The organism is Kitasatospora sp. NPDC001664 (assembly GCF_053596675.1).
Genome location: NZ_JBSFGS010000011.1, coordinates 1 through 56,900, shown reverse-complemented (window position 1 = coordinate 56,900; position 56,900 = coordinate 1). Strand labels below are relative to the sequence as shown.

47 protein-coding genes and 2 pseudogenes (1 of these 49 running past the window's edge) are annotated in these 56,900 nt (G+C 72.7%); 24 read left to right on the top strand and 25 right to left on the bottom strand.

Annotation, left to right across the window (positions count from 1 at the left end; all coding sequences use genetic code 11):
- The 10 genes from gap to uvrA all read right to left on the bottom strand — a co-directional run.
- A protein-coding gene (gene gap, locus ACWCYY_RS17100) for a type I glyceraldehyde-3-phosphate dehydrogenase (RefSeq protein ID WP_345288654.1) crosses the window boundary here: on the bottom strand, positions 1 to 769 show its 5' portion. It extends 236 nt beyond the left edge of the window; only the first 769 of its 1,005 coding nucleotides appear in the window; the start codon lies at positions 767 to 769; the stop codon falls past the left edge of the window.
- A gap of 301 nt (positions 770 to 1,070) precedes the next feature.
- On the bottom strand, positions 1,071 to 2,051 hold the full coding sequence (gene whiA, locus ACWCYY_RS17095) for a DNA-binding protein WhiA (RefSeq protein WP_345288653.1): 981 nt from the start codon (positions 2,049 to 2,051) through the stop codon (positions 1,071 to 1,073).
- Positions 2,042 to 3,103, bottom strand: coding sequence for a gluconeogenesis factor YvcK family protein (locus ACWCYY_RS17090; RefSeq protein WP_380148997.1), 1,062 nt, complete (start codon positions 3,101 to 3,103; stop codon positions 2,042 to 2,044). The genes whiA and ACWCYY_RS17090 overlap by 10 nt, the downstream gene beginning before the upstream one ends.
- Positions 3,104 to 3,178: 75 nt before the next feature.
- On the bottom strand, positions 3,179 to 4,090 hold the full coding sequence (gene rapZ / locus ACWCYY_RS17085; RefSeq protein ID WP_345288651.1) for an RNase adapter RapZ: 912 nt from the start codon (positions 4,088 to 4,090) through the stop codon (positions 3,179 to 3,181).
- Complete coding sequence (gene uvrC, locus ACWCYY_RS17080) at positions 4,087 to 6,105, bottom strand: excinuclease ABC subunit UvrC (protein ID WP_345288650.1); 2,019 nt, start codon at positions 6,103 to 6,105, stop codon at positions 4,087 to 4,089. Before uvrC ends, rapZ begins: the two co-directional genes overlap by 4 nt.
- A 63-nt stretch (positions 6,106 to 6,168) precedes the next feature.
- Positions 6,169 to 7,836: a flavin monoamine oxidase family protein gene (locus tag ACWCYY_RS17075; RefSeq protein ID WP_345288649.1), complete on the bottom strand. Its 1,668-nt coding sequence runs from the start codon at positions 7,834 to 7,836 to the stop codon at positions 6,169 to 6,171.
- A gap of 74 nt (positions 7,837 to 7,910) precedes the next feature.
- Entirely contained in the window at positions 7,911 to 9,335 is a 1,425-nt protein-coding gene (locus ACWCYY_RS17070) for an APC family permease (RefSeq protein ID WP_345288665.1), read from the bottom strand.
- A gap of 244 nt (positions 9,336 to 9,579) precedes the next feature.
- A complete protein-coding gene (locus ACWCYY_RS17065) occupies positions 9,580 to 10,572 on the bottom strand; it encodes an ArsR/SmtB family transcription factor (protein WP_449796482.1) in 993 nt (330 codons plus the stop codon).
- Between the two features lie 148 nt (positions 10,573 to 10,720).
- Positions 10,721 to 11,140: a Rieske (2Fe-2S) protein gene (locus ACWCYY_RS17060; protein ID WP_345288646.1), complete on the bottom strand. Its 420-nt coding sequence runs from the start codon at positions 11,138 to 11,140 to the stop codon at positions 10,721 to 10,723.
- A gap of 115 nt (positions 11,141 to 11,255) precedes the next feature.
- A complete protein-coding gene (gene uvrA, locus ACWCYY_RS17055; protein WP_345288645.1) occupies positions 11,256 to 14,174 on the bottom strand; it encodes an excinuclease ABC subunit UvrA in 2,919 nt (972 codons plus the stop codon).
- Between the two features lie 311 nt (positions 14,175 to 14,485).
- Between uvrA and ACWCYY_RS17050 the strand changes: the two genes are divergently transcribed.
- The 3 genes from ACWCYY_RS17050 to ACWCYY_RS17040 all read left to right on the top strand — a co-directional run bounded on the left by ACWCYY_RS17050 (position 14,486) and on the right by ACWCYY_RS17040 (position 17,161).
- Complete coding sequence (locus tag ACWCYY_RS17050) at positions 14,486 to 15,229, top strand: maleylpyruvate isomerase family mycothiol-dependent enzyme (RefSeq protein ID WP_345288644.1); 744 nt, start codon at positions 14,486 to 14,488, stop codon at positions 15,227 to 15,229.
- Between the two features lie 53 nt (positions 15,230 to 15,282).
- Positions 15,283 to 15,936 carry an MBL fold metallo-hydrolase gene (locus ACWCYY_RS17045; RefSeq protein WP_449796481.1) on the top strand — a complete coding sequence of 218 codons (654 nt, stop codon included), beginning with the start codon at positions 15,283 to 15,285 and terminating at the stop codon, positions 15,934 to 15,936.
- 148 nt (positions 15,937 to 16,084) lie between these two features.
- A complete protein-coding gene (locus ACWCYY_RS17040) occupies positions 16,085 to 17,161 on the top strand; it encodes a hypothetical protein (protein ID WP_345288642.1) in 1,077 nt (358 codons plus the stop codon).
- Between the two features lie 61 nt (positions 17,162 to 17,222).
- Here ACWCYY_RS17040 and ACWCYY_RS17035 read toward each other — a convergent pair whose 3' ends face one another.
- The 5 genes from ACWCYY_RS17035 to ACWCYY_RS17015 all read right to left on the bottom strand — a co-directional run bounded on the left by ACWCYY_RS17035 (position 17,223) and on the right by ACWCYY_RS17015 (position 22,453).
- Positions 17,223 to 18,209, bottom strand: coding sequence for a TerC family protein (locus ACWCYY_RS17035; protein WP_345288640.1), 987 nt, complete (start codon positions 18,207 to 18,209; stop codon positions 17,223 to 17,225).
- A 229-nt stretch (positions 18,210 to 18,438) separates the two neighbouring features.
- Positions 18,439 to 19,017: a TerD family protein gene (locus tag ACWCYY_RS17030; RefSeq protein WP_345288639.1), complete on the bottom strand. Its 579-nt coding sequence runs from the start codon at positions 19,015 to 19,017 to the stop codon at positions 18,439 to 18,441.
- Between the two features lie 215 nt (positions 19,018 to 19,232).
- Positions 19,233 to 21,323 carry an excinuclease ABC subunit UvrB gene (gene uvrB / locus ACWCYY_RS17025; RefSeq protein WP_345288638.1) on the bottom strand — a complete coding sequence of 697 codons (2,091 nt, stop codon included), beginning with the start codon at positions 21,321 to 21,323 and terminating at the stop codon, positions 19,233 to 19,235.
- A gap of 46 nt (positions 21,324 to 21,369) precedes the next feature.
- A complete protein-coding gene (locus ACWCYY_RS17020) occupies positions 21,370 to 21,729 on the bottom strand; it encodes a hypothetical protein (protein WP_449796480.1) in 360 nt (119 codons plus the stop codon).
- Between the two features lie 28 nt (positions 21,730 to 21,757).
- Positions 21,758 to 22,453 (bottom strand): DUF6445 family protein, encoded by a 696-nt coding sequence (locus ACWCYY_RS17015; RefSeq protein ID WP_345288636.1) that lies wholly within the window; start codon positions 22,451 to 22,453, stop codon positions 21,758 to 21,760.
- A 171-nt stretch (positions 22,454 to 22,624) separates the two neighbouring features.
- Here ACWCYY_RS17015 and ACWCYY_RS17010 point away from each other — a divergent pair, with 171 nt between their 5' ends.
- A complete protein-coding gene (locus tag ACWCYY_RS17010) occupies positions 22,625 to 23,452 on the top strand; it encodes a polysaccharide deacetylase family protein (protein WP_345288635.1) in 828 nt (275 codons plus the stop codon).
- A 194-nt stretch (positions 23,453 to 23,646) separates the two neighbouring features.
- On the opposite strand, the gene zapE is transcribed toward ACWCYY_RS17010, so the two are convergent.
- Entirely contained in the window at positions 23,647 to 24,753 is a 1,107-nt protein-coding gene (gene zapE, locus ACWCYY_RS17005; RefSeq protein ID WP_345288634.1) for a cell division protein ZapE, read from the bottom strand.
- Here zapE and ACWCYY_RS17000 point away from each other — a divergent pair.
- The 5 genes from ACWCYY_RS17000 (at position 24,752) to ACWCYY_RS16980 (ending at position 30,466) form a co-directional block, all read left to right on the top strand.
- Positions 24,752 to 25,534 carry a pyrimidine reductase family protein gene (locus ACWCYY_RS17000; protein WP_345288633.1) on the top strand — a complete coding sequence of 261 codons (783 nt, stop codon included), beginning with the start codon at positions 24,752 to 24,754 and terminating at the stop codon, positions 25,532 to 25,534. The two genes, zapE and ACWCYY_RS17000, sit on opposite strands and share 2 nt — an antisense overlap.
- A gap of 117 nt (positions 25,535 to 25,651) precedes the next feature.
- Complete coding sequence (locus tag ACWCYY_RS16995) at positions 25,652 to 26,110, top strand: indole-3-glycerol phosphate synthase (RefSeq protein ID WP_345288632.1); 459 nt, start codon at positions 25,652 to 25,654, stop codon at positions 26,108 to 26,110.
- Between the two features lie 77 nt (positions 26,111 to 26,187).
- Complete coding sequence (gene murC / locus ACWCYY_RS16990) at positions 26,188 to 27,591, top strand: UDP-N-acetylmuramate--L-alanine ligase (protein WP_345288631.1); 1,404 nt, start codon at positions 26,188 to 26,190, stop codon at positions 27,589 to 27,591.
- Positions 27,592 to 27,612: 21 nt separating this feature from the next.
- Positions 27,613 to 28,017 carry a peptide-methionine (R)-S-oxide reductase MsrB gene (msrB, locus tag ACWCYY_RS16985; protein WP_345288630.1) on the top strand — a complete coding sequence of 135 codons (405 nt, stop codon included), beginning with the start codon at positions 27,613 to 27,615 and terminating at the stop codon, positions 28,015 to 28,017.
- Between the two features lie 184 nt (positions 28,018 to 28,201).
- Positions 28,202 to 30,466 (top strand): restriction endonuclease, encoded by a 2,265-nt coding sequence (locus tag ACWCYY_RS16980; protein ID WP_449796479.1) that lies wholly within the window; start codon positions 28,202 to 28,204, stop codon positions 30,464 to 30,466.
- Position 30,467: 1 nt separating this feature from the next.
- On the opposite strand, the gene ACWCYY_RS16975 is transcribed toward ACWCYY_RS16980, so the two are convergent.
- Positions 30,468 to 31,388 carry a GNAT family N-acetyltransferase gene (locus tag ACWCYY_RS16975; RefSeq protein WP_449796478.1) on the bottom strand — a complete coding sequence of 307 codons (921 nt, stop codon included), beginning with the start codon at positions 31,386 to 31,388 and terminating at the stop codon, positions 30,468 to 30,470.
- A gap of 221 nt (positions 31,389 to 31,609) precedes the next feature.
- Between ACWCYY_RS16975 and ACWCYY_RS16970 the strand changes: the two are divergent.
- The 6 genes and pseudogenes from ACWCYY_RS16970 (at position 31,610) to ACWCYY_RS16945 (ending at position 37,174) form a co-directional block, all read left to right on the top strand.
- Positions 31,610 to 32,903 (top strand): annotated as a pseudogene (locus tag ACWCYY_RS16970) (DUF692 domain-containing protein).
- Between the two features lie 194 nt (positions 32,904 to 33,097).
- A complete protein-coding gene (locus tag ACWCYY_RS16965) occupies positions 33,098 to 34,135 on the top strand; it encodes a TIGR04222 domain-containing membrane protein (protein WP_449796477.1) in 1,038 nt (345 codons plus the stop codon).
- Positions 34,113 to 35,060: a TIGR04222 domain-containing membrane protein gene (locus ACWCYY_RS16960; protein ID WP_449796476.1), complete on the top strand. Its 948-nt coding sequence runs from the start codon at positions 34,113 to 34,115 to the stop codon at positions 35,058 to 35,060. The genes ACWCYY_RS16965 and ACWCYY_RS16960 overlap by 23 nt, the downstream gene beginning before the upstream one ends.
- Positions 35,061 to 35,137: 77 nt before the next feature.
- Positions 35,138 to 35,884: a hypothetical protein gene (locus ACWCYY_RS16955; protein ID WP_345288621.1), complete on the top strand. Its 747-nt coding sequence runs from the start codon at positions 35,138 to 35,140 to the stop codon at positions 35,882 to 35,884.
- Positions 35,881 to 36,279: a winged helix-turn-helix domain-containing protein gene (locus ACWCYY_RS16950; protein ID WP_345288620.1), complete on the top strand. Its 399-nt coding sequence runs from the start codon at positions 35,881 to 35,883 to the stop codon at positions 36,277 to 36,279. Before ACWCYY_RS16955 ends, ACWCYY_RS16950 begins: the two co-directional genes overlap by 4 nt.
- A gap of 121 nt (positions 36,280 to 36,400) precedes the next feature.
- Positions 36,401 to 37,174 (top strand): TIGR04222 domain-containing membrane protein, encoded by a 774-nt coding sequence (locus ACWCYY_RS16945; RefSeq protein ID WP_345288619.1) that lies wholly within the window; start codon positions 36,401 to 36,403, stop codon positions 37,172 to 37,174.
- An 86-nt stretch (positions 37,175 to 37,260) separates the two neighbouring features.
- Here ACWCYY_RS16945 and hemQ read toward each other — a convergent pair whose 3' ends face one another.
- From hemQ to ACWCYY_RS16930, 3 genes are read right to left on the bottom strand one after another with little or no spacing between them, the layout of a single operon-like run.
- Complete coding sequence (gene hemQ, locus ACWCYY_RS16940) at positions 37,261 to 37,971, bottom strand: hydrogen peroxide-dependent heme synthase (RefSeq protein ID WP_449796475.1); 711 nt, start codon at positions 37,969 to 37,971, stop codon at positions 37,261 to 37,263.
- Positions 37,968 to 39,374, bottom strand: coding sequence for a protoporphyrinogen oxidase (hemG, locus tag ACWCYY_RS16935; RefSeq protein ID WP_449796474.1), 1,407 nt, complete (start codon positions 39,372 to 39,374; stop codon positions 37,968 to 37,970). Before hemG ends, hemQ begins: the two co-directional genes overlap by 4 nt.
- Before the next feature lie 33 nt (positions 39,375 to 39,407).
- Entirely contained in the window at positions 39,408 to 39,992 is a 585-nt protein-coding gene (locus ACWCYY_RS16930; protein WP_449796473.1) for a Uma2 family endonuclease, read from the bottom strand.
- Positions 39,993 to 40,066: 74 nt separating this feature from the next.
- On the opposite strand from ACWCYY_RS16930, the gene ACWCYY_RS16925 reads away from it, so the two are divergent.
- Positions 40,067 to 40,837 (top strand): SDR family oxidoreductase, encoded by a 771-nt coding sequence (locus ACWCYY_RS16925; protein WP_449796472.1) that lies wholly within the window; start codon positions 40,067 to 40,069, stop codon positions 40,835 to 40,837.
- 105 nt (positions 40,838 to 40,942) lie between these two features.
- Entirely contained in the window at positions 40,943 to 42,016 is a 1,074-nt protein-coding gene (locus ACWCYY_RS16920) for a DUF4349 domain-containing protein (RefSeq protein WP_449796471.1), read from the top strand.
- Between the two features lie 63 nt (positions 42,017 to 42,079).
- Here ACWCYY_RS16920 and hemE read toward each other — a convergent pair whose 3' ends face one another.
- Positions 42,080 to 43,168 (bottom strand): uroporphyrinogen decarboxylase, encoded by a 1,089-nt coding sequence (gene hemE / locus ACWCYY_RS16915; protein WP_345288612.1) that lies wholly within the window; start codon positions 43,166 to 43,168, stop codon positions 42,080 to 42,082.
- Between the two features lie 178 nt (positions 43,169 to 43,346).
- Here hemE and ACWCYY_RS16910 point away from each other — a divergent pair, with 178 nt between their 5' ends.
- From ACWCYY_RS16910 to ACWCYY_RS16890, 5 genes are all read left to right on the top strand, one after another.
- Positions 43,347 to 43,997: a DUF3000 domain-containing protein gene (locus tag ACWCYY_RS16910; protein WP_345288611.1), complete on the top strand. Its 651-nt coding sequence runs from the start codon at positions 43,347 to 43,349 to the stop codon at positions 43,995 to 43,997.
- 327 nt (positions 43,998 to 44,324) lie between these two features.
- Positions 44,325 to 45,044 (top strand): response regulator transcription factor, encoded by a 720-nt coding sequence (locus ACWCYY_RS16905; RefSeq protein WP_345288610.1) that lies wholly within the window; start codon positions 44,325 to 44,327, stop codon positions 45,042 to 45,044.
- Positions 45,045 to 45,305: 261 nt separating this feature from the next.
- The gene (locus ACWCYY_RS16900) at positions 45,306 to 46,580 is read left to right on the top strand and encodes an HRDC domain-containing protein (RefSeq protein ID WP_449796470.1); all 1,275 of its coding nucleotides are present in this window, start codon (positions 45,306 to 45,308) and stop codon (positions 46,578 to 46,580) included.
- A 286-nt stretch (positions 46,581 to 46,866) separates the two neighbouring features.
- Entirely contained in the window at positions 46,867 to 48,084 is a 1,218-nt protein-coding gene (locus tag ACWCYY_RS16895; RefSeq protein ID WP_345288608.1) for a thiolase family protein, read from the top strand.
- A 2-nt stretch (positions 48,085 to 48,086) separates the two neighbouring features.
- Positions 48,087 to 50,228 (top strand): 3-hydroxyacyl-CoA dehydrogenase NAD-binding domain-containing protein, encoded by a 2,142-nt coding sequence (locus ACWCYY_RS16890; RefSeq protein ID WP_345288607.1) that lies wholly within the window; start codon positions 48,087 to 48,089, stop codon positions 50,226 to 50,228.
- Between the two features lie 99 nt (positions 50,229 to 50,327).
- Here the strand turns inward: ACWCYY_RS16890 and ACWCYY_RS16885 are convergent, their stop codons facing one another.
- The 4 genes from ACWCYY_RS16885 to ACWCYY_RS16870 form a co-directional block, all read right to left on the bottom strand.
- Positions 50,328 to 51,029, bottom strand: a complete 702-nt coding sequence (locus ACWCYY_RS16885; protein WP_449796469.1) for a family 16 glycoside hydrolase — start codon at positions 51,027 to 51,029, stop codon at positions 50,328 to 50,330.
- Positions 51,026 to 52,288: a non-hydrolyzing UDP-N-acetylglucosamine 2-epimerase gene (wecB, locus tag ACWCYY_RS16880; RefSeq protein WP_345288605.1), complete on the bottom strand. Its 1,263-nt coding sequence runs from the start codon at positions 52,286 to 52,288 to the stop codon at positions 51,026 to 51,028. The genes ACWCYY_RS16885 and wecB overlap by 4 nt, the downstream gene beginning before the upstream one ends.
- Positions 52,289 to 52,397: 109 nt before the next feature.
- Positions 52,398 to 53,642 carry a glycosyltransferase family 2 protein gene (locus ACWCYY_RS16875; RefSeq protein WP_345288604.1) on the bottom strand — a complete coding sequence of 415 codons (1,245 nt, stop codon included), beginning with the start codon at positions 53,640 to 53,642 and terminating at the stop codon, positions 52,398 to 52,400.
- Complete coding sequence (locus ACWCYY_RS16870; protein WP_380148983.1) at positions 53,636 to 53,902, bottom strand: hypothetical protein; 267 nt, start codon at positions 53,900 to 53,902, stop codon at positions 53,636 to 53,638. Before ACWCYY_RS16870 ends, ACWCYY_RS16875 begins: the two co-directional genes overlap by 7 nt.
- Before the next feature lie 456 nt (positions 53,903 to 54,358).
- Here ACWCYY_RS16870 and ACWCYY_RS16865 point away from each other — a divergent pair, with 456 nt between their 5' ends.
- A complete protein-coding gene (locus tag ACWCYY_RS16865) occupies positions 54,359 to 56,209 on the top strand; it encodes a DUF2334 domain-containing protein (protein ID WP_449796468.1) in 1,851 nt (616 codons plus the stop codon).
- 77 nt (positions 56,210 to 56,286) lie between these two features.
- Positions 56,287 to 56,900, top strand: a pseudogene (locus tag ACWCYY_RS16860) (glutamine--fructose-6-phosphate transaminase (isomerizing)); the annotation flags it as partial.

The following is a 56,900-nucleotide window of genomic DNA, read 5'->3' as shown; positions in this document are numbered from 1 at the left end:
CCGCCACGGTGACCTCGCGCTCGAGGGTCACCACGAGGTCGGTGATCGAGCCGGTCGGGACCGGGACGCGCAGCGAGGTGCCGTCCAGCTTGCCCTTGAGCTCGGGGAGGACCAGGGCGGTGGCCTTGGCGGCGCCCGTCGAGGTCGGGATGATGTTGATGGACGCCGCGCGCGCACGACGCAGGTCCTTGTGCGGGAAGTCCAGCGTCACCTGGTCGTTGGTGAACGCGTGCACCGTGGTCATCAGACCCTTGACGATGCCGAAGTTCTCCTGGAGCACCTTCGCGATCGGCGCCACGCAGTTGGTGGTGCACGAGGCGTTGGAGATCACGGTGTGCTTCGCGGCGTCGTACTTCTCGTCGTTGACGCCCATCACGATGGTGACGTCCTCGTCCGTCGCCGGCGCCGAGATGATGACCTTCTTCGCACCGGCGGTGACGTGCTTCTTCGCAGCGTCCGCCTTGGTGAAGATGCCGGTGGACTCGATGACGATGTCCACGCCCAGCTCGCCCCACGGCAGGTTCGCCGGGTCGCGCTCGGCGATCACCTTGAAGGTGTGGCCGTCGACGGTGATGCTGTCGGCGGTGTGCGACACCTCGGCCTGGAGGGTTCCGAGGATCGAGTCGTACTTGAGGAGGTGCGCCAGGGTCTTGGTGTCGGTCAGGTCGTTCACGCCGACGATCTCGATGTCCGCGCCCTGGGACTTAACCGCGCGGAAGAAGTTACGGCCAATGCGGCCGAATCCATTGATGCCTACCCGGATCGTCACGAACCGATCTCCTTAGTGGGTACGTCGGTTGCCCGACGCGATGGAAATGGGATGTCCCCGACCACCTATGACCCTACCCCTCCGGGGCCTGCCTGGGCACATCGCCTCACCGCCGCAGGCCTGCCCTGACGGGCCTCCGGGACCTTGTCAGGGCCTACGTCCCGGCCCCGCAGGGCAGTTGGGCCCGGCCTCCGGGCACCTGACGGGGCGTCGGGTGACACGAAGGCCGGTGTCCACGATGTGGACACCGGCCGTTCGGTGGGTGGGCCCGCTGAGGCTCCGTCAGTTCGTGCCCGACCCGTCAGTTCATCGCCATCTCGTCGGTGAGGCTGGCCTCGGTGCTCGGCAGGCCGAGCTCGGAGGCGCGCTTGTCGGCCATCGCCAGCAGCCGGCGGATCCGGCCGGCCACCGCGTCCTTGGTGAGCGGCGGGTCGGCGAGCGCGCCGAGCTCCTCCAGCGAGGCCTGCTTGTGCTGCATCCGCAGCTGGCCGGCGGCCGCCAGGTGCTCGGGCACCTCCTCGCCGAGGATCTCCAGCGCCCGCTGCACCCGGGCGCCGGCCGCCACCGCGGCCCGGGCCGAGCGGCGCAGGTTGGCGTCGTCGAAGTTGGCCAGCCGGTTGGCGGTGGCGCGCACCTCGCGCCGCATCCGGCGCTCCTCCCAGGCCAGCACCGACTCGTGCGCGCCGAGCCGGGTGAGCAGCGCGCCGATCGCGTCGCCGTCCCGGATCACCACCCGGTCCACCCCGCGCACCTCGCGGGCCTTGGCCGGGATGCCCAGCCGGCGGGCCGCGCCGACCAGGGCCAGCGCCGCCTCGGAGCCGGGGCAGGTGATCTCCAGGGAGGAGGAGCGGCCCGGCTCGGTCAGCGAGCCGTGCGCCAGGAAGGCACCGCGCCAGGCCGCCTCCGCGTCACAGGTCGCGCCCGAGACCACCGCCGGGGGGAGACCCCGGATCGGGCGCCCGCGCCCGTCCACCAGCCCGGTCTGCCGGGCCAGCAACTCGCCGTCCTTGACCACCCGCACCACGTACCGGCTGCCGCGGCGCAGCCCGCCGGGGGCCATCACCACCAGGTCCGAGGAGTGTCCGAAGATCTCCAACAGGTCCTTGCGCAGCCTGCGGGCCGCAATGCCGGTGTCCAGCTCCGCCTCGATCACGATCCGGCCGCTCACAATGTGCAGACCGCCCGCGAACCGGAGGATCGCCGAGACCTCTGCCTTGCGGCAGCAGGCCCGGGTGACGGGGAGCCGGCTGATTTCGTCCTTGACCGCTGCCGTCATCGCCATGGGCCGATCCTTCCATGTGTCCGGAAAATCCGGTCGTACGCAGCCGCCAACAGCTCCCGGTCGTGTCGCGGCGTGCCGTCCGCGGCGGCGACCCGGTCGAGCACCAGTGCGGCACCCATCCGTCCGGCGGCCTTCTCCAGTCCGGCCAGGTCCGCCTGGCCGAAGGCGCCACCGGTGACGGCGCGCTCGTCGACAAGGATCGCATCCACCGAGAGCCCCGGAGCGTGGTCGGCGAACACCTCCAGGTGGCGCTGCGGGGTGAAGCCCTCGGTCTCGCCGGGCTGCGGGGCCAGGTTGAGGGTGAGCAGGCGGCGGGCCCGGGTGTCGGCGAGGGCCGCGGCCAGCTCGGGGACCAGCAGGTGCGGCAGCACGCTGGTGAACCAGGAGCCGGGGCCGAGCACCACCCAGTCCGCGTCCAGCACCGCCTTGACCGCCTCCGGGACGGCCGGGGGCTCCTCCGGCAGCAGCCGGATCGACTGCACCGTGCCGGGGGTGACGGCCACGTGGGCCTGGCCGCGGACGGCGGTCAGCTCGGCCGGGCGGGCCGGGTCGTGCCCGCGCACCTCGGCCTCGATGTCCAGCGGCACCGCCGACATCGGCAGCACCCGGCCCTGCACGTTGAGCAGCTTGCCGACCCAGTCCAGGGCGGCCACCGGATCACCGAGCTTCTCCCAGAGGGCGACGATCAGCAGGTTGCCGACCGCGTGGCCGCCGAGTTCGCCGTCGCCGGTGAAGCGCTGCTGGATCACCTCGGACCAGGTCCGGCCCCACTCGTCGTCCCCGCAGAGCGCGGCCAGCGCCTTGCGCAGGTCGCCCGGCGGGAGCACGCCCAGCTCGGCCCGGAGCCGGCCGCTGGAGCCGCCGTCGTCGGCGACGGTGACCACGGCGGTCAGCTCGGTGGTGAGCCGGCGCAGCGCGGAGAGCGAGGCGGACAACCCCTGACCGCCGCCGAGCGCGGTGATTCTGGGCGCACGCCGCTGCCGCGCCGGTGCCTGCCCCGCCACCGAGTGACCCACCACTGCCACGCCGACCCCAGTCCGTCGTTCCGCCATGCCTGTACGAGCGACAGCGGGGCCGGATCCGTCACTCCCCGGTGGTGGGAACCCCTGTGCCCAGGACGCCGGTGGTCACTCCCTGCCCATGTCGCGGTGGACCAGCACCGTCTCGACGCCGTCCGCGATCAGACGCTTCGTCAGACGCTCGGACATCGCCACGCTGCGATGCTTCCCACCGGTGCAGCCTACGGCAAGGGTCATGTACCGCTTGCCCTCCCGGCGGTAGCCCTCCGTGACGATCTTGAGGAGCTCGGCGTAGCCGTTGAGGAACTCGTTCGACCCCGGCTGCTGGAAGACGTAGTCGGCCACGTCCGGGTCGGTGCCGGTGCGGGCCCGCAGCTCGGGGACCCAGTGCGGATTGGGCAGGAAGCGGCAGTCCACCACCAGGTCGGCGTCGACCGGCAGGCCGTACTTGAAGCCGAAGGACATCACGGTGGCGCGCAGCTCGGGCTCGTCGTGGTCGGCGAACTGGGCGTCGAGCTTGGCCCGGAGCTGATGGACGTTCAGGTCGGAGGTGTCGATCACCAGGTCGGCCTCGCCGCGCAGCTCGCGCAGCAGGTCGCGCTCGCGCTCGATGCCGTCCACGATCCGCCCGTCCGCCTGCAGCGGGTGCGGGCGGCGGACCGACTCGAAGCGGCGCACCAGGGCGTCCTCGGAGGACTCCAGGAAGACCACCCGGAGCCGGACCCCGCGCTTCTCCAGCTCCTCCAGCGAGGTGAGCAGGTCGTCGAAGAACTTGCGCCCGCGGACGTCCACCACCACGCCGATCCGGGGCACCGCGCCCTGGGAGCGGGCGCCGAGGTCCACCATGGTCGGGATCAGGGCCGGCGGGAGGTTGTCCACCACGAACCAGCCCAGGTCCTCCAGGCACTTGGCGGCGGTGCTCCGCCCCGCTCCGGACATGCCGGAGATGATCACCAGCTCGGGGGAGTTCTCTCCGCCACCCGTCTTCTGGGTGGTGCCCCCGTGGTCTGCCGCAGTCACTTCTGGTCCCCGCTCTCGGTACTGCCGAACCTGCTGTCGTCGTCCATGCTGTCGTCAATGATCTCGCCGGTGGCGGTGTTCACCGCCGGAGCGGCGGGTGTACGGACGGCCAACGCCGCCACAACAGTCTCCGCCGTGCGCCGGCCGATGCCCGGCACCTCGCAGATCTCCTCCACGGTGGCGGCCCGCAGCTTCTTCAACGAGCCGAAGTGCTTGAGCAGCGCCTGGCGGCGAGTCTCGCCGAGGCCGGGGACGGAGTCCAGCTCCCCCGCCGTGAGCCGCTTGGCGCGCTTGCCGCGCTGGTAGGCGATCGCGAAGCGGTGCGCCTCGTCGCGGACCCGCTGGAGCAGGTAGAGGCCCTCGCTGGAGCGCGGCAGCACGACCGGGTCGGCCTCGCCGGGCAGCCAGACCTCCTCCAGCCGCTTGGCCAGCCCGCAGACCGCCACGTCGTCGATGCCCAGCTCGTCCAACGCCCGCTGGGCGGCGGCGACCTGGGGCTGCCCGCCGTCGACCACCACCAGCTGCGGCGGGTAGGCGAAGCGCTTGGGGCGGCCGTCCTCGGTGCGCGGGCCGGCCGCGGGCTCCTCCTCCTCGGGCACCGCCCACTCCCCCGTCTGCTCGCGCTCCTGGAGGTAGCGGCGGAACCGGCGGGTGATCACCTCGTGCATGGAGCGGACGTCGTCCTGCCCCTCGAAGCCCTTGATCTGGAAGCGCCGGTACTCGCTCTTGCGGGCCAGCCCGTCCTCGAAGACCACCATCGAGGCGACCACGTCCTGGCCCTGGAGGTGGGAGATGTCGAAGCACTCGATGCGCAGCGGCACCGACTCCAGCTCCAGCGCCTCGGAGATCTCCTGGAGCGCCCGGCTACGGGTCGTCAGGTCCGAGGCGCGCTTGGTCTTGTGCAGCACCAGCGACTGCTGGGCGTTCTTCTGCACGGTGGCCATCAGGTCCTTCTTGTCCCCGCGCTGGGGCACCCGCAGGTCCACCTGGGCGCCGCGCAGGCCGGTCAGCCACTCCTGCACCGGCCCGACCGGATCGGGCAGCGCGGGCACCAGCACCTCGCGCGGCACGGTCTCGGAGCCGCCGCCGTAGAGCTGCTGGAGCGCGTGCTCCACCAGGCCGGCGGTGTCCACGTCCTCGACCTTGTCGGTGACCCAGCCGCGCTGGCCGCGGACCCGGCCGCCGCGGACGTGGAAGATCTGGACGGCGGCCTCCAGCTCGTCCTCGGCCAGCGCCAGCAGGTCGGCGTCGGTGCCGTCGGCGAGCACCACCGCGTTCTTCTCCATCGCGCGCCTGAGCGCGCCGAGGTCGTCGCGCAGCCGGGCGGCCTTCTCGTACTCCATCGCGGCGGCGGCCTGCTGCATCTCCTGCTCCAGCCGGCGCAGGTGGTTGCCCGTCCGGCCGGCCATGAAGTCGCAGAACTCCTCGGCCAGTTCGGCGTGGTCCTCGGCGGAGATCCGGCCCACGCAGGGGGCCGCGCACTTGCCGATGTAGCCGAGCAGACAGGGGCGGCCGATCTGCTGGGCGCGCTTGAACACCCCGTTGGAACACGTCCGCACCGGGAAGACCCGGAGCATCAGGTCGACCGTCTCGCGGATCGCCCAGGCGTGGCCGTAGGGCCCGAAGTACCGCACGCCCTTCTTGTGCGCCCCGCGCATCACCTGGACCCGCGGGAACTGCTCGTTGAGGGTGACCGCGAGCTCCGGATAGCTCTTGTCGTCCCGGTACTTGACGTTGAACCGGGGGTCGAACTCCTTGATCCAGGAGTACTCCAGCTGCAGCGCCTCGACCTCGGTGGCCACCACCGTCCACTCCACCGAGGCGGCCGTGGTGACCATCGTCGCGGTGCGGGGGTGCAGGTTGGCCACGTCCTGGAAGTACGAGGAGAGCCGGGGCCGCAGGCTCTTGGCCTTCCCCACGTAGATGACCCGGCCGTGCCCGTCACGGAACTTGTACACGCCGGGCGAGGTCGGAATGGCCCCGGGAGCGGGCCGGTACGTGGAGGGGTCTGCCATAGTCCCCTACCGTACCGACCCGGACGGACACCCCGGGGCACTGTCCGTCAGCTACGGGCCCTCTCAGGCCCCGATCGCGGTGAGCACCTCCTGCGCGGCGCGGACGCCTTCTGTGGCACCGCCCTCCATGTAGCCCTGGAAGTCGTACGAGGTGTGCTCGCCGGCGAGGTGCAGGCGGCCCTGGGCGGTGCCCTCGTAGCCGGCGCAGGTGGTGAGGTAGCCGACCGGCCAGCAGGAGTAGGCGCCCAGCGTGGTGGGGTTGAGGTGCCAGGCAGAGAGGGTGGCCTTCCCGGTCCAGGCGGCCTTGGTGCCGGGCCAGAGCCGGTCGATCTGGGTGAGCCGGTCGGTGGCCATGGCCCGGGTGTAGGCGGTGCCGGCGTCGGTGAAGGGGGCGCCCGGGGCGAGGGCCCGGGCCGGGGTGCCGCCGTGGTACTGGACCAGGATGCCGCCGGATCCGGGCTGGCCCTTCGTCACGTCCCAGGCCTGCTGGAAGGGCTGGTCGCTGAAGCACTCGCCGCTGGACACCCCGGGCCAGGGGCCGGTGCCGGTCCACGGGCGGCTGCTGGTCTGCATGTTGAGCTTGGTGCAGTAGCCCATGGTCATGTCGGTGAGCACCCGCTTCATCAGCGGGTCGAGACCGGCCCCGGCGAGGTCGACGCGCTGCTGGAGCACCGGCAGCGGCAGGGCCAGGATCGTGTGGTCGGCGGTGACGGTCTTCGTACCGCCGCCGTCCAGCTCGAAGGTGAGGGTCTGGCTGCCGTCCGCGTTCCGGGTGACGGCGAGCAGGGTGTGCCCGGGCTGGACGGTGCCGGCCGGGAGTGCCGCCCGGATCGCCTTCGGCACCTGGTCGTTGCCGCCGGTGACGTGGTAGCGCTCGTCGCTGCCGCCCCAGATGTTGAAGCTGCCGGGGTTGGCCTGCCAGGAGAGCATCAGCAGCAGCGCGTAGGAGGACTGCGCGGTGGTGTCGGCGCCGTACTCGACCGCGTAGGCGACGTCCAACAGGGCGCCCAGGCGGCTGGAGGTGCCGCCGGGGACCCTGGTCTCGATCCACTCCCGCACCGACATCCGGTCCAGGGCCACGGCGGCCTGGTTGTGGTCGGCCCAGGTCGGCGCGGAGCCGCCGGCCTGGATGTCGGCCTTGACGGTCTGCCAGATCTGCTTGAACTCGGCGTTGGCGGTCTCCCTCGGGTAGTAGCCGCCCTGGAACTGCAGGGTCTGCTCGCCGTCCGAGAAGTGCCGGATCGAGGTGGTGGCCAGGCCGAAGCGCCGGCAGAGCCGGAGCATCTCGTGGTGCCCGGTGTCGATCAACTCGGCGCCGTACTCGGAGACCTGGCCGCCGGCCCAGTCGGTCTTGGAGTACATCCGGCCGCCGACCCGGGCCGTCTCCGCCTCGTAGACGGTGGCCGGGATGCCCTTGTCGGCCAGCGTGAGGGCGGCGTTCAGCCCGGAGATCCCGGCGCCGACGATCGCGATCCGGGGCGGGGTGCCCTTGTACTTGGCCGTGTCGGCGACGGTGGCCGCCCGGGCCTTCGGCGCGACGGCGATCCCGGCCGCGCCCAGGCCGAGCGCGGCGGCGCGGGCCAGCAGGGCGCGGCGGGAGGGGCCGTCGGGCTCGGCCAGTGCCTCGTCGCGGAAACCGGCGTACTCGTCAGCGGGCAGCCGCAGCCGCTCGGCGGCGGCGCGGTCGGCGAGGGCGGAGCGGAGCAGGCGGGCGTACGGAGTGCGGGCCATGTGGGGGTGCCTCCTGACGGGGTGTGGGGGGTGCCCGGGCCGTGGGGGCGGCCCGGGCGGGTGGTGACGGCGGGTCAGACCGTGACGGGCTCGCCCGCGGTGCGCTCCTGGGCGTCCTCGACCACCAGGCGGCCCATCACCTCGTACTTGGCCGGGTGCCTGGCCCGCATGTACAGCGCCAGGCCCAGGCCGCCGAGGAAGACGGCGCCGACGATCCACGGGATCAGCTTGAAGAGCAGGGTCTGCGAGGCGGCCCCGGCGGCGGTGTCCAGGTTCGCCACCAGCAGGCCGATCGCGGCGAGCATGCCCAGCCCGCCGAGCAGCGGGGCGGTGAAGGTGCGGAACCAGTGCCGGCTCTCGGGGTGGTTGCGGCGGAAGTAGGCGATCACGGCGAAGGAGCAGAGCGTCTGCACCACCAGCAGCGCCAGCGTGCCGAGGATGGCCATCAGGGTGTAGAGCCCGGCGTACGGGTCCTGTCCGGCGATCCAGAAGCCGGCGACCACGGCCAGCGCGATCGCGGTCTGGGTGAAGGAGGCGACGTACGGCGAGTTGTGCTTCGGGTGGGTGCGCCCCAGCGCCGGGTGCAGGAAGCCCTCCCGGCCGATCGCGTAGAGGTAGCGCGAGGCGCACTGGTGGAAGGCCATGCCGCAGGCGAAGGCGCTGGTCACCATCAACCACTGGAACGCGGTGACGGCCCAACTCCCCAGGTAGGTACGGGCCGGAGCCAGAAACAGGTCCAGCGGGCCGCTGGAGGTGGCCAGGCCGACGGCGGCCTCCGGGGTGTCGGCGGCCAGCACCATCCAGGTGACGAAGGTGTACAGCACGCCGAGCGCCAGCACCGCGACCAGGGTGGCGCGCGGGATGATCCGGCGCGGGTCGCGGGACTCCTCGCCGTACATCGCGGTGGACTCGAAGCCGATCCAGGACCAGAAGCAGAAGAACAGGCCGACGCCCGCGTTCACCCCGGCGAAGGCACCGGTCGGGTTGAGGGTGCCGAGGTGCAGCCCGGACGGGCCGCCGCCGTGCAGCAGGATCGAGGCGGCCAGCAGCACCAGCATCAGCACCTCGCCGACCAGGAACACCCCGAGCAGCTTGGAGGCCACCTCCAGGTCGAAGTAGGAGAGCAGCGCGGTGACCGCCAGCATCGCCAGCGCGTAGACCTGCCAAGGGAGTTCGATACCGAACTGGGCCTCGACGGTCTGCTGCCCGAAGTAGGCGAAGATGCCGACGATGGAGGCCTCGAAGACCACGTAGGCCAGCACCGCGAGCAGCCCGGAGGCCATCCCGGCGATCCGGCCGAGCCCGTGCGAGACGAAGCCGTAGAACGCCCCGGCGGTGGTGATGTGCCGGGCCATCGCCACGTACCCGACGGTGAAGACGGTCAGCACCACCGTCACGAAGAGGAAGCCGGCCGGGGCGTGCACGCCGTTGCCGCCGCCCACCACCACCGGGAGGTTGCCGGTCATCGCCGTGATCGGCGCGGCGGTGGCCAGCGCCATGAAGACCACACCTGCCAGGCCCACCGAATTGGCTCTGAGCCGCTGCACGGTGGGCGGCGCCTGTTGCTCGACTGCGGACACGGTGAACTCCCGGTGGGGCGAGGGGGGATGGGCCCGCCCAGTGTGAGGGCGGTCACGCTCGCCGCGGGACGGTCAGGTTGTAGCCGGGCTCGTTAAAGGATTGACGGCCTGTCACCTGTACGGGGGCGCCACCGGTGCGCGTGGTCGACGTCCCCCGGACGCCTCAGGCCCCCGTGCGGTTCAGCAGGTCCGCCCCCAGCGGCGTGATCGTGTGCAGCACCGCCCCGCCCCGGCGCTGCGTGGTGATCAGGTTGGCGTTGCGCAGCACCGTCGCGTGCTGGCTGGCCGAGGCCGGCGAGACGTTGAGGCGGCGGGCCAGTTCGGTGGTGGTGCAGCCGTCCGTCACCACGTCCAGCGCCGCGGCCCGGGTACGGCCGAGCAGTGCGGTGAGGGAGTGCCGGGACGTCGGGTCCGGGCTGAACAGGCCCGCCCCGGTCAGCGGGTCCCGCACCGTCGGGAAGGCCAGCACGTGGGGCGCGTCCGGGTCCGTGGTGTCGGTCAGCAGCACCGGCGGGTCCGCCAGGAAGACCATCGGCGCCAGCACCAGCCCGCGGCCGCCCAGCGGGATGTCCAGGCTCCTCGGGTAGGTGACCTCCAGGACGGGGGCGCGCCAGCGGATGAGGGGGGAGCAGAAGGTGTCGAGCAACTGCTCCACGCCGCCGTCCAGCAGGGTGCGGGCCAGGTCGGCCCGGACGGCGTCCAGGTGGGCGCGGATCCGGCCCCAGTACGGGCCGACGGTGGCGTCGTGGGTGGCCCGCAGCGAGTCGGCCAGCCGCTGACGGGCGCCCAGGTCGCCCTCCAGCAGGGCGCGGACCCACCGCGGGTCAGCCTGCGGGGTGGCGACGTGCCCGAGTTCCAGCCGGACCAGTTCGTCCGGGGCGCCGAGCAGCCGCTCGATGCCGGCCTCCACCGAGGGGTCGCTGCCGGTGAGCGCCCCGAGGTCCAGCCGGGGCCCGGGGCCGTTCACCAACGAGGCCAGCGGCCGCAGCTCCTCGGCCAGCTGCCCGCCGAACTGCCGCCGCCAGGGCCGGAACTGGGCACAGCTGGTGGCCCCGGTGAGCTTGGCCAGCCCGTGGAAGGTCTCCGCCAGCGGGCCCATGGTGGGCGCCACCCGCACGCGCGCCAGGTCATCCGCCGTCAGATGGATACGCAGCACCTTTAAGCCTCCCCCGAAACCCCTGGTCAGTGCCCCCGCCGACCCCGCAGGATCGTCCCTGTCGCCGCTGCCCGGTACGGGGGTACGGACAGCGGAGCGGCCCGGCCACGCCTCCCCAACGGCGCGGCCGGGCCCCGAACGCCTCCGGTCACTTGGTGACCTGGAAGGCCCCGTCCTTGACCGCGACCTGGTACTGCGGCAGCGGGCTGGGCGCCGGACCGTCCTTGACCGCACCGTCGGCGATCGCGAACTTGCTGTAGTGGCACGGGCAGTTGACGGTGCCCTCCTTGACCTCGTCCACCACGCAGCCGGCGTGGGTGCACTTGGCGCTGAAGGCCCTGTACTGGCCCTCGACCGGCTGGGTGACCACGATCTTCTGCTCGCGGTAGACCTTGCCGCCGCCCACCGGGACGTCGGCCACCGCGCCGACCTGCACCGGCCCGGCCGCGGCCGGCTGCTCCGCGGCGGAGGAGCCGCAGGCCGTCACGGCGGCCGCTCCCCCGGCTGCGAGCACCGCACCGCAGAGCAGGGTGCGGCGGCTGGGCCCGGCGGGCGTGGTCTCGGTCATCGGTGAAGCTCCCTCGGCGAATCCGGCTCGGTGCAGGTCCAGTTCGCCGAAGTCTATGCCGGGACGGCGGAAGGGCCGCCCCGTGGGAGCGGCCCTTCTCGCACTGCTGCCGCGGCTACTTCTTCGCCACCGCCCGCTTCCTGGGCGCGGCGGCCTTCTTCGCCGCCTTGGTCGCCTGGGCGGGCACCGGGGCGGCCGGGAGCAGGATGTCCCGCAGGAACTTGCCGGTGTGACTGGCCGTCACGGCGGCCACCTCCTCCGGCGTGCCCTCGGCGACCACGGTGCCGCCGCCGGAGCCGCCCTCGGGACCCATGTCGACCAGCCAGTCGGCGGTCTTGATGACGTCGAGGTTGTGCTCGATGACGATGACCGTGTTCCCCTTCTCCACCAGGCCGTCGAGGACCTTGATCAGCTTGCTGATGTCCTCGAAGTGCAGACCGGTGGTGGGCTCGTCGAGCACGTAGACCGTCCGGCCGGTGGAGCGCTTCTGCAGCTCGGAGGCGAGCTTGACGCGCTGCGCCTCGCCGCCGGAGAGGGTGGGCGCGGACTGGCCGAGCCGGACGTAGCCGAGGCCGACGTCGTTGAGCGTGCGCAGGTGGCGGGCGATCGAGGGGACGGCCTCGAAGAAGTGCATGGCCTCCTCGATCGGCATGTCCAGCACCTCGGCGATGGACTTCCCCTTGTAGTGCACCTCCAGCGTCTCCCGGTTGTACCGGGCGCCGTGGCAGACCTCGCACGGCACGTAGACGTCGGGCAGGAAGTTCATCTCGATCTTGATGGTGCCGTCGCCCGAGCAGTGCTCGCAGCGGCCGCCCTTGACGTTGAAGGAGAACCGGCCCTGGAGATAGCCCCGGACCTTGGCCTCCTGGGTCTCCGCGAAGAGCTTGCGGATGTTGTCGAACACACCGGTGTAGGTGGCCGGGTTGGAGCGCGGGGTGCGGCCGATCGGCGACTGGTCGACGTGCACCACCTTGTCCACCAGCTCGGTGCCGGTGATCCGGGTGTGCCGGCCGGGGACGCTGCGCGCCCCGTTCAGCTCCCGGGCGAGGTGGGTGTAGAGGATGTCGTTGACCAGGGTGGACTTGCCGGAGCCGGAGACACCGGTGATCGCGGTGAAGGTGCCGAGCGGGAAGCCGACCGTGACGTCCTGGAGGTTGTGCTCGCGGGCGCCGTGCACCACCAGCTGGCGCTTCTTGTCCCGCGGGCGGCGGACCGCCGGGGTCGGGATGGAGCGGCGGCCGGACAGGTACTGCCCGGTCATCGACTCCTCGTTGTCCAGCAGCTCCTTGAGCGAGCCGGAGTGCACCACCTTGCCGCCGTGCTCACCGGCGCCGGGGCCGATGTCGACGACCCAGTCGGCGGTCTTGATGGTGTCCTCGTCGTGCTCGACGACGATCAGCGTGTTCCCGATGTCGCGCAGGCGGACCAGGGTCTCGATCAGGCGGTGGTTGTCCCGCTGGTGGAGGCCGATGGAGGGCTCGTCCAGCACGTAGAGCACGCCGACCAGGCCGGAGCCGATCTGGGTGGCCAGGCGGATGCGCTGGGCCTCGCCGCCGGAGAGGGTGCCGGCCGCGCGGTTCAGCGAGAGGTAGTCCAGGCCGACGTCGACCAGGAAGCGCAGCCGCTCGTTGACCTCCTTGAGCACCCGCTCGGCGATCTGCTTGTCCCGCGCGTTGAGCTTCATGGCGCCGAGGAACTCGGCGCAGTCGGCGATCGACATCGCGGAGACGTCGGCGATCGACTTGTCGAGGATGGTGACGGCCAGGATCACCGGCTTGAGCCGGGTGCCGCGGCAGGTCGGGCAGGGCACCTCGCGCATGTAGCCCTCGAAGCGCTCGCGGCTGCTGTCGCTCTCCGACTCGGAGTGACGGCGCGTCACGAACGGGATGGCGCCCTCGAACGGCGCGGTGTACGAACGCTCGCGCCCGTAGCGGTTGTTGTACCGGACCTCGACCTGGGTCTTGTGGCCGTACAGCAGTGCCTTGCGGGCCCGCTGCGGCAGCCCGGCCCACGGGATGTCGGTGCGGAAGCCGAGCTCGCCGGCCAGCGCGTCGGTGAGCCGGGAGAAGTACTCCTTGGTGTGGCCCTGGGACCACGGGTGGATGGCGCCCTCGTCGAGCGACTTCTCCTCGTCCGGGATCACCAGCTCCGGGTCGACCTCCATCCGGCTGCCCAGGCCCGAGCAGTCGGGGCAGGCGCCGAACGGCGAGTTGAAGGAGAACGAGCGGGGCTCCAGCTCCTCGAACGACACGTCGTCGTACGGGCAGTAGAGGTGCTCGGAGTACATCCGCTCGCGCTCCGGGTCGTCCTCGGCGAGGTCGACGAAGTCGAGCACCACCATGCCGCCGCCGAGCCGCAGCGCCGTCTCCACCGAGTCGGTCAGCCGGCGCTTGGCGGTGGACTTCACGGTGAGGCGGTCGACCACCACCTCGATGGTGTGCTTCTCCTGCTTCTTGAGCGTCGGCGGCTCGGTGAGCTGGACGGTGGCGCCGTCCACCCGGGCGCGGGCGTAGCCCTTGGACTGCAGGTCGGCGAAGAGGTCGACGAACTCGCCCTTGCGCTCCCGGACCACCGGGCTGAGCACCTGGAAGCGGGTGCCCTCGGGCAGCTCCAGCACGCGGTCGACGATGGCCTGCGGGGACTGCTTGGCGATCGGGCGCGCGCAGTGCGGGCAGTGCGGCTTGCCGATCCGGGCGAACAGCAGGCGGAGGTAGTCGTAGACCTCGGTGATGGTGCCCACGGTGGAGCGCGGGTTCCGGTTGGTCGACTTCTGGTCGATCGAGACGGCCGGGGAGAGGCCCTCGATGAAGTCCACGTCGGGCTTGTCCATCTGGCCCAGGAACTGGCGGGCGTAGGAGGACAGCGACTCGACGTAGCGGCGCTGGCCCTCGGCGAAGATCGTGTCGAAGGCCAGCGAGGACTTGCCGGAGCCCGAGAGACCGGTGAAGACGATGAGCGAGTCCCGCGGCAGGTCGAGCGAGACGTTCTTGAGGTTGTGCTCGCGAGCACCGCGGACGATGAGGCGGTCGGCCACTGCTTCTGGCGCCTTTCTCCGAGGGAGGGTGGCTGGGAAGGGCTGCGTGGCCCACTGCTTGGGACCAACAAGCGCAATCGGGTGAATTCTTCCAGTGTGCGCCCGTCAGCCTACTAGCTCAGGCGTTCGAATAACGACCATGTCCAGCCCGGTCCACCCGAACGAGTGACGGCCCGACCGGGCCCCTGGCGCGGCCCTGCGGAAAACCCGCTGCTCACGCCCGTGGCCGCCGGTAGCGTCCACCGTGTCAACGAGGCGCGGCCCTCCGGGCAACGCCTGCGGCCCTCGGAACCGGGAGTGCTCACCCCACCATGACCGACACCACTGACAACGCCGCCGCGGCCACCCGCGCCGCCGCCGACCTCGCCGCCGTCGAGGCCTCCACCGCGGCCCTCCTCCGGGTCGCCGCCGAACTCGACCCCGAGCAGGTGCCGCAGCCCTCCGGCCTCCCCGGCTGGACCCGGGGGCACGTGCTGGCCCACCTCTCCCGCAACGCCGACTCCCTGGTCAACCTGCTGGACAACGCCTCCACCGGCAGCGACACCCCGCAGTACGCCTCCCACGAGGCCCGCGAGCAGGACATCGAGCGGGACGCCCCGCGCCCGCTGGCCGAGCACTGGGACGACCTGCGGGCCAGCCACCGGCGCTTCGCCGAGGCCGCCGCCCGGCTCACCGAGGACGACTGGAGCACCCCGCTCAAGCACCGCTTCGGCTACACCTTCCCGGCCCACGAGCTGCCCCGGAAGCGGCTGATGGAGGTGGAGTACCACCTGGTCGACCTGGCCGCCGGCTACACCCCGGCGGACTGGCCGCTCGACTTCGCCTCGGCCGAACTGCCGCGCCTCGCCGCCCTGTTCGAGAAGGCCGACGGCCTGCCCGAGCTCCGCCTGACCGCCACCGACACCGGCGCGACGGCCACCGTGGCGGGCGCCGCCGACGCCCCGGTCACCGTCGAGGGCCCGGTCCGCCAGCTGGTCGCCTGGCTCTCCGGCCGGAGCCACGGTTCGACGTTGTCCTCCTCGGGTCCGCTGCCCACCCTCCCGGCGATGGGCTGAGCGGGCATGATGGGCACCCAGACGGCCACCGAGGAGCGAGGAGCGGCAGCGGGATGACGTACCACGGAGCGGTGAAGGTCGGCGGACCGCCGGACGTGCGGGAGCTGGCCCACCTGATCATCACCAAGGTCGCGGTCGGGCCCCACGACAACAACGCCTACCTGCTGCGCTGCCGGGCCACCGACGAGCAGCTGCTGATCGACGCGGCGGCCGACGCCGAGGTCCTGCTGGAGTCCGTCGGCCCCGAGCTGGCCACCGTCGTCACCACCCACCGCCACCACGACCACTGGGGCGCCCTGGCGACCGTCGTCGAGGCCACCGGCGCCCGCACCGCGGCCGGCCGGATCGACGCCGAGGCCATCGACGTCCCCACCGCCCTCCCCCTCGACGACGGCGACGTGGTCACGGTCGGCCGGGTCGAGCTGACCGTCCGTCAGCTCACCGGCCACACCCCCGGCGCCATCGTCCTGGTCTACGACGACCCCCAGGGCCACCCCCACGTCTTCACCGGCGACTGCCTCTTCCCCGGCGGCGTCGGCAACACCTGGGGCGACCCGGCCGCCTTCGAGACCCTCTACCGCGACGTCACCGAGAAGCTCTTCGACGTCCTCCCCGACGAGGCCTGGGTCTACCCCGGCCACGGCAACGACACCACCCTCGGCACCGAGCGCCCCCACCTCCCGGAGTGGCGCGCCCGCGGCTGGTGACGCCCCTGCGGCAGCGGGCCCCGATCTCCGGGCAGGGGGTCGGGGCCCGTGCCGTTCACCCGTGCCGTTCACCCGTGCCGTTCACCCGTGCCGTTCGCCGGGCGGAAAGCGGCTGCGGGCCGGAGCGGGGCGCTGCCAGGATGCCGGGATGGATGCGATTCTGCGGGCGGGCGGGGAGGTGCTCGGGGCCAGGCTCTCCGAGCCGGTGGACCTGGGGGGATCCCGGCGGAGCACGGTGGTGCGGTGCCGGACCGACGGGGGCGGGACGGTGGTGGTGAAGGCCTTCGGGGACGGCGAGCACGCGCTGCGGGGGTTCACGGCGGAGGCGGCCGGGCTGTCGCTCGGGCTGGCCGGGCCGGGGTTGCTGGGGGTGCACGAGGAGCTGCCGCTGCTGGTGATGGAGGACCTCGGGGAGGCGCCGACGCTGGCGGACGTGCTGCTGGGCGACGACCCGCGGGCCGCCGGGGAGGGGCTGCTGGCGTGGGCCCGCGGCCTCGGGCGGCTGGCCGCCGCCTCGGTGCCGCGGCGGGGCGAGCTCGCGCCGTTGGCGGCCCGGTACGGGCGGGGGCGGCCGCCGTGGGAGGACCTGCCGTGGCTGGCCGACCAGGCTGCGGCACTGCCGGCCCTGCTCGACGACCTGGGGCTGCCCGTACCGGCCGGCCTGGCCGGGGAGTTGGCCGGGATCGCGGCGGTGGGCGCCGACGCCCACCCCGCGTTCACACCGGGCGACACGTGCCCGGACAACAACCTGCTGACGCCCGACGGCCTGCGGCTGATCGACTTCGAGGGGGCCTGCTACCAGTCGGTCTTCCTGACCGCCGCGTACTGCCGGATGCCGTTCTCCACCTGCTGGTGCGTCTTCCGGCTTCCGGACGGCCTGGCCGCCGAGGTCGAACGGACCTTCCGCGACGAGGTGGTGACGGTGTATCCGGAGCTGGCCGAGGACGAGCCCTGGCAGATCGGGATGGCCCAGGCCGTCGCGGTCTGGACGACGGACGCCACGGTGCGGATGCTGGCCGGCGCCGTGGCGCAGGACGCCCCGATGCACCGCACCCGCCGCCCGGTCCCCACCAAGCGTCAGCTGCTGCGGCACCGCTGGGAGACGGCGAGCACCCTGGACGGACTGCCGGCCTTCACCCGGACCGTGCGGCTGCTGCTGGACGCGTACGACTGGGACGTGCCCCCGCTGCCGGGGTACCCGGCGTTCCGCGGCCGGACGGCATGAAGCAGGGCCCCGACCTGAGGTGGGTTGGTCGGGGCCCTGCCGTTCTGGGGGTGGTGGAGCGTCAGGCGTCGATCTCGTCCTTGGACTCCGCCCGCTCGGCCCTCTCCTGCTTCCGGGAGGCCATCAGCGAGGTGATGGTGGTGATCACCAGGACGCCGCAGATGACGCCGAGGGAGACCGGGATGCTGATCTCGGGGACGTGGACGCCGCTCTCGTGCAGGGCGTGCAGCACCAGCTTCACGCCGATGAAGCCGAGGATCACCGAGAGGCCGTAGCTCAGGTGGACCAGCTTCTTGAGCAGGCCGCCGATCAGGAAGTAGAGCTGGCGCAGGCCCATCAGGGCGAAGGCGTTGGCGGTGAAGACGATGTACGGGTCCTGGGTCAGGCCGAAGATGGCCGGGATCGAGTCCAGGGCGAACAGGACGTCGGTGGTGCCGATCGCGAGCATCACGATCAGCATCGGCGTCATCAGCCGCTTGCCGTTCTCACGGATCGTCAGCTTGGTGCCGTGGTACTTGTCGGTCGACGGGAAGCGCTTCTCGATCGACTTGAGCAGGCGGTTCTCCTCGAACTCCTCCTCCTCGTCGTCGCCCATGGCCTCCTTGACCAGCTTGTACGCGGTCCAGATGAGGAAGGCGCCGAAGATGTAGAAGACCCAGGAGAACTCGGAGACCAGGGCGGCGCCACCGGCGATGAAGACCGCCCGGAGCACCAGCGCGATGATCACGCCGACCATCAGCACGCGCTGCTGGTAGATCCTGGGCACCGCGAACTTGCCCATGATCAGGATGAAGACGAAGAGGTTGTCGACGCTCAACGACTTCTCGGTGATGTACCCGGCGAAGAACTCGCCGGCCGGCTGCGAACCGCCGTACCACCAGAGGAACCCGCCGAACAGGATGGCCAGCACGATCCAGACGGTGGTCCAGATCCCGGCCTCCTTGATGGAGACCTCGTGCGGCTTGCGGCCACCGATGAAGAAGTCGGCCACGATCAGGGCGACGAGCACCCCGATCGTCCCGACCCACAGGCCCACGGAAACGTCCACTTAGCTGCTCCTCCGGCAGGTAGGCGAGAGACAGTCATCGTCACTGCCGGAGGTCTCTTCCGCCCGTCGGGCCGGCTCCGCCTGGCCCACGGACCAGCGCCCCGGGGCACCGACTTCGGCGCCCGTGATGACGGGGACACTGCGGGGGAATACTCCCCTCCGTTCCACCGAGGCTAACAGAAGAACCAAGGAAAGGTAAAGAAGGTAAAGAACTCCCCCTGGCGCGCCGTCAGAGGAAGGGCTCGATCGCCGGGAGCATGTCCTGGAAGGTGCGCGCCTTGGCCGGTGCCCCGATCGCCTGCATCCCCCAGCCGCCGACGCCGTCCCGGTAGACCTTGGCCATGATCTGGCCGGTGTGCGGGCCGCCGCCGGTCAGCTCGTAGCGGGCCAGCTCCTGGCCGGTGGACTCGTCCACCAGGCGGCAGTGCGCCTGCTGCACCTCGGCGAAGCTCTGACCGGTGTAGGACGAGACCGTGAAGATCACCTGGGTGATGTGCACGGGGACCTGGGCGAGGTCCACCAGGATCGACTCGTCGTCCTCCGAGCCGACCCCGCCGATCAGGTTGTCCCCGGTGTGCCGGACGGAGCCGTCGTTGCTCACCAGGTGGTGGAAGAAGACCACGTCCGACGGGGTGCGCTCGGCGTACAGCAGCGCGGAGGCGTCGAGGTCGATCTGACGGGTGCGACTGCCGAACAGCCCGCGCTTGGGCGCCGCCTTCCACCCCAGTCCCATCCGGACCACCGACAGCGACTCGCCCGAGCTCTTCTGCAGGCTCACCCGTTGGCCCTTGGCCAGGTTCACCGACACGGCAATGCCCTCTCTCCTCGGCCCGGCCCACCCACCGGACCGGCGCAACGGCGGACACCCCCTTGCCGTCCCCCGGCCGAGGCCCCCTGCGCGGGCACGGAGCCCACGGCCCCCAACCCTATGGCCTGCGGGCATCCGCCCCGTGCAAGGGGCGTACCCCGTGGCGCGCCCACCGACGCGGAGGTGCCACGGGGCACGGAGGTGACCGGAGGGCTTCAGGCCATGCCGGCTTCGCGCATCTGGCGGAGCTCCTTCTTCAGCTCGCCGATCTCGTCGCGCAGGCGGGCCGCCAGCTCGAACTGGAGGTCGGCGGCGGCGGCGTGCATGCGGTCGGTGAACTGCTGGATGAGATCGGCGAGTTCGGCCGCGGGCAGGCTCTTGGCGGGCTTGCGGTCGGCGCCCAGGGCGGGGACCGGGGCCTTGCCCTTGCCGGACTGGCGGTAGCCGGTGGAGAGCAGCTCCTCGGTGTCCAGGTCCTCGCGGGAGAGGGTGTCCAGGATGTCGCCGATCTTCTTGCGGAGCGGCTGCGGGTCGATGCCGTGCTCGGTGTTGTAGGCCTGCTGGACCTCGCGGCGGCGGTTGGTCTCCTCGATCGCCAGCTCCATCGAGGGGGTGATCCGGTCCGCGTACATGTGGACCTGGCCGGAGACGTTGCGGGCCGCGCGGCCGATGGTCTGGATCAGCGAGGTGCCGGAGCGCAGGAAGCCCTCCTTGTCCGCGTCCAGGATCGCGACCAGGGAGACCTCGGGGAGGTCGAGGCCCTCGCGGAGCAGGTTGATGCCGACCAGGACGTCGAACTTGCCGGCCCGCAGCTCGCGGAGCAGCTCGACCCGGCGCAGGGTGTCGACGTCGCTGTGCAGGTACTGCACGCGGATGTCGAGACCGAGCAGGTAGTCCGTCAGGTCCTCGGACATCTTCTTGGTGAGGGTGGTGACCAGGACCCGCTCGTCCTTCTCGATCCGCTTGCGGATCTCGTGCACCAGGTCGTCGATCTGACCCTCCGTCGGCTTGACGATCACCTCGGGGTCGATCAGGCCGGTCGGGCGGATGATCTGCCGGACCTCGCCGTCGCTCCGGGCCAGTTCGTACTTGCCGGGGGTGGCCGAGAGGTAGACCGCCTGCCCGATCCGCTCCTGGAACTCCTCCCACTTGAGCGGGCGGTTGTCCAGCGCGGAGGGCAGCCGGAAGCCGTGGTCGACCAGCGAGCGCTTGCGGGAGGCGTCGCCCTCGTACATCGCGCCGATCTGCGGGACCGTCACGTGCGACTCGTCGATGACCAGCAGGAAGTCGTCGGGGAAGTAGTCGAGCAGCGTGTTCGGCGGGGATCCGGGCTCGCGGCCGTCGAAGTGCATCGAGTAGTTCTCCACGCCGGAGCAGCTGCCGATCTGGCGGAGCATCTCGATGTCGTAGGTGGTGCGCATCCGCAGCCGCTGGGCCTCCAGCAGCTTGCCCTGCTTCTCCAGCACGGCGAGCCGCTCCTCCAGCTCCTTCTCGATGTCGTTCACCGCGCGCTCCAGGCGCTCGGGGCCGGCCACGTAGTGCGAGGCGGGGAAGACGTACATCGACTCGTTCTGGCTGATGATCTCGCCGGTGAGCGGGTGCAGCGTGTAGAGCGCCTCGATCTCGTCGCCGAACATCTCGATCCGGAGCGCCAGCTCCTCGTAGACCGGGAAGATCTCGATGGTGTCGCCGCGGACCCGGAAGGTGCCGCGGGTGAAGGCGAGGTCGTTGCGGGTGTACTGCATGTCGACGAAGCGGCGCAGCAGCGCGTCCCGGTCGACCTCCTCGCCGACGTGCAGCTGGGCCATCCGGTCGACGTACTCCTGCGGCGTGCCGAGGCCGTAGATGCAGGAGACCGAGGCGACCACGACCACGTCGCGGCGGGTGAGCAGCGAGTTGGTCGCGGAGTGGCGCAGGCGCTCGACCTCCTCGTTGATCGAGGAGTCCTTCTCGATGTAGGTGTCCGTCTGCGGGACGTAGGCCTCGGGCTGGTAGTAGTCGTAGTACGAGACGAAGTACTCGACCGCGTTGTTCGGCAGGAGCTCGCGGAACTCGTTGGCCAGCTGGGCCGCGAGCGTCTTGTTCGGCGCCATCACCAGGGTGGGGCGCTGGAGCTTCTCGATCATCCACGCGGTGGTCGCGGACTTGCCGGTGCCGGTGGCACCGAGCAGGACGACGTCCTTCTCGCCCGCGCGGATGCGGCGCTCCAGCTCGGCGATGGCCGCCGGCTGGTCACCGCTGGGCTGGTAGGGGCTGACGACCTCGAAGGGCGCCGTGGAACGCTCGATCTTCGTGATGGGACGCACGCCACCACCGTACGACCAGCCACCGACAATCCCCGAGCGCCGCTGCTCAGGGCCGGGCGGCCAAGGCGTTGCGGACCAGCAGCCGGCCCGCCCGGCGGAAGGAGCGCTCGCTCGAGTCGACCTCGTGGACCCGCAGCCGGCGGAGCACCACCACGACGGCCGGAGCCAGCCCCAGCTCGGCCAGCTCCTCCCGGACGCCCTCGGCGACCGCTCCGTACAGCTCCTCGAGTGACCAACCGTCCGGCGCCTCCGCCTCCGGCGCGGTCTCGAATGCCAGGCCCGGCTCCCCGGGCTCGAAGTCCACCGTGACGTCCGCGAAGTCCGAGGGGCAGCCGACCTGCCAGACGTACACCGCCCGGACCTCACGGAGCGGGCGGGACGGGAAGGGTTCGGTGGAGGTGGTCATCCCGGCACCGTAGTGAGCCGACGCCGGGTCACGCCATCCAGAAGAAGACCGCCGTCATCCGCTTCTCCTCCAGGGTCGCGCCCCAGTACTCGGTGGCGGTGTGGATCAGGTTGGCGGTGTAGAGCAGCAGCCGGTTGTACCGGTGCGGGACGGCGAGGTCCTCGGTGAAGGAGCCGGCGGGGACGTAGCGGGTGCCGAGGGCGTCGACCAGGCTGTTGTGCGGGGCGGTGACCTGGTTCCCGCCGAGGCGTCCGCCGGGGAGGCTCTGACGGTGGAAGCTGGTGCCGCAGCGGGCGGGCACGGTGGGGTTGAGGTAGAGCACGGCGGCGTACCGGCAGAGCGCGCGGGAGTCGGTGTGCGGCCGGGGTTCGCTCTCCCCCGCACCGACCACCTGGACGCAGTTGTGGTTGAAGGTGCCGCCCTCGGCCTCGCCCAGGGCCCAGATCCGGGAGGCGCCGGTGGCCCTGCGGACCTTCGCCTCGACCAGGGCCAGCTCGTCCGGCAGCAGGGCCGGCATGGCGCGCAGCCCGGGCCAGGCCTCGGGCTTGTGCGGGTAGCCCTCCTCCCACTCCTCGACGGCCAGGCAGCGGGCGCGGACCTCGTCCGGGTCGGGCAGCACGTCGTCGAGCACCCAGTAGTCGCGGCCCTTGGTGGGCTTGCGGTACGGGAGGACGGGCAGCACGGGATGGCCGGGCACGGGCCGGCGCAGCAGCTCAGGGGGCATGGGGCCGACCCTAGGAGCGGTCCGGCCCACGACTCTCCCGCAGAGTGGTCAACTCTTGGCCACGGACCGTCAACTTTTGGTCTGGTCAGCTTCGTTCACGATCGAGGCCCGGATGGTCCGCTCGGCGCACCCGAGTCGTACGGGAGTTCCACGCTCCCTAAGCTGGCCGCGATGAACGCCGACCGCCGCACCGTGCTGCGCTCCGCCGCGGGACTGGCCACCGCCGCCGCCCTCGGGGCCCTGTCCGCCTGCTCCGCCTCCGGGCCCCCGGTGGCCGAGGGCCCGGCCTCCCCGCCGCCCTCCCCCACGCCCACCCCCGTGCCCTCGGCGACGCCGGCGTCCTCCCCCGCGGCCAGCCGCCCGCCGGTGGTCCCGGCCTTCGCCCCGCTGGCACCGGGCACCCCGGTGGAGGTGGTCAACGGGCCGCGCACCCGCTCCGAGATCGCCCTGACCTTCCACGGCGAGGGCGACCCGGCCCAGGCCACCGCCCTCCTGGAACGGGCCGAGGCGCACGGCGTCAAGCTCACCGTGCTGGCGGTGGGCCGCTGGCTGGACCAGCAGCCCCAGATGGCCGAGCGGATACTGCGGGGCGGCCACGAGCTCGGCAACCACACCCAGAACCACCGGGACCTCAACGCGCTGACGCCGGATCAGGTGCACGCGGAGATCGCCGAGTGCGCGGACCGGCTGCGCCGGCTGACGGGCTCGATCGGGCGGTGGTTCCGGCCCTCCGCCGCGCAGTACGCCAGCCGGGTGGTCCGGGAACAGGCCCGGCTGGTCGGCTACGAGCACTGCCTGTCCTTCGACGTCGACCCGCACGACTACGCCGACCCCGGCGCCGACCTGCTCCAGCGCCGCCTGCTCCGCTCCGTCCGCAGCGGCTCCGTCGTCGCCCTCCACATGGGCCACCAGGGCACCGTCGACGCCCTCCCCGGCCTCCTCGACGGCCTCCACCGCCTCGGCCTCCAACCGGTGACGGCCAGCCAACTCTGCGCCTGAGCCCCTTTCGGCGACGCCCGGTAGGGCAAGTGCTCAGGGGCGCGAGGAACTGCGCGAGTACGGAAGGCGGACCAGGGCCAGATCGGGGCAGGCGAGCCAGTTGCACGTGCTGCCGTTCCCCCGCGCGCAGTTCCCCGCGCCCCTGAGCGCTTGCCCTGCCGCACCACCTGCCTAGGCCGAGTCCCCTGCGGGAGCTACGCCGCGCTGTCGCGGGCCAGCGCGACCAGCCGGGAGATCGCCCGGAGGTACTTCTTGCGGTAGCCGCCGCGCAGCAGCTCCTCCGGGAAGACCTGGTCGAACGGCAGGCCGGAGGCCGTGATCGGCAGCTCCCGGTCGTACATCCGGTCGGCGAGCACCACCAGCCGCAGCGCGGTGGACTGGTCGTCGACCTGGTGCACGCCGCGCAGGAAGACCGCCTGGACGTCGTCGAGCAGCGCGCCGTAGCGGCTGGGGTGGACGACCTTCAGGTGCTCCAGCAGCGCGTCGAAGTCGTCGAGCGCCGCCCCTGGCGTCTCCCCGGCCCGCGCGGTGACGGCCTCGTCCGAGTACGGCGGCGGGGCGTCCGGGAGGCCGCGGTGACGGTAGTCCTGGCCGTCGATCCGCAGCGGGCGGAAGTGTGCGGAGAGGCCCTGGATCTCGCGGAGGAAGTCCGCGGCGGCGAAGCGGCCCTCGCCGAGCTTCTCGGGCAGGGTGTTGGAGGTGGCGCAGAGCTTGACGCCGTTCTCGACCAGGCGGCTGAGCAGCGTGGAGACCAGCACCGTGTCGCCCGGGTCGTCGAGCTCGAACTCGTCGATGCAGAGCAGCCGGTGGGTGGAGAGGGTCTGGACGGCGGTCTGGAAGCCGAGGGCGCCGACCAGGTTGGTCAGCTCGACGAAGGTGCCGAAGGACTTGGGCCCGGGGGTGGCGTGCCAGAGCGAGGCCAGCAGGTGGGTCTTGCCGACGCCGTAGCCGCCGTCGAGGTAGACGCCGGCCGGGCCGGTGGGCGCGGGGGCGGAGCGGCGGAACCAGCCCTTCTTCGCCGGAGCGCTCGCCGCCTGGATGCCCGCCGCGAACTCCTCCAGGACCTGGACGGCCTCGTACTGGCTGGGCTGCGTCGGGTCCGGGTTGTAACTGCCGAAGCTCACGTCGGCGAAGCGCGGCGGCGGCACCATCTCGGCGACCAGGCGCTCGGCCGGGACGACCGGCCGGCGGGAGGTGAGCGCGATCGGAGCGGCGGTCGGGGCGTCGGTCGCTATGGCATCGGGGCGGGAGGCTGCGGGCACGTTAGTAGAGGGTACCGGCCGTGGAAGACTCGACCTCATGCAGCAGCTGATCAGCCCGAACGGCGTCAGGTACGAGGACCTCCACTCCCTGGAGGCGCTCGCCGAGGTCTACGCGTACCCCGACCAGGTGAACCGCGGCCGCCCCTGGCTGCGGGCCAACATGGTCTCCGGGCTGGACGGCGGGGCCAGGCTGGACGGCGTCTCGGAGGGGCTGTCCGGGGACGCCGACAAGCGGATATTCGGGGTGCTGCGGGCGCTGAGCGACGTGGTGCTGGTGGGGGCCGAGACGGTCCGCTCCGAGGGGTACCGGCCGGCCCGGGCGCGCAGGGAGTTCGCGGCGGCCCGGGCGGCGGCGGGGCAGGAGCCCGCCCCGGCGATCGCGGTCGTCAGCCGGAGCCTGGGCCTGGCGCTCTCCGCACCGCTGTTCACCGAGCCGCTGGTCCGGACGGTGGTGGTCACCACCGAGGACTCCCCCGCCGAGGCCCGCGCGGCGGTGGCCCGGGTGGCCGACCTGATCGTGGCCGGGAAGGGCGACGTGGACCTGACGCTGGCTCAGCAGGAGCTGACCGCGCGGGGCTGGACCAGGCAGCTCACCGAGGGCGGCCCCCGGCTGCTCGGGCAGTTGACGGCGGCCGGGCTGGTGGACGAACTCTGCCTCTCGCTGGCCCCCCTGCTCACCGGCGGCGACGCGCCACGAATCCTCCACAATGCGGAAATGTCTGACACGCAGTCGATGCGGCTGCTCTCATTGATCGAGGAGAAAGGTTTCCTCTTCAGCCGCTACCTGCGACTGGAAGGCCCCGCCCCCACCCCGCAGTGATCCGAATCGCACCGTGGCCCATGTGGCGCGTGTGCAGCGTGAGGAAAGCATCCTCCGGGCACTATGGGAGTCGGGAAGGGACACCGCCCGGGGGCCTGCACCTGCGAAGGGACGCACGTGTTCAAGACCGTACTGATGATCGAGAAGGCGCTCTCCGACGCCGACGTGGAGCTGGTCACCACGCTCCACGGCGAGGAGGAGGTCTCCTTCGTCGTCCTGATCCAGCCGCGCGGCAAGCAGGGCGAACTGCTGCGCGCCCTCGACGACGTGGCCCTCGGCCACCTGGAGAAGGCGGTGCACGAGCGCGAGGAGCAGGAGGCCCCCACCCTGGCGGGCGAATCGCTCCAGCACAGCCTGCGCCACCTCCAGCGGGCCGGGGCCGAAGCGGTCGGCGAGGTGGTCGAGGAGGATCCGCTGGACCGGCTGCGCGAGGTGGTCGAGGAGCACGCCGCCGACGAGGTACTGGTCCTGACGTCGCCTCACTTCGTGGAGGAGTTCTTCCACCGCGACTGGGCCTCGCAGGCCCGGCACAAGGTGGGCGTGCCGGTGCTCAAGCTGTTCGCCAGCGACTCCTGAGCCCGCACGGGGCGGCGCCTGAGTTAGGGCAGAATCGTCCTTGCCCCTGACAGCACCGAGGTACGACGGAGCACTCCTTGAACGACGCCGCGCACGACCTGCACGCCCCGCACTTCATCGGCATCGGTGGCGCGGGGATGTCCGGCCTGGCGAAGATCCTCGCGGTGCGCGGCGCCCGGGTCTCCGGCAGCGATTCCAAGGACTCCGAGACCGTGCGGGCGCTGCGCGCGCTCGGCGCCGGCGTCGCGGTCGGTCACGCGGCCGAGAACCTGCCCGCCGGGGTGAGCAGCGTGGTGGTCTCCAGCGCGATCCGGGCCGACAACCCCGAGCTGGCGGCCGCCCGCGAGCGCGGCGTCCCGGTGGTGCACCGCTCCGACGCGCTCGCCGCCCTGATGGGCGGCCGCCGCGCGCTGGCGGTGGCGGGCACCCACGGCAAGACCACCACGACCTCGATGCTCGCCGTCTCGCTCGGCGAGCTCGGTCTGGAGCCCTCGTACGCGATCGGCGGCGACCTGGACGGGCCGGGCTCCAACGCCCACCACGGCGCGGGCGAGATCTTCGTCGCCGAGGCGGACGAGAGCGACCGCAGCTTCCACAAGTACGCGCCCGAGGTCGCGATCGTCCTCAACGTGGAGCTGGACCACCACGCCAACTACGCCTCGATGGACGAGATCCACGAGTCCTTCGAGACCTTCGTCGGCCGGATCGTGCCCGGCGGCACCCTGGTGGTCTCGGCCGACCAGGACGGCGCCCGCGAGCTCACCGGCCGGGTCCGCGGCCGCGACGGCCTGCGGGTGGTCACCTACGGCGAGGCCGCGGACGCCGACGTCCGGGTGCTGGCCGTCACGCCGCACGGCATGACCAGCGAGGTGACGGTCCTTCTGGACGGCACCGAGCTGACCTTCACCGTCTCCGTGCCCGGCCGCCACTACGCGCACAACGCGGTGGCCGCGCTGGCCGCCGGCGTCGCCCTCGGCGTCCCGGCCGCGGACCTGGCCAAGGCGCTCGGCTCCTACACCGGCGTCAAGCGCCGCCTCCAGCTCAAGGGCGAGGCCGGCGGGGTCCAGGTGATCGACTCCTACGCCCACCACCCGACCGAGATGACCGCCGACCTGGAGGCGATCCGGGAGGCCGCCGAGGGCCGGGTGCTGGTGGTCTTCCAGCCGCACCTGTTCTCCCGCACCCAGCAGCTCTCCGAGGAGATGGGGCAGGCGCTGGCGCTGGCCGACGCCTCCGTCGTCCTCGACATCTACCCCGCCCGCGAGGACCCGGTCCCCGGCGTCACCAGCGAGCTGATCATCGACGCGGCCCGCCGGGCGGGCGCCGACGTCCGGGCCGAGCACGTGTTCGCGGACGCTCCGGCGGTGCTCGCCTCGCTGGCGCGGCCGGGCGACCTGGTGCTCACCATGGGCGCGGGCGACGTGACCGACCTCGGGCCGGAGATCGTTTCTCGGCTCGCCGGTGTTGCACCCTCTGCCTGAACCCTCCAGGAGGAGAGACCCGTGAGCTACGAGATCGAGAAGACCGAGGCCGAGTGGCGCGAGCAGCTCAGCCCCGAGGAGTACCACGTGCTCCGCGAGGCGGGCACCGAGCGCCCGTTCGTCGGCGAGTACACCGACACCAAGACGGTCGGCGTGTACTCCTGCCGCGCCTGCGGGGCCGAACTGTTCAGCAGCGAGACCAAGTTCGACAGCCACTGCGGCTGGCCGTCCTACTACGCCCCGCTGGCCGAGGACCGGGTCCAGTACATCGAGGACACCTCGATGGGCATGAAGCGGGTCGAGGTCCGCTGCGCCACCTGCGGCGGCCACCTCGGCCACGTCTTCGAGGGCGAGGGCTACGGCACCCCGACCGACCAGCGCTACTGCATCAACAGCATCTCCCTGACGCTCCGCCCCGCGGAGTAGCCGCACCCCACCGGAACCCCTGCGGGAGGCTCGCACGACGGAGCCTCCCGCAGGGGTTCCGTGCTGCGCGGGCCCCACCGGCACGGGGCCGCCCGGCCCGTCGGACGTGCACGGATCCCGGGGGTGGGCGTGACCCCGGAGGCGTGCCAGACTTGATCGTTCGGGTCGGTGGGAGGGGACGGGAATGGCCAGGCGAGGCGGCTCCGGGATGTTGGCGATGATCGCGGAGGCGCAGCGGCAGCAGGCCCGCCGGCAGGAGGAGCAGCGCCGGGCCGCGGTGGCGGCGCAGCGGCGGTTCGAGCGGGAGCAGCGGGAGGCGCAGCGGGCCGCGGCGCAGGGGGAGCGCGAGGCGCTGAAGGCGTACCACCAGGGCCGGGAGGCGGATGCGGCCCGGCGGACGGCCGAGTTGGACGAGCAGGTGGCGGAGCTGCGCGGGGTGCTGGCGCGGGGGCTGTCGGGGCGGGCCTTCCGGCTGACGGACGCTCAGGGGGCCTTCCAGCCGCCGCCGTTCGACCCGGGGCCGTTGGGACGGCCGGTGCCGATGCCGGACCAGAACCGCTACCTGGTGCCGCCGCTGACCGGGCCGCAGGCGTTCAACCCGGCGGCCCGGGCGCAGTGGGACGCGCAGGCCGCGCAGGCCCGCTCCCGGTTCGAGTACGACTGGCACGCCGCCCAGCGGGCGGAGGGCGAGCGGCTGCACCACCTGGCGGCGTACCGGGCGCAGTACGACGCCTGGGTCGCGGAGAACCACCGGCTGGCGGCCGACCGGGCGGGCCAGGCCGCGCGGCTGGCGGCGGAGTTGGACGCCGGGTCGGCGGAGGCGGTGGCGGACCTGTTCGAGACTGCGCTGCGGAGCCGTTCGGACTGGCCGGAGGAGTTCCCGCGCGACTGCGAGGTGGCCTGGGACGCGGCGGCCCGTCAGCTGGTGGTGGACTGGGAGCTGCCGGGCTTCGAGGTGGTCCCGGCGGTGGCCCGGGTGCGGTACGTGAAGGCCGAGGACCGGGAGTCCGAGGTGTCCCGCTCGGCCACCGAACGGAAGTCGCTCTACCGGGAGTTGCTGGCCCAGTGCGTGCTGCGGGTGCTGGCCGAGGTGTTCGGGGCCGACCAGCGCGGGCTGCTGGCCTCGGTGGTGGTGAACGGCTACGTGGAGGGCGCCGACCCGGCCAGCGGCCGGCTGGAGCAGCGGTACCTGGCCGCGGTGACGGTCCGCCAGGAGGATTTCCGGGCGGTCGCGCTGGACCGGGTGGAGCCCCTGGACTGCCTGGTGGACGGGCTGCGCGGGCGGCTGTCGGCCAAGCCGGAGAAGCTGGAGCAGGTGCGCACCGAACGGCTGGCCGGGCAGGTCGGGACGTACCAGGCGCCGCCCGCCGGAGCGGACGGCCCCGACCTGTTCACCATGGACCCGCTGGAGTTCGAGGAGCTGGTCGCCGAGCTGTTCCGGCGGCGGGGCCTCACCACCCGCACCACCGCCCGCAGCGGGGACCAGGGCGTGGACGTGATCGCCGAGGACCCCGATCCGGTGACGGGCGGGCTGATCGTGATCCAGGCCAAGCGCTACCGCCGCACGGTGGACCCGACGGCGGTGCGGGACCTGGACGCGACCCGGGTCCACCACGGGGCGAAGAAGGGGATCCTGGTCACCACGGCCGGGTTCGGCCCGGATTCGCACCGCTGGGTGGAGGGCAAGCCGCTGACCCTGGTGGACGGGCCGATGCTGCTCGCGCTGCTGCACGAACAGGGCCTGCCCGGCCGCCTCGGCGGCGGGCCCGAGGCCCCGGCGGCCCCGGCGGTCCCGCCCCGTCCCACACACCCGCCGGCCGTCACCACCAGCGAGGACGCCACCCAGGTACTGCCGCGCGAGAACCCGGACCGGCCACAGCCGCCGGAGGACCGGACCCGGGTGCTGCCCGTGCCGCAGGCCACCGCCCTGAGCCCGGGTCAGAACGTGGTGCTGCCCGCCGCCGGCCTGTCCGAGCTCTCGGTGCGCTTCGCCTCCACCGGCCCGGAGGCCGACCTGACGCTGCTGCTGCTCACCGAGGACGGCACGGTCCGCGGCGACGAGGACTTCGTCTTCTACCACCAGCCCACCGCCGAGGGCGGCGCGGTGACGCTCCGTCCGAAGGAGCGCGGCGCGGACGGGCTGCTCACCGAGGCGGCGCTGGTCCGGCTGCCCGGGCTTCCGGGGGCGGTGCAGCGGGTCGCGGTCTCGGTGAACATGGACGCCGACTCGACCAGCACCTGCGCCGAGCTCGGCCGGGCCGAGCTGGAGGTGCGGGCCGCGGACGGCAACTCCTGGTCCTTCGAGCCCCCGGCCGAGCCGGGCGTCTCGGCGATGCTGGTCGCCGAGTTCTACCGCCACCGCGGCGAGTGGAAGCTGCGCGCCGTGGGCCAGGGCTGGTCCGACGGGCTGGCCGGGCTGGCCCGGGCCCACGGCGTGGACGTGGGCTGAGTCAGCCCCGCAGCTCCTTGGTGTAGGACCACTCGCCGGCGCAACGCCGGTACCCGAGCCGCTCGTTGATGGCCAGCATCGGCACGTTGGTCGCGTCGTTGCTGGTGTAGGCGTCGGTGATGCCCCGGGCCAGCGCGCGGTGCAGCGAGTCGGTCTTGGCCAGGGTGGCCAGGCCCCGGCCCCGGTGGGCGGCGGCGGTGGTGGTGAAGGCCGACCAGTAGCGGGTACCGCCGTCGGTCTGCACCGCGCTGAACGCGGCCGGTTCGCCGTCCACCAGCACGACCGTGGTGAGCTCGCGGTCCAGGTCCGGACGCTCCCAGACCTCGGCCAGCCAGTCCTCGTACGAGTAGTCGTCCAGGTCCACGTCACCCGGCTCGTCCAGGGTGCCGTCGACGTCCACCCGGTAGAGCGGGTACGGGTCGGCCAGGAAGTCGGCGGCGGTGGCCAGCGTGACGTCCTCGGGCAGCGCGGGCACCGGCGGCAGCGCGGCGGTCAGCGCGAGGTGGGCGAACTGGGCGCCCCGGCCCTTCCGGTAGCCGTGCCGCTCGGCGAAGGCCTTCGCGGAGGGCTCGTCGTCCACCCAGGCGCGGATCACGGTGGCCCCGTGCCGGGCCAGGTGCCGCTCCGCCTCCGCCAGCATCGCGGTGGCGACTCCCCGGCCCCGGGCCCCGGGGTTGACGCTCAGGTTGGCGAAGCCCTGGCCCTTGGTCGAGGAGGAGGCGTGCAGGCCGACCCGCCCGGAGGCCACCACCTCGCCGTCCAGTTCGGCGACCAGCAGCCGGTAGTGCTGCTCCGGCGCGGCGCTCTCCACCAGGTGGCGCACCGCCTTCGGGGACATCACCAGGTGCGGGCGGCCGGCGCTGTAGGAGGCGGCGGCGGCCTCGGCGTCGTCGGGGCGGAAGTCACGGATGATCATCGTCATAGACCGCCGACGCTAGTCTCCCCGTCACCTGCGGTCCACTGAAATTCCCCCCGGTGCCGGAAAGCTCAAGTTCAGCTCTGAGAATGCCGGACGCGGGTTGGCAGCCGCCCCGGCGGGATACATCCTCAGGCAGCGGGACGGCGCGCGAAGGAGCCGCCGGACCACTGGAATCCACCACGACGCCGGCTCTCGGCGCGGCCCTCCGAAGGGGGCGGATCACGATGAACTCCACCGCAACGACGCTCCCCCGGCTCGGGGTCGGCGTGGGCTGGCGCCCCGAGATCGACACCGTCGTCGAGCGGCTTCCCGGCCTGGACTGGGTCGAGGTGGTGGCGGAGAACCTCTGCCCGGACGAGCTCCGGGCCGGGGAGCTGCCGCCCTCCCTGACGGTGCTGCGCGAGCGCGGCGTCCGGGTGGTGCCGCACGGCGTGGCGCTGGGCCTGGGCGGGGCGGACCTGCCGGACCGCTCCCGGCTGGAGCGGCTGGCGCTGACCGCCGAGGCGCTCGGCTCGCCGCTGGTCACCGAGCACCTGGCGTTCGTCCGGGCCGGTGGCCGGGAGGCCGGGCACCTGCTGCCGGTGCCGCGCTCCCGGGACGCGCTGCGGGTGATCGCGGAGAACGTCCGGATCGCCCAGCAGGAGCTTCCGGTGCCGCTGGCCCTGGAGAACATCGCGGCCCATCTGGCCTGGCCGGACGACGAGTTGAGCGAGGGCGAGTTCCTCGCCGAGCTGGTCGAGCGGACCGGGGTGCGGCTGCTGGTCGACGTGGCCAACCTGCACACCAACCGGGTCAACCTGGGCCTGGACGTGGCCGCCGAGCTCGACCGGCTGCCCCTGGAGGCACTGGCCTACGTGCACGTGGCGGGCGGGATCGAGCGGGACGGGGTCTGGCACGACACCCACGCCCATCCGGTGACCGCCCCGGTGCTGGAGGTGCTGGCCGAACTGCGCGCCAGGGCGGTACCACCGGGCGTGCTGCTGGAGCGGGACGAGAACTTCCCGCCGCCCGCCGAGCTGGCGGGCGAACTCGACGCGATCCGTGAGGTGTTGGAGGGGGAACCGCACCATGTCTGAGCAGTACGAGTACCTCGTCCGGCCCGGGGCCACCCAGGGCCCCGGCACCGGTCCGGAGCACGGCGCCGACCCGGCCCTGGTCCTGGCCCGCGCCGAACTCGCCCGCAGGCAGAGCGAGTTGCTCGACGCACTGCTGGCCGGCGCCCCGGTGCCGGCCGGTTTCGACGAGGGTCAGGTCCGCACCCAGGCCCGGGGCCTGCTGCACAAGCGGCGGGACACCGTGGCCCGGGTGGAGCCGGAGCTGGAGCGGCTGCTCGGCCACGAGTACGGCCGGCTCTTCCTCCGGTACGCCGAGGGCCGCCCGATGACCGGCGGCTACCGGGCCGATGCCCGGGCCTTCGCCGAATGGGCGCTGGCCGCCGAACCGCAGGCCGCCTGGCGGCCCGCCCTGGAACGCCTGCTCCGGCCCGCCGGACCGTCCCGACGCCGCTGGTGGCGCTGAGGCCCGCCCGGCAATCGGTTCGGCTGGCGTAAGTGGCTAACCCGGGGGCGCGAGGAACTGCGCGCGGGGGAACGGCAGCACGTGCAACTGGCTCGCATGCCCCGATCTGGCACTGGTCCGCCTTCCGCCTCGCGCAGTTCCCCGCGCCCCTGGTGCAACTGAACGCTCAAACTTCACGTACGGGGGATCCCATCATGTGGTACGCCGAGTTCGGCATCGCCGCCGCAGCCCAGCTGCTCGCGGGGTGCAACGCCCAGAACCGCCTGCGCCGGATGCGCCGGGTGCCCCAGCCGCAGGGGCTGCCCGGCCGGGGCCAGCCGCTGCTGGACGCCGCCTTCCTGGCCGGCGGCCCGGCCCGGGTGGTCGACACCGTGATCGTCCGGATGCAGCAGGAGGGACGGCTGATCGTCTCCCGCTCCGGCCAGGTCACGGTCACCGACCGGAACGCCCGGGACGCGGTCGAGGCCGTCCTGATCACCGTGGCCGGCTCCTCCGGCCGCACCGACCTCTCGACCGTGCGCCGCGAGCTGGCCCGGAGCGAGCACGTCCAGCGGATCGGCGACGGCCTGGCCGCCCGCGGGCTGATGCGGCGCCCCGACCTGTTCAGGAAGGCGATGGGCGCCAGGCGGCTGTTCTGGTTCGTCCAGCTGGTGGTGATCGGCCTCGGCGTCCTGGCCGCGATCGACTGGCTCGGGCTCTCGGCGGCCGAGCAGGGCTCCCGCTCCGCCCCGTTCTTCCCCTTCCTCGGCCTGCTGATGGTGGGCCTGTTCTGGCTGGCCGTCAGCAAGCCCGAGCGGGCCCGGATCACCCCGGCCGGCGTCCGCCAGCTGGAGCTGATACGCACCGGCAGCCCCTGGCAACCGCACGACGCCGCCGTGTTCGGCGGGGCGCTGCTGCTCGGCGCGGTCGCGGTGGACGGACTGGACTCCCTGGAGGACCTGGAGCTGCGGCAGGCCCTGGCCGCCCAGCAGGCGATGACCAGGACCTCCACCACCTCCTCGGGCTCCTCCTCCGACTCCAGCGGCTACGTCTGGTGCTCCAGCTCCTCGCCGGACACCCCCTCGTCGAGCTGCGGATCCTCCTCCAGCAGCTGCGGGTCCTCCTCGTCCAACAGCTGCGGCTCGTCGAGCAGCAGCAGCTGCGGCTCCTCGTCCTCGTCGAGCTGCGGATCCTCCTCCTCCAGCAGCTGCGGGAGCAGCTGCGGCGGCGGTGGCGGCTGCGGGGGCAGCTGAGGTGGCCGGGGCGCTGCCGTACGCCGAACTGCTCGCCGCCACCGCCCTGGTGGCGGTCACCGGCCTGCGGGCCACCGTGGCCAGGATCCGGCTGGCGCGCAAGCGCGTGCCGACCCGGCGCCTGAAGGCCGAGCTCTCCGAGCTGGAGCTGGCGCACCTGCTGGGCGGGCCCGCCCTGGTGGCCGACACCGTGATCATCCGGATGCGGGACGACGGCCGGCTGGAGATCTCCCCGGACGGGCGGCTCACCGTGGTCCGCCGACGCTCGGGGGACCCGGTCGAGGCGGAGCTGGTCCGGCAGGCCGGGCCGAGCGGACGGGCCCGCGCGGTCCCGCTGCGGCGGGCCCTGACGGCCAGTCACCCGGTGCGCCGGGTGGGCGCCCGCCTGGTCGAGCGCGGGCTGCTGCACGACCCCCGGCCGCTGCGGGCTGCGGTCCGGGCCCGGCGTGCCCTGACGGCCGCGCTCGCCCTGGGCGCCCTGCTCGGGGCGGCCGCCTGGGTGCGGCTGCTGCTGGCGCACCACCCGGTGCTGCCGACGCTGGGCGGCTTCGTCCTGCTACTCGCCCTGGGCGCCCTCTGGCGCCGGGCCACCGCCCCCGGTCCCTCCGCGCTCACCCCCTCCGGGCGCTCCCTGCTGGAGCGGCTGCGGGCCGCCGCCGGGCCCGCCGTGGCCGGCGGGGCCGCCGGGGCCGGCCTCGGCGCGACCGATCTCACCTATGCGGTGGGGGAGTTGACGCTCTACGACTGGTACACGGCCGATCCCTCCACAGGCGCTGCGGACGGCTCCTGGTCCGACCCCGGCGGCAGCCACGCCGGCGGGCACGACGGCGGGCACGACGGCGGATTCGGCTCCTGGGCGGACCCGGGCTCCTGGTCCGGCCACGACGGCGGGGGGTCCGGCTCCTGGGGCGGGGGCGGCGGCTGACGGAACGTCACGGTCCGTTGGTGAAGGACTCCGCAGGGCCCTTGCCGCCGTTCGGTTTGCAGTGCAAACCTGATGGCATGGCAGACTCCGCGGTGCCCCCGAACGGCACCCCACACGACGTCCTCGCCGCCCTCGGCGACCTGACCCGGCGCGTCCGGGCCGCCCAGCGCGGCACCTGGTTCCCCCTCCTCCTGCTCGGCCTGCTGGTGCTCGGCGGGATCGCGGTCAACCGCCTCACCCAGAGCGTGCGGGCCGTCCCGTGCGGGCCGGACGCCACCGGCCCCGGTGGCGACTGCACCCTGGTCTCGCAGGGCTCTCCGGCCTACTGGCTGATCGGGTTCGCCCTCGTCTACACCGCAACCGCCGCCTTCTACCTCCACCGGGCCCGCCGACGCGGCGTCGGCACCACGGTCCGGCCGTACGTCCTCACCGGGGCCGCCCTGCTCCTGCTGGTCGGTGCCACCGAGTTCTGGAGCACCCGGCACGGGATGCCGGGCCCCGGCGAGCCGGTCGACCTCTGGGGGATCAGCCTCGCCCAGGGCTCCGTCGCGGCGGACCTGCTCGCCCGGCTCACCGGGACCGCGGTCACCATCGGACTCCCCCTGCTGGTGCTGTGCCGGGTGGAGCGCAGCCGCGCCCTGCTGCTGTTCACCGCCCTCTACCTGGCCGTCGAACTGACGCGGCCGGACACCAGCTGGGCCGGCATCCCGGCCACCTCGCCGTGGGCCTCGCTCCCCCGCCTCGCCCTCCCGGGCCTGCTCCTGCTGCTCGCCGCGCTCGGCTTCGGCCTGGCCGAGCGGCGCCGCGGACGTGACACCGCATGACCGGCCCGAACGACCCGAACGACCCGACCGACCCGTACGGCCCCGATGCCCGGGACGCCACGGCCCGCCCGGCCGACCAGCACCCCGTCACCGCCCTGGACGACGTCGTCCACCAGCGCGTCCGGCTCGGCATCCTCACCGTCGCCCACCAGGCCCGCCGGGTGGAGTTCGGCTTCCTGCGCACCGCGCTCGGCCTCACGGCCGGCAACCTCAGCCAGCACCTCACCGTGCTGGAGAGGGCCGGGCTGGTCGAGATCGAGAAGGGCTACGAGGGCCGGCGCGGCCGCACCTGGCTCTCCCTCACACCGGCCGGCACCCGCGCCCTCCAGGACGAGGTCACCCAGCTCAAGCGGCTGATCCAGCAGATCGAGCAGGGGTCCATCACCCAGCGCTGACCTGCGGTTGCTCCGTGCAGGGGGCGTGCGCGGGTGGTGAAACCGACGGAGTGTCACAGTTCGGTATCGCGATCCCGAAACCCGTTCCACGGGCGGCGCGACCAGGTCTAGAACGAGACCCATGTGGTTGCTCCTGCTCCTCCCAGCCCTGCTCGCGGCCGTGCTCTCCTGCCTGCGGCTGGTCCGGGCCGCAGCCACCGCCGATTCGCTGGCCGGGCCCACCCGGCCACGCCCCGCCGAACCGGTCGGGGTCGGCCTCTACGAGACCGCCTACCTGGCCGGCGGGCCGACCCGGGTGGTGGAGCTGGCCCTGGTGCTGATGGCCGCGCGCGGGCGGCTGCACCTGGCGCACACCGGCTTCACCTCGGTGGTCGACCCGCACGGGCGGACCCGGCTGGAGCGGGCGCTGATCGAGGAGATCGGCCCGGAGGGGCAGTGCCCGACCGGGAAGCTGCGCAGCGGGCTGGCCCACCACCCGGCGGTGCTGGAGATCGGCGGCCGACTGGTGCAGGCGGGCCTGGCCACCCCGGCGGTGGTGCGGGAGAGCACCTCGCTGGCGGTGCGTCAGGTGCGGCAGGCACTGGTGCTCTCGGTGGTGCTGCTGGGCGGCGCGCTGGCGCTGTCCGCGCCCGGCACCGGGGACGCCGGCTCGGCGGTGGCCTGGTTCTCGCTGCCCCTGATCCTCACCAGCGGCACCCTGCTGATGGCCCGGGTCGACGTCCACCCCTACACCCGCTGGGCCAGCCCGGCCGGGCGGGACGTGCTGGACGCGGTGCACGTCCCCCGGCAGGCACTGGGCGCCTCCCCCACCGACGACGCGGTGCTCACCGCCGTCGCGGTGGTCGGCCCGGCCGCCCTGCCGGACGCCCGGCTGCGGGCGGCGCTGCGCTACTGACGGAACGCCCGAGGGGCCCACCGGTGGTGGGCCCCTCGGGCGTGTGCGGCGCTCGGGCGTGCGCGGCGCTCAGGCGTGCGCCGTGCTCAGGCGAGGCCGTTCAGCAGCTCCGCGATCGGCTTGCGGCGGCCGGTGTAGAACGGCACCTCCTCGCGGACGTGCAGCCGGGCCCGGGACGGGCGCAGATCGCGCATCAGGTCCACGATCCGGTGCAGCTCGTCCGCCTCGAAGGCGAGCAGCCACTCGTAGTCGCCGAGGGCGAAGGAGGCCACCGTGTTGGCCCGGACGTCCGGGTAGCCGCGGGCCATCTTGCCGTGCTCGGCGAGCATGCCCCGGCGCTCCTCGTCGGGGAGCAGGTACCACTCGTAGGAGCGGACGAACGGGTACACGCAGACGTACTCGCGCGGCTGCTCGTCGGCCAGGAAGGCCGGGATGTGGGACTTGTTGAACTCGGCCGGGCGGTGCAGGGCCATGTTCGACCAGACCGGCTCCAGGTGCCGGCCCAGGCCGGTGCGGCGGAAGCGGTTGTACGCCTCCTGGAGGTCGTCCGAGCTCTCCGCGTGCCACCAGATCATCAGGTCGGCGTCGGCGCGCAGGCCCGAGACGTCGTAACTGCCGCGCACCGTCACGTCCTTGGCGTCGAGCTGGTCGAACAGCTCCTGCACCTCGGAGGCCAGCGCGGCGCGGTCCTCGGGCAGCTCGCTCTTGAGCTTGAACACCGACCACATGGTGTAGCGGATGACCTGGTTGAGGTCGCGGGCCTTCTTCTTCACGGGCTGTTCGGTCGACTCACTCATGCGCCCATTCTCCCTTCCCTGACGGACGCCCCGGTCTCCGGGGTCAACATCTCGTTGACGGCGCGGCGGGCACTGGCGATGCAGGCCGGAATGCCGACGCCGTCGTAGGCCGCACCGCAGACGGCCAGGCCGCCGAGGCCCGCCACCGCGCTGCGGATCCGGGCCACCCGGTCCAGGTGGCCGACCGGGTACTGCGGCAGTCCGCCGCGCCAGCGGGTCACCGCCGTGTCGTACGGGCGGGCCCGCAGGCCCACCGCCTCGGCCAGGTCGGCCAGCGAACGGGCCACCAGCTCCTCGTCGGGCAGGTCCAGCGCCGCCTCCTCGCGGTGCCGGCCCAGCGAGGTGCGCAGCAGGAACTCCTCCGGGGCCGAACGCTCCAGCCAGCCCCACTTGTTGGAGGAGAAGGTGGAGGCCTTGATCCGGCGGCCGTCCACCGGGGGCACCAGGAAGCCGCTGCCGGTCAGCGCCGTCCCCTCCAGGTCGGCCCGGCGGAACGCCATGGTGACCAGCGCCATGCCCGCGTACTCGACCTGCGCCAGCTCGGCGGCGGCGGACGGCAGCTCGGCCGCCAGCAGCGCCGCGGCGACCGGCGCCGGGACGGCCAGCACCACCTTGTCGGCGTGCAGCACCTCGCCGTTGCTGACGATCCGCCAGCCCTCCGGGGTGCGGCGCAGCTCCTCCACGGGGCTGTCGGTGCGCAGCTCGGCGCCGTTCTTCCGGGCCGCCGCGGCCACCGCCTCCGGCAGGGTGCCGAGGCCGCCGCGCAGGCCCTGGAAGACCGGGCCGCCCGCACTCGGACGGGACGTCAGCTCGCGCACGCCCTCGGCCAGCGGGCCGCCGCGCTGGGCGATCGGCAGCAGGGCCGGGACGGCGGCGCGCAGCGAGATCTCGTCGGCGTGCCCGGCGTAGACCCCGCCGAGCAGCGGCTCCACCAGCCGGTCCACCACCTCGCGGCCCAGCTTGGCGGCCACGTACTCCCCGATCGAGACGTCCGCCCCGATCTCCCCGGCGGCACCGTCCTGCCCGGCCCGCCGCAGGCCCTCCTCGGTCAGCACCCCGGACTCCGCCAGCGCGGTCAGGTCCCCCGGCACGCCCATCAACTGCCCGGCGGGCAGCGGCCGCAGCTCACCCCTGGTCCAGATCCCGGCCTTCGCCGTGGTCGGCGGCTCCAACTCCCCCGCCAGCCCCACCTCCCGGGCCAGCTCCACCGCCTCCGGCCGCCTCGCCAGCATCGACTCGGCCCCCAGGTCCACCCGGACGCCGCCGACCTCCCCCCCGTACAACTTCCCGCCGAACCGCCCGCCCGCCTCCAACAACGTGACCCGAGCCGCCCCGCTCGCCAACCACGCCGCCGTCAGCCCGGCGATCCCTCCACCGACCACCACGACCCGAAGCTCTGCCATGCCCGCATCCTCGCAGAGCTCACCCAAATCCCATCAATCAGGGCGTCGCCCGGACAGCAGCACCGCCAGGTCGATCACGACGGGGAACGGCACGGAACAGTCCAGTACTTCGCGGAACACCCCGGCCGCCGCATACGCACCGGTCGGCACGTCGAGCTCGTACGCGTGCACGACGGGGAGGGCGTCCTCCCGCTCGACCAGCCAGTAGTGGGCGATCCCCGCCTCGGCGTACTTGCGGAGCTTCACCTGACGGTCCCGGTCGGCCGACTCCGGCGACACCACCTCGACCACCAGCAGAACGTCGGACGGCGCGTACCAGGTGCGATCCGGGTCGAACTGCGCCGAGCTGACGAGCAGGTCCGGCTCCGGACGGTTCCGCCGGTCGAGGCGGACCGTCATCTCCCGCTCGACGTCCAACCCCTCGGGGGCCTGGCGCCCCAGCTCGAAGGTCAGCCCGGACACCACTCGGCTGTGCCAGGCCCGCTGCGGAGACATCACGAAGACCAACGCTCCATCGATCAGTTCGGTGTGCCGGGGCGCCTCGGTGAGCTGGTCCAGGTCCTCCGCGAACCAGCCTTCTTCGCGTGGTGCGTACATCCAGTCAGGCAACGCGCTCATGCCTCAAAGGCTGTCACATTCCGCTGGGCTGCGTCGTCCCCCTCGCGAGCGACACTTCGACGGAGGAGACGGCGATGGCCGACGTGGTGCTGGTGACCGGGGCGAGCGGGGTGCTGGGGCGCGAGGTGGTGGCCCGGTTGGAGGGGCGTGGGGTGGTGGTGCGGCGGTTGAGCCGGCGGGCCCGGGGCGGGGAGGGCTGGGTGGTGGGGGACCTGGCGACGGGGGACGGGGTGGCGGCCGCGCTGGCGGGGGTGCGGGCGGTGGTGCACTGCGCCAGCGACATCCGGCACCCGAAGAACGACCTGCCCGGGCTGCGGCACCTGCTGGCGGCGGCGAAGGCGGCCGGGGTGGAGCACGTCGTGAACATCTCGATCGTCGGGGTGGACCGGATCCCGTACCCCTACTACCGGATCAAGTGGCAGGGCGAGCGGCTGCTGGAGGAGAGCGGCCTGGGCTGGACCAACCTGCGGGCCACCCAGTTCCCGTCCCTGCTGACCACGGCGTTCGGTGCGCTGGCCAAGCTGCCGGTGCTGCTGGTGCCGGCGGGCACCGACTGCCAGCCGGTGGACCAGGGCGAAGTGGCGGAGCGGCTGGTCGAGTTGGCGCTGGGCGCACCGGCGGGCCGGGTGCCGGACCTGGGCGGTCCGCAGGTGCTGGGGGCGAGGGAGCTGGCGGAGGGCTGGCTGCGGGCGACCGGGCGGCGCAAGCGGGTGGTGGAGGTGCGGCTGCCGGGGAAGGCGGCGGCGGCGTACCGGGCGGGCGAGCACACCACCCCGAACGCGGACGGCGTCCGCACCTGGGCCGAGTACCTGGCCGCCGGACCGATCGCACCCGAACCGCGCTGACCGCAACGAGACTTTTCCGTAACGGAGTTGCGATCACCGGACGGGATCCCGGCGAGCCGCTGCCACGTCCAAGGCGTACAAGGACAACCGGGAGGGGCAGCGGAGATGACGGAACGTCAGGGCGGCGGCAGACGGGCGGCACTGGCCGTCGCGGGGGCGGCCACGGCCGCGGTGGTGCTGCTCGGTGGGTGCAGCGCCTCGGACAGCGGTGGCGGCAAGGCGAGTTCGGCGGACATGGCCGCCCCCGCGGCGGCACCGCAGAACGGCGCGGAGAAGGCGGCCGGGGCCCCGGCGGACACCAAGCCGGGCGCCGGTGGCGCGTCCGCCGCTCCCAGCCCCGGGGCGACGGGCCAGGGGCAGGAGGCGTCGGCACCGCGCCTGATCGCCTACACCGCCCAACTCTCGCTCCGCACCAAGGAGATGACCAAGGTCCTGGACGAGGCGCGCACCATGGCGACCTCGGGCGGCGGCTACGTGGCCGGGGAGCAGCTGGGCGGCGGCAAGTCCGCCGACGGCACGCCGACCGACGCCCGGCTGACCCTCAAGGTGCCCTCGGCCGCGTACCAGCAGACGCTGGACCGGCTGGCCGGGCTGGGCGAGGTGCTCTCGCGCAGCAGCCAGGCCGACGACCTCACCCAGCAGGTGGTGGACGTGGAGAGCCGGATCAAGACCCAGCAGGCGAGCGTGGACCGGGTGCGCAGGCTGATGGCGGACGCCAAGTCGCTGGCCGAGATCGTCTCGCTGGAGAGCGAGCTCAACCGCCGCGAGGCCGATCTGGAGTCGCTCCAGCGGCGGCAGCAGGAGCTCTCGGCGCGCACCTCGCTCTCCACCATCACGCTCCAGGTCGTCACACCGGCGAAGGCACCGGAGCCGGTGAAGACGAAGGAGGAGAAGGGCTTCTGGGGCAGCGTCGGCGGCGCGCTGGGCGGCGGCTGGGACGCCCTGGTGGCGGTGGTGAAGGGCCTGCTGATGGTGCTGGCCGCGCTGGCGCCGTTCCTGCTGGTGCTGGGCCCGCTCGGCTACCTGGGCCTGCTGCTGCGCCGTCGGGCGGCCGGGAGGCGACCCGCCGTGCGGCCCTCCGCCCTGCCGCCGCGTCCGGACGAGGACCCGTGGTCGGCCCCGACCGCCTCGGCCCCGACCGCCTCGGCTCCGCCCGCGCGGGAGCCGGGCGAGGAGTGAGCTCCCGCCTGACGGCCCGTCACGGGGGTCGGGCCGTCAGGCGGGTCACGCCGTACGGAGGGGTCAGCGCTGGCTGGCCTCGTGCACGAAGGCGACCAGGCGGCTGAGCGCGTCCGGGTCCATGCTCGGCATCACGCCGTGGCCCAGGTTGAAGATGTGGCCGGTGTCGCCGCCGATCGCCTGGGCGGCGTGCAGCACCTCGCGGGCCTTGGTCTCCACCACGGAGGTCGGGGCGTAGAGGACGGCCGGGTCGAGGTTGCCCTGGAGCGCCTTGCCGGGGCCGACCCGCTCGGCGGCCACGTTCAGCGGCACCCGCCAGTCGACGCCGACCACGTCCGCGCCGGCCTGGCCGAGCAGGCCGAGCAGCTCGCCGGTGCCGACGCCGAAGTGGATCCGCGGCACGCCGTAGCCGGCCACCGCGTCGAACACCTTGGTGCTGGCCGGCATCACCGAGCGGCGGTAGTCGTCCGGGGCGAGCGCGCCGACCCAGGAGTCGAAGAGCTGGACGGCCGAGGCGCCGGCCTCGATCTGGATCTTGAGGAAGGCGGCGGTGATGTCGGCGAGGCGGTCCACCAGCCCGGCCCACAGCTCCGGGGCGCCGTACATCATGGCCTTGGTCTTCTCGTGGCTCTTCGACGGACCGCCCTCGACCAGGTAGCTGGCCAGGGTGAACGGCGCCCCGGCGAAGCCGATCAGCGGGGTGGAACCCAGCTCGTCCACCAGCAGGCCGACCGCCTCGGTGATGTACGGCATGTCGTCCGGCTCCAGCGGGCGCAGCCGCTCCAGGTCCGCAGCGGTGCGGATCGGGTCCGCGATCACCGGGCCGACGCCGGGCTTGATGTCCACGTCGATGCCGACCGCCTTGAGCGGCACCACGATGTCGCTGAAGAAGATCGCCGCGTCGACCTTGTGACGGCGCACCGGCTGGAGGGTGATCTCCTTGACCAGCTCGGGCCGCATGCAGGAGTCGAGCATCGGGATGCCCTCGCGCACCTTCAGGTACTCGGGCAGCGAGCGCCCGGCCTGACGCATGAACCAGACCGGCGTGTGCGGCACCGGCTCGCGGCGGGCGGCGCGGAGGAAGGCGGAGTCGTACGCGGCGCCTCGGTGCGCGGCGGCCTGACCGGACTGGGCAGCGGTTGTCTCACTCACACCCCGAATCTTCGCACGCTGCCCGGCCCCGGCCGTCCGCCGGAGGTCGTCGGTTCGCACGAAACGGACACGCCGGGACGGCTCACCAGGTGTCAGCTGACGAACAGTCCGACAACCGTCACGCCACACCGGCCGAAATGACTCGGCCAACGGGCCCGCCCGACCTAGGCTCTCGGTCATGGCAGCGGTCGGCGGGCACCCAGCGCAGGGTGGCGGTACAGGCAAGGAGTCGGCTCCGGTGGAGTTCCGTGCTGCGGTGGAGGCCCTGGCGGGCGCGCGGCTGCGCCCCGAGGTGCAGCTCTCCCCCGCACCGGCACCGAAGCGGATGGCCCCGTTCGCGTACGCGCTGACCGCGACCGTCGAGGTGGACGGCGAGGAACTGGCCGACGGACGGCTGGTGCTGCTGTACGACCCGGCCGGACAGGAGGCCTGGCGCGGCGAGTTCCGCCTCGTCTCGCTGACCAGGGCCGAGCTCGAACCCGAGATGGCCGACGACCCGATGCTCTCCGAGGTCGGCTGGGCCTGGCTGACCGACGCGCTGTACGCCCACGGCGCCGCCCACGCCGAGGCCGGCGGCACCGTGACCCGGGGCATCTCCCAGTACTTCGGCGCGCTCGCCGACCGGGAGACCTCCACCGAGATCGAGGTCCGGGCCTCCTGGACCCCGGCCGACGGCCGCTTCGAGCGGCACCTCGCGGCCTGGGCCGACCTGCTCTGCGGCTGCGCCGGCCTGCCTCCGGCCTCCCCCGCGCCGCTGCCGCTGCCCGACGCCCCGTCACTCGGCGGAGTGGTCCCGATGCCCGCCCGGCGACGCCCGCGCTCCCACTGACGGGTCGCCGTCGTTCGTCGGCGCAGCACCACCCCCAGGGCTGACGCAGAGTGAATCCCCTGCTGCCTGCTGTCAATTGACCGTCCGAATCCGCCCGGACAGGTCCCGAACATGTCGCGTCCTGTGCGATTTCAGGGCATGTCGCATCAGTCACCTGCGCGATTTGTCCGTATTGTTACTCACTAGATCGTGATCTTTCGCTAAAGCCGGGCACGGTTGATGCCGAAGGTGTCTGTGACCCTTTCCAAACGCGGAACACTCCGAGCGCCCCCATCGGCCAGAGGCGGCGACCAGGAGCTGGCCTCCGCCACTCCCCCAGGAGGCACGGTGTCGGTCCTTCTCGAACACCCCGCAAGCGTGGTCGCCTACCGTCCGACGAAGCCCACCGCCATGGTGGTCATCGCCGACCCCCGCGTCCGGAACACCGTCACCCGGCACCTGTGGGCGCTCGGTGTCCGTGACGTCATCGAGGTCTCCTCGATCGCCGAGGCCCGCCCCCGGGTCTCCACCCCCCGCGACATCTGCGTCGCCGACGTCCACCTCCCCGACGGCTCCGGCCTCACCATCCTCGCCGAGACCCGCGCCGCGGGCTGGCCCAACGGCCTGGCCCTGTCCGCCGCCGACGACATCGGCGCGGTCCGCTCCGCCCTCGCGGGCGGCGTGAAGGGGTACGTCGTCACCGGCACCCGCACCAACCTCGCCATGCCGGGCCGCCCCGGGCTGCCGATCGGCGCCGGCGGTCTCGCCGGGCGGATGCGGCGGCCGGGGATGCCCGGGATGCCGGGTGCGGCGGGTGCGCCGCACGGGGCTCCGGGCGCTCCCGGTGCGCCGGGCGTGCAGCCGACCACCTACCGGGAGCTGTCCGGGCGCGAGGTCGAGGTGCTCCGGCTCGTCGCCGAGGGCCAGTCCAACAAGGCGATCGGCGTCGCGATGGGGCTCTCCGCCCTCACCGTGAAGAGCCACCTGGCCCGGATCGCCCGCAAGCTCGGCACCGGCGACCGGGCCGGCATGGTCGCCGTCGCCCTCCGCACCGGCATCATCCACTGACGCCCCGTCACCCCCATCACCCCAGCTCGGGGCCCGGAGGAACGTTTCCCCTCCGGGCCCCTCTCGTTGTTCAGGGGAGCCAGGAAGCGCCCCGCAGGGGCGCGGGGAACTGCGCGCAGTGGAAAGGCAGCACCTGCAACCGGCTGACGTGCCTTCAGTTGCAGGTGAGCCGCCTTCCGATTCGCGCCCCGCGGCGGAGCCGCACATCGGCGGAGCCCCGCGCCCCCAGAGGCATCACCTTGGTCCTCACCACCTCCGGGTATGCGGAGGGCGTCGTACCCTTGGTGGGTGACCGACGCCGTAGCCACCCCAGAAGAGACAGCCCCGGTCCCGCTCCTCGAGCCGAGGGAGGGGCTCCCACCCGTGGTGGCCGACGAGACCGCGCTCGCCGCGACCGTCGCCGCCTTCGCGGCGGGCACCGGCCCGGTCGCCGTCGACGCCGAGCGGGCCTCCGGCTACCGCTACGGCCAGCGCGCGTACCTGATCCAGCTCCGCCGCGCGGGCTCCGGCACGGCACTGATCGACCCGATCGCCTGCCCCGACCTCTCCGCGCTCGGCGAGGCCCTCGCCGACACCGAGTGGGTCGTGCACGCGGCCACCCAGGACCTGCCCTGCCTGGCCGAGGTCGGGATGAGGCCGAAGGTCCTCTTCGACACCGAGCTGGCCGGCCGGATCGCCGGGTTCCCCCGGGTCGGCCTCGGCCCGATGACGGAGAGCGTGCTCGGACTGTCGCTGGCCAAGGAGCACTCGGCGGTGGACTGGTCCACCCGCCCGCTGCCCGAGCCGTGGCTGCGGTACGCCGCTCTGGACGTCGAGGTGCTGGTCGAGCTGCGCGACGCACTCGAACGGGAGCTGGACGGCCAGGGCAAGCTCGAGTGGGCCCGCGAGGAGTTCGCCGCCATCGCCGCCGCGCCGCGTCCGGCGCCGCGCACCGACCCCTGGCGCCGCACCTCCCAGCTGCACAAGGTCCGCCGCCGCCGGCAGCTGGCCGCCGTCCGCGAGCTCTGGCTGGCCCGCGACCAGGCCGCCCGCGACCGGGACGTCTCGCCGGGCCGGGTGCTCTCCGACGCGGCGATCGTCAACGCCGCGCTCGCCATGCCGCTGAACGCTCCGGCGCTGCAGGCCGTGCAGGGCTTCGGCCCCCGGGTGAACCGCCGTCAGTTGGACCTCTGGCTGGCCGCGTTGCAGCGGGCCCGGGAGATCCCGGAGAACGAGCTGCCGCCGGCCACCGCGCCGCACGACGGGCCGCCGCCGCCGCGCGCCTGGGCGGAGAAGGACCCGCTGGCCGCCGCCCGGCTCTCCGGGGCGCGGGCCGCCGTCACGGCGCTGGCCGAGCAGCACCACCTGCCGGCCGAGAACCTGATCACCCCGGACCTGGTCCGCCGCGTCTCCTGGGAGCCCCCGGTCCCCGCCGACACCGACTCGGTCATCGCGGCCTTCCGCCGCCTCGGCGCCCGCAAGTGGCAGACCGAGGTCATCGGCGCGGCCGTCGCCAAGGCCTTCGCCGAGGCCAAGGTGGCCGCCCCCGAGGCCTAGACACGAGGACCAGTTGCAAGCGCTCAGGGGCGCGAGGAACTGCGCGCAGGGGAACGGCAGCACCTGCAACTGGCTGACGACGGGTCAGTTGCAGGTGAGCCGCCTTCCGCCTCGCGCAGTTCCTCGCGCCCCTGAGCGCTTGCAACTGACCGTGAGCGAGGACACATGCCGTGGGGCTATGGGCAAGATAGTTACCGGCGGGTAGCATGGCCGGTGAAGCAGCGCCGCCTCCCCGTCGTGGGTCGAGGTCTGCACCCACCTGTCGTGTCCCCTGGAGGAGAGCCCCGTGCCTCGTACCTCGAGGGACGTCGTCTTCGTCGATGGCGTCCGCACCCCGTTCGGCAAGGCCGGCCCGAAGGGCATCTACCACGAGACCCGCGCCGACGACCTGGTCGTCAAGTGCATCCGTGAGCTCGTGCGCCGCAACCCGAACCTGCCGACCGAGCGGATCGACGAGGTCGCCATCGCGGCCACGACCCAGATCGGCGACCAGGGCCTGACCATCGGCCGCACCGCCGCGCTGCTCGCCGGCCTGCCGAAGTCCGTCCCGGGCTACGCGATCGACCGCATGTGCGCCGGTGCGCTGACCGCCGTCACCACCACCGCGGGCGGCATCGCCTTCGGCGCGTACGACATCGTCGTCGCGGGTGGCGTGGAGCACATGGGCCGGCACCCGATGGGCGAGGGCGTGGACCCGAACCCGCGCTTCGTCTCGGAGAAGCTGGTCGACGAGTCGGCGCTGTTCATGGGGATGACGGCGGAGAACCTGCACGACCGGTTCCCGCACATCACCAAGGAGCGTTGCGACGCCTACGCCGTCCGCTCCCAGGAGAAGGCCGCCAAGGCCTACGTCAACGGCGACATCCAGCCGGACCTGGTGCCGATCGCGATCCGCAACACCAACTCCGAGATCGGCGAGACCGGTTGGGGCCTGGCCACCACCGACGAGCCGATGCGCCCGGGCACCACCATGGAGAGCCTGGCCGGTCTCAAGACCCCGTTCCGTCCGCACGGCAACATCACCGCGGGCAACTCGGCCGGTCTGAACGACGGTGCCACCGCCTCCCTGCTGGCGGCCGAGGACGTTGCCGAGGAGCTCGGCCTGCCGGTCAAGATGCGCCTGGTGAGCTTCGCCTTCGCGGGCGTCGAGCCCGAGGTCATGGGCATCGGCCCGGTGCCGGCGACCGAGAAGGCGCTGGCCAAGGCCGGTCTGACGATCGACGACATCCAGGCCTTCGAGGTCAACGAGGCCTTCGCCGTCCAGGTGCTGGCCTTCCTGGACCACTACGGCATCGCGGACGACGACGAGCGGGTCAACCCGTACGGCGGCGCCATCGCGTTCGGCCACCCGCTGGCCTCCTCGGGCGTGCGCCTGATGAACCAGCTGGCCCGCCGCTTCGAGCAGCGCCCGGACGTCCGGTACGGCCTGACCACCATGTGCATCGGCTTCGGCATGGGCGGCACCATCATCTGGGAGAACCCGCACTTCGAGGGTGGTAAGTGACCATGAGCACCACTGAGCTGCTGAAGCGCGCCGCCGAGCTGTTCCCCGGCGAGGTCGTCACCACCGCCCACGTGCGCCACCTGGAGCTGCCGTACGGCGCCGGGCGGATCGCGCTGATCACCCTGGACAACGGCTTCGACCACACCAAGCCGACCACCTTCGGCCCGGGCTCGCTGGCCAAGCTGTCCGAGGCGCTGGACCAGGTCGAGGCGGAGGCCGCCGAGGGCGCGGTCAAGGCCGTCGCGATCACCGGCAAGCCGTTCATCTTCGCGGTCGGCGCCGACCTCAAGGGCGTCGAGGTGCTCAAGGAGCACAGCGACGCGCTGGCCATCGGCAAGGGCGGCCACGACGTCTTCAAGCGGATCGCCGCGCTGCCGGTCCCGACCTTCGCGTTCTACAACGGCGCGGCCATGGGCGGCGGTGTCGAGGTCGGCCTGCACGCCACCTACCGCACCGTCAGCTCGGGCGTCCCGGCGTTCTCGCTGCCCGAGGTCTTCCTCGGCCTGGTCCCCGGCTGGGGCGGCTGCACCCTGCTGCCGAACCTGATCGGCCCGCAGAAGGCCGTCAAGGTCATCGTCGAGAACTCGATGGCGCAGAACAAGCAGCTCAAGGGCAAGGAGGTGTTCGAGCTCGGCATCGCGGACGCGATCTTCGAGCCGGCCGACTTCCTGGAGCAGTCCCTGGGCTGGGCCGCCAAGGTCCTCAACGGCGACGTGGTCGTCGAGCGCGAGGAGTTCGACCGGGGCAAGGCCTGGGACGACGCCGTCACCTGGGGCCGCTGGGTCGCCGACGCCAAGGTGAGCGGCGCCGCGCCGGCCGCCTACAAGGCGCTGGACATCATCCAGCAGGTCAAGACTGGTATTTCTAACAGCGCGGACCTGCAGGCCGGCTTCGACGCCGAGGACGCGGCGCTGGCCGACCTGATCATGAGCGGCGAGCTGCGCAGCGGCCTGTACGCCTTCAACCTGGTGCAGCGCCGGGCCAAGCGCCCGTTCGGCGCGCCGGACAAGTCGCTGGCCCGTCCGGTCTCCAAGATCGGTGTCGTCGGCGCCGGTCTGATGGCCTCTCAGCTGGCCCTGCTGTTCGCCCGCCGGATGGAGGTGCCGGTCGTCCTGACCGACATCGACCAGGAGCGGATCGACAAGGGCGTGGGCTACGTCCACGCCGAGATCGACAAGCTGCTCGGCAAGGGCCGGATCGGCAACGACAAGGCCAACAAGCTCAAGGGCCTGGTCACCGGTCACCTGGACAAGGCCGTGGCCTTCGGCGACGCGGACTTCGTGATCGAGGCCGTGTTCGAGGAGATGGGCGTCAAGCAGAACGTGCTGGCGGAGCTGGAGGCGGTGGTCTCGCCGACCACCATCCTGGCCACCAACACCTCCTCGCTCTCGGTCTCCGAGATGGCCTCCAAGCTCCAGCACCCGGAGCGCGTGGTCGGCTTCCACTTCTTCAACCCGGTCGCGATCCTCCCACTGCTGGAGATCGTCCGGGCCGAGAAGACCGACGACGGCTCGCTGGCCACCGCCTTCGCGGTCGCCAAGAAGCTGAAGAAGACCGCGGTGCTGACCAAGGACGCCCCGGCGTTCGTGGTGAACCGCATCCTGACCCGCTTCATGGGCGAGATCCAGGGGATCATCGACGAGGGCACCTCGTTCGAGACGGTCGAGGCCGCGGTCAAGCCGCTCGGCCTGCCGATGTCCCCGATCGCGCTGCTGGAGCTGGTCGGCCCGGCCATCGCCCTGCACGTGTCGGAGACCCTGCACGGCGCCTTCCCGGAGCGGTTCTCGGTCTCCGAGAACCTCGGCCGGGTGGTCAAGGCCGGCAAGCGCGGCTTCTACGTCTGGGAGGACGGCAAGCAGGTCCTCGACCCCGAGGTCCTGGAACTGCTGACCTTCGGCGACTCCGTCCTGACGGAGGAGCAGGTGCGCGCCCGCGCCCTGGAGGCCGTCGCGCAGGAGATCGGCCTGATGCTGGACGAGGGCGTCGTCGGCGAGGCGCAGGACATCGACCTGTGCATGATCACCGGCGCCGGCTGGCCGTTCCACCTGGGCGGGATCACCCCGTACCTGGACCGCGAGGGCGTCTCCGAGCGGGTCAACGGCAAGAAGTTCCTGGCTCCCGGCCTGGCTTCGGTCCCGGAGTAGTCAGCACGTCCTGACGCACCGTCGGGCGGCACCCCTGTGCGGGGGGTGCCGCCCTTCGGCGTTCCCGGAGCCCGTCCGACCGGCTCTGTCCGACCGGCTCTAGCCGGCCACCACGTGGCGGAACTCGGCCCGGGCGTCCTCGGTGTAGAGGCCGTACCTGCCTTCCGGGTAGGGGCGTTCGGTGTCGGTGAAGGTGACCAGCCGGTGGCGGTCGACCAGCACCGTGACGGTGTCGCCGCGCTGGCGGACCTCCACCGTGTGCCAGCGGCCGACCGGGTACTGCGGCGGGCCGGTGGCCAGGAAGCGCTGGTGGCCCGGGTAGGCCGGGTCCTCCTTGCCGAGCTCCCAGCCGGTGGGCTTGAGGGCCAGGTAGTAGAAGTGCCGGGGGTCGGTGTAGTGCCAGACCACCCAGGCCGTCTCCCAGGTGTTGGGGGTCGGGGTGCGCAGCTGCTCGGCGGTGCGCACGCCCAGGCTCAGGGTGAGGTCGGAGCGGGTCTCGGTGGAGACCACCAGGGCGGCGTGCGTCTCGTCCGGGACGGTGGCCGGGCGCGGGGCCAGGACCAGCAGGTCGCCCCGGGCCCCGACGGTGCCCTCGCCGTTGAAGACCGCGACCCACGGCCCGTGCACCGAGCCCTCCGGCCAGGTGGTGAAGCCGGGCCGGGCCGGGCCGGCCAGCACGGCGGTGGCGACGGCGGCCAGCGCGAGCAGCACGGCGACCAGGGCCGTCCGCAGGCCGCTCGGCCGGCCGGGCGGGGCGGGGCCGGCCGCGCGGACCGGCGGCTGGCCGGTGGTCACGGTCACCAGTCCACCAGCGAGACGTCGGGCTGCAGTTGGTGGGGCAGCGGTCCGACGCAGTCCTGGGTCAGCCGCTCGACGATCCGCCGGGCGGCGTAGCCGTCGCCGAAGGGGCTGGGGGCGGCGGCCATGCCCTGGTAGTCGGCCGGGTCGTCCAGCAGCGCGTTGGCGGCGGCGTGGATGGCGTCGGGCTCGACGCCGACCAGGCGGGCCGCGCCGGCCGTGACCACCTCGGGGCGTTCGGTGGTGGTGCGCAGGACCAGCACCGGCTTGTCGAGGCTGGGCGCCTCCTCCTGGACCCCGCCGGAGTCGGTGAGCACCAGTTCGCAGGCGGCCAGCGAGGCGGTGAAGTCGAAGTAGTCCAGCGGCCCGGTGAGGGTGACGTGCGGCTCGTGGCCGAGCGCGGACTCCAGCACGTCCCGGACGGCGGGGCTGCGGTGCACCGGGAGCAGGATCTCCACGTCGCCGCGCCGGGCCAGCCGCTGCAGGGTGGCGGCCATCATCCGCATCCGGTCGCCCTGGTTCTCCCGGCGGTGCAGGGTGACCAGCACGCCGCGCCGGCCGGTGCGGAAGGCGGAGCGGCCGACGTGGCGGCGGCGCACCCAGAGCAGGTTGTCGATCACGGTGTTGCCGGTGACGTGCACCGCGTCGGGCGGCACGCCCTCGGCCCGCAGCCGGTGGGCGGCCCGCTCGGTGGGGGCGAAGTGCCAGCGGGTCATGGTGGAGACCAGGCGCCGGTTGAGCTCCTCCGGGAAGGGGTCGTCCAGCACGCCGCTGCGCAGCCCGGCCTCCACGTGGGCGACCGGGATCCGTTCGTAGAAGGCGGCCAGCGCCCCGCACAGGGTGCTGGAGGTGTCGCCCTGCACGATCACCAGGTCGGGCTCCTCGTGGCGCAGCACCTCGCCGAGGCCGTCGACCAGGCGGGCGGTGAGCGCGGAGAGCTGCTGTCTGTCGCGCATCACGTCGAGGCTGTGACGGGCCGTCAGGTGCAGCCGGTGGAGCATGGGTTCGAGCATCTCGCGGTGCTGGCCGGTGTTGACCAGCACCGGTTCGAAGTGGGGCGAGGCGTCCAGGGCCCGGACCACGGGAGCGAGCTTGACCGCCTCGGGCCGGGTGCCGAGCACCACCGCGGCACGCAGCCGGGGGGAGCCCGCCGGCCGGGCCGAGCCGTTGAGCGGGGCGGAGCCGTTGAGCGGGGCCGGGCCGTCGAGCGGGGCGGAGCCGTTGGGCCGGTGGGAGCCGTTGACGTGCAGCGGTTCGGACATGGTGACCTACTTGGGCAGCGGAAGGCACGGGCCGGCCGGCTCCGGCGGGAGCACGGCGCGACGCGTCGGACAGAGGGGGTGCCCGGGGGGACCAGCCGCTGACGCGGGGTCAGGTCCGGGCGGTCTTCAGCCAGCCGGTGCGGCCTCGGACGGTGCGGCCGACGGCCCACCAGCCGGCGGCGAACCAGAGGTAGCCGTAGCCGACGAAGAGGTGGGCCAGCAGGAGGCAGCGCCACCAGCCGAGTTCGCCCTCCCGCTGCCGGTACACGTGCGCGTAGGCGTAGGCGGGGGCGAAGGCGAGCAGGTACAGCGGGATCAGCCAGTAGGGCGAGAAGGTGCTGTGGCCCGCCGCGAGGGAGTCGGTGAGGAAGCCGACGGCTCCGGCCAGGAAGGCCAGCGGGAGCAGCGAGGTGAGCAGCAGCAGGGCCGGGCTGGAGAGGTGGTAGACCAGGTCCGCGGCGGCCCTGCCGGGGATCTCCCGGAGCACCATCGGGACCAGCCGGGTGGCCTGGATGTGGCCCTGGAACCAGCGGGAGCGCTGGCGGACCAGCGGGCGGACCGCGAGCACGGCCTGCTGGTGCACGGCGGCGGTGGCGCAGTACTCGTTGCGCCAGCCGGCCGCGAGCAGCCGGATGCCCAGGTCGAGGTCCTCGGTGAGGCGGTCGCTCCAGGGCTCGGGGCCGAGCGAGCGCAGCGCGCTGAGGCGCATGAACTGCCCGTTCCCGCCCATCCCGACGCTGCCGATGTGGCGGCGCCCGGACTGGAAGACGTCGGTGTAGACGACGAACTCCATGTCCTGCATCCGGCAGAGCAGCCGGTCCTCGCGGTTGTACATCCGCACGCCGATCTGGACGGCGCCGGTGGCCGGGTCGTCGAAGAACCGGTCGGCCTGGTCGACCGCGCCCGGCTCCAGCCGGCCGTCGGCGTCCAGCACGCAGACCACCACGTCCTCGGGGTCGGTGCCGGCCAGCAGGCCGGACGAACCCAGGTGCCGCAGGCCGTCGTTGAGCGCCGCGCCCTTGCCGCGGCGGGCGTTCGGCAGGTGCCGCTGGTGCAGCAGCACCCGGGACGGGTCCGCGGCGCGGACGATCTCGGCGGTGCGGTCGTCCGAGGCGTCGTCGACCACCAGCACCAGCACGTCCTGCCGGGGCAGGGACATCAGCCGGCGCAGGCTCTCGGCCAGCACCCGCTCCTCGTTGAGGCAGGCGAGCAGGAAGACGTACCGCCGGCGGTGCGGGTCGTCCGTCGCTGTGGGCCGGACGACCCGCCGGGACAGCACGAACATCCCGGTGTTGTACGCCAGCGCCGTCACGATGACGGCGGTGGAGAGTCCGAGCAGGACGGCCGTCAGCACGACGCACCCCGCCGGACGGCGGTGGCCCCGGCGACCTCGGAGGGCACCGCGTGGGGCTCGGCCGGGCCCTGCCGGGAACGGCGGTGGCGGACCACCAGGCCGTACAGCAGCAGGAGCAGGCCGACCACGACGTACAGGCCGAAGCCGGCACCGGCGATCTCCAGCAGCAGCCGGGCCAGTTCGGACCCGGAGGCGCCGGAGGGCAGGACGGACGCCGCACTGAAGCAGACTCCGCTGCTGGCTCCGCAGTTCACGTACATGGGAAATCAACCCCGGCGGAATGCGACCGGATGCCGGCCGATGACACGGCTCTCGCGCTCGCGGTGGAGGGGTCGGTCTCGCCATTCACTCCCCGAGCCGGGAAAGGCGACCGTCTGCCGACTCGGATCTTTGCGCGCCCCATGGGGACTTTCACGAACAATTTAACACGGGTGGGGTGGACCTTCAATGAATGAATTCCATCCTTTGCTACTCGCGGGAAGGGATTGACACCCACCCGCGCCGGTGCCAGTGTCGGGTGTACCGCCTGTGCTGCGGCTGGACGGTGTTGACGTCGCGTCAGCGCCAGATCCCCGCGACTCCAGGCCGGTTCTACGGTGCCGTTCCGCGCGCCAGCCGGCCTTCTGTGTAGAGACGCCGGGAGAGAACGCCGCCGGGCATTCCCGTATCCATGGCTTGAACACACATCGCCAGGGGCTGTCATGCCTGTGCATTCAATGAGCCGTAAGCGGGGCCGGACGACGATCGTGGGGGCACTCGCCCTCGTCCTCAGCGTGGGATTCCTCCCGGTCGACTCCGCTTCCGCGAAAGCGCCGCCCGACCAGAAGAAGTCCCAGGAGTCCAAGAAACAGGACCGCGGCCCGACCGACCTCGGCGCCGCCTTCGGTGCCGAACAGAAGAAGGCCGACAAGAACCGGAAGCTGAATCCCCATCAGAAGCTGAAGAAGGCCACCGAACTCCAGGCCCTCCCGCAGGCCCTGGCCCAGGCCCCGGCCAACCCGCCGCCGAACACCGGCAAGAGCACGCTGGTGCTCTACGACACCGCCGGCCCGTACGGACACCTGGGCGAGCTGTACGCGATGACCACCGCCAACCTGGCCGGCCACTTCGGCAGCGTGACGCCGAAGCCGGTCTCCCAGTACCAGCCCGGTGAGGTCAACAACTACTCGGCCACGGTCTACTTCGGCTCCACCTACTACGGGGCCCCCGACACCAACGGCCAGCCGATCCCGGACGGCATCCCCACCTCCTTCTACACGGACGTGACCAGCACGACCAAGCCGGTGATCTGGCTCTACGACAACATCTGGAACCTGGCCAACCAGGTCGGCCCCGCGAACTTCTCGGCCGCCTACGGCTGGGACCCGACCAACTCCTTCTTCAACTACAACTCGATCACCTCGGTCGGCTACAAGGGCCAGAGCCTCAGCCGCGACCCGCTCAACGGCGGCGGCGTGCTGGGCGAGACCATCACCGACCCGGCGAAGGTGAACGTGCTCGCCTCCTCCACCGACTCCACCGGGGCCACCGTCCCGTGGGCGGTCCGCTCGAACAACCTCACCTACATCGGCGACGTCCCGTTCTCCTACGTGAGCGCCAACGACCGGGTGATGATCTTCAGCGACCTGCTCTTCGACGCCCTCGCGCCCCAGACCGCCGAGCGGCACCGGGCGATGGTGCGGCTGGAGGACATCAGCCCCGCCGACGACCCGGTCGCGCTGACCGCGATGGGCCAGTGGCTGAAGTCGCAGAACATCCCGTTCAGCTTCGGCGTCATCCCGGTCTACACCGACCCCAAGGGCACCTACAACAACGGCCGGGCGGAGACCATCCGGCTCTCCCGGACGCCCGCGATGATCACGGCCATCAGGTCGCTGATCAACAACGGCGGCACAATGCTCATGCACGGCTACACCCACCAGTACTCGAACATCGCCAACCCCTACGACGGGGTGAGCGGTGACGACTTCGAGTTCTACCGGGCCCAGTGCTCGGTGACCCAGTACCCGCCGTACCAGTTCCGGGCCCCGTGCCAGAACACCGACTGGGTCATCCACCAGGGCCCCGTGCCCAACGACTCCAGCACCTACGCGCTGAACCGGATCAACTCGGCCGCCCTGGAGTTCACCCTCTCCGGCCTGCCGGTGCCGACCATCTTCGAGTTCCCGCACTACGCCGGCTCCGCCGTCGACTACCGGGCCCTCGAACCGCGGTTCGCCGCCCGCTACGAGCGCTCGCTGTACTTCGGCGGCGTGCTCAGCGGCAAGCCGATCGACTACTCGATGATCATCGGCCAGTTCTTCCCGTACCCCGTGCGGGACGTCTACGGCGAGACCGTGCTGCCGGAGAACCTCGGCAACTACGAGCCCGAGATGTCCAACAACAACCCGCCCAGGCTGCCGGCCGACATGATCAACTCGGCCAAGCTGAACCTGGTGGTGCGGGACGGCTACGCCAGCTTCTTCTACCACCCGTCCTACGGTCTGAGCGCCCTTCAGCAGACCGTCAACGGGATCAAGGCGCTCGGCTACACCTTCGCCTCCCCCGCCACCGTCCTCGCTCCCTGAAGGAGCACCAGCCCGGTTGCCGGCCCGCTCGTCCGGGCCGGCGACCGGGACCCTTTTACCGAGAGGCTCTGGTTCCGATGTGCGGAATCGTGGGTTACACAGGGGGACGCGCGGCCCTGGACGTCGTCCTGGACGGGCTGGAGCGGCTGGAGTACCGGGGGTACGACTCGGCCGGGATCACCGTCCAGGCGGCGGGCGGGCTGGCCACCGGCAAGCGGGCCGGGAAGCTGGTCAACCTGCGCAAGGCCCTGGCCGACGACCCGCTGCCGGAGGCCGCGGTCGGCATCGGTCACACCCGGTGGGCGACGCACGGCGGTCCGACTGACCTGAACGCGCATCCGCACCTGGACGACGACCGGCGGGTGGCGGTGGTGCACAACGGGATCATCGAGAACTTCGCCGCCCTCCGCTCCGAACTGGCCGCCCGCGGGCACGTGTTGCGCTCGGAGACGGACACCGAGGTGGTGGCGCATCTGTTGGGGGAGGTGTTCGCGGGGGATCTGGCGGAGGCGATGCGGGTGGTGTGCCGGCGTCTGGAGGGTGCGTTCACGCTGGTGGCGGTGCACGCGGACCAGCCGGGTGTGGTGGTGGGTGCACGGCGGAACTCTCCGCTCGTCGTCGGTAGGGGTGCGGGGGAGAACTTCCTGGCCTCGGACGTGGCGGCGTTCATCGCGTTCACGCGGGAGGCGGT

What these genes read in the sequence shown, in the direction of transcription:
- whiA (WP_345288653.1), bottom strand. Translation starts at nt 2,051, where the DNA reads ATGGCGATGACGGCAGCGGTCAAGGACGAAATCAGCCGGCTCCCCGTC.
- ACWCYY_RS17090 (WP_380148997.1), bottom strand. Translation starts at nt 3,103, where the DNA reads ATGGCGGAACGACGGACTGGGGTCGGCGTGGCAGTGGTGGGTCACTCG.
- uvrC (WP_345288650.1), bottom strand. Translation starts at nt 6,105, where the DNA reads ATGGCAGACCCCTCCACGTACCGGCCCGCTCCCGGGGCCATTCCGACC.
- ACWCYY_RS17075 (WP_345288649.1), bottom strand. Translation starts at nt 7,836, where the DNA reads ATGGCCCGCACTCCGTACGCCCGCCTGCTCCGCTCCGCCCTCGCCGAC.
- ACWCYY_RS17070 (WP_345288665.1), bottom strand. Translation starts at nt 9,335, where the DNA reads ATGGCGCTGGCCACCGCCGCGCCGATCACGGCGATGACCGGCAACCTC.
- ACWCYY_RS17060 (WP_345288646.1), bottom strand. Translation starts at nt 11,140, where the DNA reads ATGACCGAGACCACGCCCGCCGGGCCCAGCCGCCGCACCCTGCTCTGC.
- ACWCYY_RS17050 (WP_345288644.1), top strand. Translation starts at nt 14,486, where the DNA reads ATGACCGACACCACTGACAACGCCGCCGCGGCCACCCGCGCCGCCGCC.
- ACWCYY_RS17045 (WP_449796481.1), top strand. Translation starts at nt 15,283, where the DNA reads ATGACGTACCACGGAGCGGTGAAGGTCGGCGGACCGCCGGACGTGCGG.
- ACWCYY_RS17040 (WP_345288642.1), top strand. Translation starts at nt 16,085, where the DNA reads ATGGATGCGATTCTGCGGGCGGGCGGGGAGGTGCTCGGGGCCAGGCTC.
- ACWCYY_RS17020 (WP_449796480.1), bottom strand. Translation starts at nt 21,729, where the DNA reads ATGACCACCTCCACCGAACCCTTCCCGTCCCGCCCGCTCCGTGAGGTC.
- ACWCYY_RS17015 (WP_345288636.1), bottom strand. Translation starts at nt 22,453, where the DNA reads ATGCCCCCTGAGCTGCTGCGCCGGCCCGTGCCCGGCCATCCCGTGCTG.
- ACWCYY_RS17010 (WP_345288635.1), top strand. Translation starts at nt 22,625, where the DNA reads ATGAACGCCGACCGCCGCACCGTGCTGCGCTCCGCCGCGGGACTGGCC.
- ACWCYY_RS17000 (WP_345288633.1), top strand. Translation starts at nt 24,752, where the DNA reads ATGCAGCAGCTGATCAGCCCGAACGGCGTCAGGTACGAGGACCTCCAC.
- zapE (WP_345288634.1), bottom strand. Translation starts at nt 24,753, where the DNA reads ATGAGGTCGAGTCTTCCACGGCCGGTACCCTCTACTAACGTGCCCGCA.
- ACWCYY_RS16980 (WP_449796479.1), top strand. Translation starts at nt 28,202, where the DNA reads ATGGCCAGGCGAGGCGGCTCCGGGATGTTGGCGATGATCGCGGAGGCG.
- ACWCYY_RS16975 (WP_449796478.1), bottom strand. Translation starts at nt 31,388, where the DNA reads ATGACGATGATCATCCGTGACTTCCGCCCCGACGACGCCGAGGCCGCC.
- ACWCYY_RS16965 (WP_449796477.1), top strand. Translation starts at nt 33,098, where the DNA reads ATGTGGTACGCCGAGTTCGGCATCGCCGCCGCAGCCCAGCTGCTCGCG.
- ACWCYY_RS16955 (WP_345288621.1), top strand. Translation starts at nt 35,138, where the DNA reads ATGGCAGACTCCGCGGTGCCCCCGAACGGCACCCCACACGACGTCCTC.
- ACWCYY_RS16950 (WP_345288620.1), top strand. Translation starts at nt 35,881, where the DNA reads ATGACCGGCCCGAACGACCCGAACGACCCGACCGACCCGTACGGCCCC.
- ACWCYY_RS16945 (WP_345288619.1), top strand. Translation starts at nt 36,401, where the DNA reads ATGTGGTTGCTCCTGCTCCTCCCAGCCCTGCTCGCGGCCGTGCTCTCC.
- hemQ (WP_449796475.1), bottom strand. Translation starts at nt 37,971, where the DNA reads ATGAGTGAGTCGACCGAACAGCCCGTGAAGAAGAAGGCCCGCGACCTC.
- hemG (WP_449796474.1), bottom strand. Translation starts at nt 39,374, where the DNA reads ATGGCAGAGCTTCGGGTCGTGGTGGTCGGTGGAGGGATCGCCGGGCTG.
- ACWCYY_RS16930 (WP_449796473.1), bottom strand. Translation starts at nt 39,992, where the DNA reads ATGAGCGCGTTGCCTGACTGGATGTACGCACCACGCGAAGAAGGCTGG.
- ACWCYY_RS16925 (WP_449796472.1), top strand. Translation starts at nt 40,067, where the DNA reads ATGGCCGACGTGGTGCTGGTGACCGGGGCGAGCGGGGTGCTGGGGCGC.
- ACWCYY_RS16920 (WP_449796471.1), top strand. Translation starts at nt 40,943, where the DNA reads ATGACGGAACGTCAGGGCGGCGGCAGACGGGCGGCACTGGCCGTCGCG.
- ACWCYY_RS16910 (WP_345288611.1), top strand. Translation starts at nt 43,347, where the DNA reads ATGGCAGCGGTCGGCGGGCACCCAGCGCAGGGTGGCGGTACAGGCAAG.
- ACWCYY_RS16900 (WP_449796470.1), top strand. Translation starts at nt 45,306, where the DNA reads ATGCGGAGGGCGTCGTACCCTTGGTGGGTGACCGACGCCGTAGCCACC.
- ACWCYY_RS16890 (WP_345288607.1), top strand. Translation starts at nt 48,087, where the DNA reads ATGAGCACCACTGAGCTGCTGAAGCGCGCCGCCGAGCTGTTCCCCGGC.
- wecB (WP_345288605.1), bottom strand. Translation starts at nt 52,288, where the DNA reads ATGTCCGAACCGCTGCACGTCAACGGCTCCCACCGGCCCAACGGCTCC.
- ACWCYY_RS16870 (WP_380148983.1), bottom strand. Translation starts at nt 53,902, where the DNA reads ATGTACGTGAACTGCGGAGCCAGCAGCGGAGTCTGCTTCAGTGCGGCG.
- ACWCYY_RS16865 (WP_449796468.1), top strand. Translation starts at nt 54,359, where the DNA reads ATGAGCCGTAAGCGGGGCCGGACGACGATCGTGGGGGCACTCGCCCTC.